This window comes from Cohnella nanjingensis, from assembly GCF_014212125.1.
GTDB lineage: Bacteria > Bacillota > Bacilli > Paenibacillales > Paenibacillaceae > Cohnella > Cohnella nanjingensis.
On record NZ_JACJVP010000056.1, the window covers coordinates 1 to 40,659 of the forward strand.

Below are 40,659 nucleotides of genomic sequence, written 5' to 3' on the forward strand. Positions count from 1 at the left end.
CCGCGGCGTTAACCCGTTTCGGCGGTTATCTCGCGTCCTCCGAGACCCCGCCAATCGAACCCGTTCTCCCTTTTCTTTCTTCTACTTCACGATTACGGCTTGGAAGCGGCTTGGATCGCTCCGAACGCCCAATGCGTCTTGGGAACGTCAGCGAAGCGCGGCTCCCCGTCCTCCTCGGGCTTCCTCCCCAACAGCTTGTTCACGATCGCGACCGCTTCGGCGCGGCTGAGCGCCTGCTTCGGAAGGAAGCGGCCGTCCGGGTAGCCGTTCAACAAGCCGGCGGCGTGCGCTTGACGGATGGCGGCCTGCGCCCAGTGACCAACCGTATCGGTAAATTCCGCCACGGATGCGGCCTCCCCTTCCCGTTGAGGCAGCCCGGCCAAGAGCGCGGCCATCTCCGCGCGCGTGATCGATTGTTCCGGGCGGAAGGTGCCGTCCGGGTAGCCCTTCATCCATCCGCGAGACACGGCATTTCCGATCGCTTGGCTGGCCCAGTGGGACACCGGCACGTCGGAGAAACTGCCGGTACCGTTCTTCGTATCCGCCGGAAGGACGCGCATCAGCATGGCGGCCATCTCGGCACGCGTGACGCCGGCATTCGGCTTGAACAAGCCTCCGGCATACCCGGTAATGTAAGCGCCGGTTAAGACGTTCGCCTCCCGCCCATCCCAACCTTCTACGCGTACGACGGCGAAAAGGCCGGATGCCTTCGCGTCGATTGCAATGCCTGCTTGGCCGTTGGGTCCTTGCGCTGTGGGACGGCCTCGGTCCAAGCTGCCTTCAGCGCCGCTTCCTTCGCTATAGACGCCCGTGTCCGACGCGCCCCCGGCTGGCAGCGTGAGCGTCACGGCTCCCAAGTTCGTCTCCAACTTGACCGGATCGCCGAGCAGCGTTACCGCGCCATTGCCTGCGACCGTCTTCACGGCCGCTGCCTTCTCTGCACGCTTCGCGACAGCCGTCTTCGCCGCAACATCGCGCGTCGGAGATACGACGAGCCTGACGGGACCGGAAACGCTCTGCAACGAAGCCGCGGGGACGACGATTACGGTTGACGGCAGCTTGAGTCCGAGAGCGATGCTCTCCTTCGCCAGGAGCTGCGCCGCGTCCGCCGACAAGGCAAGGACGAACTCCGCTGCTTGATCGCTGAGCGGGGGCAGCGAAATATCCAGTTGAGATTGCGCCTTCGTCTTCAGCTTCGCTGCCGCATCGGAGACTTTTCCGGAGGAGAGGTCAAGCGCGTCCCGAATCCGTCCGTCCGCTGTACGCTCGCGGCTGACGCTCGTTTGGTCTCCGGAACTGAGGTCTGCCGTATAGGTTTCGGCCGTCCCGCCGCCGTTTCCGCCCCCGCCTGTTCCACCGCCGCCGCCACCGCCGCCTTCGGACGGCGCGACCGGCTTCACCGGCGTCGACGCGGCCGAAGCCGGGGATTCTCCGTTCTCGTTGACGGCCGCGACCGTGAACGTATACTCGGTGCCGTTGGTCAGACCGCCGACCTCCAGCGGACTGGAAGTGCCGCTCGCCGTCAGGACGGCTTGGCCGCCGGCCCATGCGGTCGCTTTGTATCCCGTGATCGGGCTGCCTCCGTCATCCGCGGGAGGCAGGAAGCGGACGGTCGCGCTCCGGTCGCCCGGGTCCGCCGTGACGGCGGTCGGCGCGCCCGGCTCTCCCGGCAGCCCGACTTCGGCCGAGCGATCGGATGGTTCCGAGTTTCCCTGAGCGGTCACCGCCGTCACCGTGAACGTATAAGTCTTCTTGCTCGGCAGCCCCGTCACCCGGATCGGGCCGGCCTCGCCCGCCCCGGATCCCGCCTGCGCGCCGCTTTCCCAAGCCGTGGCTACGTACCCGGTCACCGGGATGCCGTAGACGGCGGAAGGCGCGAAGCTTACGCGAATCTCGCCGCCATCCCTCACAGCGGTCACGCCCGAAGGCGCGTCGGGCAGACCGTCAGGCACGACTGCAGCCGAAGGCGCCGACGGCGCGGAATCCCCTTCAGCGTTGACTGCGGTCACCGTGAACGTATAGGCTTTTCCTTTCGTGAGGCCCGTGACCTCAATCGGACTGCCGAGCCCCTCAACCGTACGTTCCGCCGTGCCGTTCGCCCAGGCTGCCACCGTATACTTCCGGATCGGACTCCCCCCGTTCGACGGAACGTCGAAGCTCACCGTCGCCATCTCGAAGCCGGATTCCGCCTCAATGCCTGTCGGGGCGTCCGGTACCGATATCGCCGTCGTGAAGGTCCAAGGACTCGCGTCGGACATGCCGCTGTACAAGTTGCCGGAGGCATCCCGGAACGCGCCGCGCGGCACGTAAACCTGATAGGTCGTCCCTCCGGACATGACGTGTGACGGTCGGATCTCTACCGTCGCGCCGTTCACCAACACTTTAGCGCTGCCCGCATCGATCTCCTCGATCCGTTCAATCGGCGGGAAGTCGCTGTTTATCCGAAACAATTGAATGATCCGGCCTGCCACCGGCTCTACCGGCTCATCGAACGTGAGCGTCAGCTTCCCGTCCCGGCCGGCATCTTCCTCTCCGTCTTCCGGCAGCAATTGAATCACGGCTGGCGGCGTCGTATCCGCGGCCAGCGCTCTTGGCGCGTGATCGCCGTCAAGATTGGCCGCGTAAGTTGTTCTATTCGTGCCCGCCGCCTCGACTTCGCTCCCCAACAGCTGCCAGGAACGGTCGCTCCCCGCCGCCTCCGCTCTGCCGCTTCCGCCGATCGCCCACAACGTTTGCAAAGCGACCAGAATCGCAAGCGCCGTCATGCCGGCGCGCCTCCAGCTTGTCCAAATCATGCTATGCATCTCTCCTTCGACAATGAGGGACAATATCTCCCCGGTTCTGTCGAAGAATAGCAGGCCGCGCTCCCAAATTACTCTCAAGCTTCTCCCAACAAAAAAAGAGGCCAACCAGAAATCTCTGGCTGACCCCATCATACGGAAGCCCCGCGAAGGAGTCTCTCCTGCGCCGCTCCGGCGCGTGGGCGCTCAAGGCACTTACCGCGAATCCTCATACAGGACGTTGATGACGATCGCGAAGCGGGCGCGCTGCAGGTATTCCGGCGAAAAGTCGACCGTGCTCATGGCATTGTTGTCCGAAGCTTGGAAACCCCAAAGCGGCTGCCGGTCGCCAAGAACGTGCTGGCGATCAGGATCGCCAAAGCCCGTCGAATGCGAACAGCCATGCGCCCCCTCCTTCCACCCCCTCGCAGGAGGACACTTGGAACTGCTTCTTGCCCCAGGCGCGCGCGATCTCGGCGTTCTTGCAGGTAAACGTCGTCTGATTCCTGTCGCTATAGATATCCCGGGAATCGTCGATTCGCACTTCGATCGTCTTGCCGTCCGACCAGAGGTCGTATATGACGGGACCGCTGTCTAACCCTTGCTGTACGGCCATCATCCGGTCGCCGCGATGCTGCTTGAAGTGGCGCACGAACGCCGTCGCCGTAGCGAGATCTTGCCGATCGAACCGAGTCAGAATATGCCCGCCTTGCCGGTCCTGTGCGCGGGTGGCGCAGCCGGTCAGAAGCAGCAGCACCACGACCGACGCGGACAGCCATTTCAACAAAACCGCGAGCCACGAATGGTAGACCGTATCCGTCACCAACTTCCATCTTTATTCCGGTGCCGTTGGCCGCGACGATGCTTGTACGGCCTCGGCCTGCGGATCGGCCTCATAACGCCCGTCGCATCGGACAAGCCATAGACGCGCTTAGCGATCTTCCGCCGCGGCCGAGCCTTCCGCGCCCGCGGCGCGCAGCAGCTGCAGCTCCCGATCCGGCGCAAGTCCGGCGCGGCGCGTCTCCTCCGCGCTTCGGGATGCGTCCCATGCCGCTGTATCGCGGATCGTATCCGCGAGCGGGCGGAACGCGAGCCCCTCGGCCAGCGCGCGGTCGATATTCACGGCCAGCATGTGAGCGACGTCCGACGTCTCTCCCTCGCCGGGAATCCAGAGCGGGATCTCGATCCATGGCCCCGCCTCCTGCGCCAGCAGCGCGTCGTCGCTCATCCAGACGAGGCGCGCATCGCCGTTCAACGTCTCGTTGCACGCCTCCAGGAAGCTTCCCATGGAGAGCCGCCGTTCAGGCCCCGTCGCATTGAACGTGCCGGTCCGCTGCCGCTCGGCCATCCGAACGATCCATTCCGCCAGGTCGCGGACGTCGATGAACTGGACGCCGGCGTCCGGGTGCCCCGGCGCGAGCACCTCCCCGCTCTTGCGGATACGGGTAGGCCAGTAGGTGAATCTGTCAGTCGGGTCCTGCGGCCCGACGATCAACCCGGGCCTCACGACGAGCGTCCGCCCGGGCAGCAGCTCCTCGATCGTCTCTTCGCATGCGGCTTTCAACGCGCCATAGTGCAGGCTTACTTCCTCGGTCTCTGGATCGGCCAGCCGGGCGACGGGCCAATCTTCGCTTCCCCCAGGACGGCTCAGATCGGCGTAGACCGAGATGCTGGAGACGAAGATATAGCGGTCTACGGCGTCCCTCAGCAGGTCCGCCGATTGCCGGACGATCCGCGGCACGTAGCCGGAGCAATCGACGACGGCGTCCCACCGCCGGCCCTCGAGCGCGGTCAGACGGCCGTCCCGATCGCCTTGAAGCCGTTCTACGCCTGCGGGGAGCTGCCCCGATTCGGTCTGCCCGCGATGAAAGATCGTCACTTCGTGTCCGGACCGAACGGCCGCATGGACGAGATGATAACCCAGAAATCGGGTGCCTCCGAGAATTAACAGCTTCATAAGTCGCCCTCTCCTTCTTCGATTCGCGTAGAATGGCGTTCGGCTCGGCAAGCGATCTTGCGCATCAATCCGGTCTGGCTGGAGCGCTTCCTGCCGCGCAGGCTTGGCAGACGCACGCCTTGCCCCTCCGCTCCGCCGGGATCGCGGAGAGCACTTCCTTGGGGATCCGCGTGCGCATGCACCAGCACTGCTCGATAGGTTGGCCTGCCAGCAAGGCGCAGCCGTTGTCACCGCCGCAGACGGGACAGATCGCGGGATCGATGTTCTCGTGCAATGCATATCCTCCTTCCGGACGCTGCCCGCCTATCTATCTTCGGTTAGACGCAAAATCAGGGAATAAGTTCCAAACCAGGACCGCAGCGCCGCGAGCCCGAACATAGGGTAAACGAACGAAGCTTCCCTAATGTTACGTTCGGCGAAGGCGAAGCGCTGCGCCCCGGCCGCCTTCAGTACGTCTATCCACCAGGGCTCCTGCAGATTCGCCAGCTAAGCCATGAAATTCAAGCCATAGTCCTGGTTAAAGCATACTTGCCACGGTACGCGATCCTGCTCGTTCATTTTCGGCCTCCCGGCTCTTCATTGTGCGGTCTCCGCCCCATCGACTAGAATGAGAGTGAACCCAGATGCCTATCAAACCGCCCTGCGGAGGAGGTCTCATCCAAATGAATATCGTCGTATTAGACGGACATACGCTGAATCCCGGCGATCTGAGCTGGGAGCGTCTCGAGGCGCTTGGCCCGCTTACGGTCTACGACCGGACGCCGGCTGAGCGGATCGTCGAGCGCGCGGAGGGCGCCGAGATCGTGCTCACGAACAAGACGCCGCTGCGGGCCGACGTGTTGGACCGGCTGCCCAAGCTGCGCTATATCGGCGTGTTGGCGACCGGATACGATATCGTCGACGTCCAAGCGGCAGCCGACCGGGATATCGTCGTCGCGAATGTACCTACATATGGGACGGACTCCGTGGCGCAGTTCGTCTTCGCGCTGCTGCTGGAGCTCTGCCACCGGGCCGGCCTGCACAGCGATTCGGCGCATCGCGGCGACTGGGCGGACAGTCCGGACTTCAGCTATTGGCATACGCCGCAGACCGAGCTCGCCGGCAAGACGCTCGGCATCGTCGGCATGGGCCGCATCGGCGCCCGCACCGCGGAGCTGGCCGCAGCATTCGGCATGCGCGTCCTCGCGGCGGGTCGGAGCGTCGAGCCGCAGCCGGGAGACCCGGCGAACGTGCGCCGCGCGGACCTCGCGACCGTGCTGAAGACGGCGGACGTCGTGAGCCTCCACTGCCCGCTCACTCCGCAGACGGAGCGGATGATCAACCGGGATACGCTGGCTCTCATGAAGCCGAGCGCCTACTTGATCAACACCGCCCGAGGCAAGCTCGTCGCGGAAGACGATCTCGCGGGGGCGCTCCGTTCGGGCGCGATCGCGGGTGCGGCGCTGGACGTGCTGTCCCAGGAGCCGCCGCCCCCCGATCATCCGCTCGTCGGCGCGCCGAACTGCATTCTGACGCCCCATATCGCTTGGGCGTCGTTCGAAGCGCGAGAGCGGCTGCTCCGCGCCGCTGTGGACAACGTCGCGCGCTTCCTCGCGGGCGATCCGGCGAATCTCGTCAGCCGGTGAACTGGCTGTCCGAAGCTCGCCGTCGCCGCGCTCAGGCACCGAAGTACCAGGACGAGAACCACTTGAGCGCGTGCGCGACATACGACTGCTTCACCGTCATGCCGGACAAGACCGGATAGAAGAGGATGAAGAGCCCGAGGACGACGCCCATGTAGGCATAGACGGCGCCGCGCGATAGCAGGCGGCTCTCCCGTCCCAGCATGATCAGGTAGACGGCGAGCAGGATGAGGAACGGAATGCTCGCGAAGAAATGGTAGATGAACGTCAGCCGCTGCACGCCGACCCACGGCAAATATTCCGCCGCCAGACCGACGAGCAGGAACGTGAGCCGCGGGTCCGGCTTGCGGAGGCGGACCCCGATCGCCGCGAAGACCGCCGCCGTGCCGACCCACCACACCGCCGGGTTGCCCAGCGCCGCGATGCTCGATACGTAGCCGGGCGCAACCGATCCGGCGTAATACCAGATGGGCTTCACGATCAGCGGCCACTCCCACCAACTCGAGGCGAACGGATGCGTCGCGACGAGATGGCTGTGGTAGTTGAACATGAACTTCTGGTAATTCAGCATGCCCTGGAAGTCGTGGCCCGGACCCGGTACCAGGAAGAACGGAATGTAGCTGAGCGTATAGATGACTGCAGGCACGAGCAGGAACGCGAGGCAGCACCAGCCTACGACCTGCCAGAGAAATCTCCTCTCTCTGTACCGGCGATAGAGCGCGATGGCCAGAATCACGGCCAGGCCCGCCCCCGCGTAGATGTCGATCCACTTGGAAGCCGCCCCGATGCCGAAGAACAGCCCCGCCAGCCCGAGCGGCGCCGCGCAGGCGCGGAACGATGCGCCGCCGAGACTCCGTATATAGAATTTGTACATGTAGTAGTACATCATCAGGATGAAGAATACGCCATACACGTCGATCGTGGCGATGCGCGTCTGCGTGAAGTGCATGAAGTCGAACGCGAGCAGGAAGGCCGCCAGGAAGGCGTATTCGGTCTTGCCGAACAGCCGCTTGGCGAACAGGTACAGCATCGGGATCATGGCGATCCCGAACAGCGTGCCGACGACGCGCCAGCCGAACGGATTCATGCCGAAGATCGCGACCCCGAGGGAGATGAGCGCCTTGCCGAGCGGCGGATGCGTCGTCTCGTACGGCTCGATATGATGCAGGAATTCGTAGGCGGTCCGCGCGTGATAGATCTCGTCGAAATACATGCTGTTCAAATAGGACGGCTTGTCCGGCACGGAACCGGGCTCGTCGATGAGGCGCGCCCCTTCCTCCGGGTTCGCCGACGTCGGCGCGATGGGGCGCTGCATGTCGTCCCGGAACGCGAGCTCGTAGAGCGTCCCGCCGGGCTTGGTCGCCGTGAGCCGCGCATAGCGCGCCGTGAACGAGACCGGCTGCTGCTTCCACTGGAAGACGGTGCCGCCGTTCAGCTCCAGCTGCAGCGCCGGCGTCCAGTTCTGTCCGTCCGACGATTGGGACAACTCGAACGCGCCGTCGCCGATGCCGCCGTACCAGAGGACGCTCGCGACCGTCGCCGGCTGGCCGAAGTCGTAGACGACGGCGCTGTCGGCGGCGCCGGGCTTCCAAGCGGTATCCGGGTTGCGCATCGTGCCCAGATTCACGAAGGCCAGGATTGCATAGACCGCCGTGAGGCCGGTAACGAGGAGGCGGTCGATCCGTTTCATGCGCCGCTCCGCGTTCGCCGACAGCTCCTCCCGGATGCCGCCGTCCGATGCGGCGGGACGTGCGGCCCCCCGCGGCTTGGCCTTGCCCGTCTGCGCCTTGGCAGGCGACTTCCCGACAGCCTTGTCCGGCGTCCAGCCGACATAGGCGGCGTATCCCGCGATGACGATGTTGCAGAGCGAGAGGAAGCGGAACCAGCCGTCGCCCGCAGCAAGGTAATATTGCTTGTCCAAGCTGAACTTGAAGACGTAAGCGACGTCCGCGAAATGGGTGAAGGTGAGCGCGAGGAACATCCAGAGCATCCTCCGGTCCTTCAGGAGCGCATAGGCCAGCAGCGCGAGGACGACGGCCGGGTAGCCGTAGCGCTCATGCATGTTGGTCTTCAGGGCGAACACGAGCGCGTGCGTTAGAAAGGCGAGGTAGGCGTAATGGGCGACCGGCCGCTGCCGGTAACGATAAGCGAGTACCGCGATGAAGACCACGATGAGCACGACGAACAGGTTGCTCGAGACCGTCATGCCGCTCGTCAGCTTGGCGGCGTTCAGCCCGAGCAGGCCGTACAGGTTCGCCGCGTTCAACGTGGCGTACGGATAGCTCTCGAACATGGCCCGATACCGTTCGACGATCCACCATGGCTTCTGGCCGATGGAGAACGGGAGAACCAGCAGGACGAACGCGGCGGCGCCGTATAGGATAGCGCGCGCCCAGGCTTTTCCGTCCTTTCTCCGCCAGAGGGCAATGAGGAGGACGGGGATCAGGACGACGGCCTGCGGCTTGATCAGGATCGCGACGACGAGGCAGGCGGACGCGCGCGCCAGCTTGTTCTCCGCGATGAGCCAGACGGACAGCAGGACAAACAGCGTGAAGACGGAGTCGATCTGCCCCCAGACGACCGAATTGTGGAACACCATCGGATTGAGCAGATAGAGCGGCGCCAGGACCGCCGCGACCCGCGCGCCCGCGTACTTCCGCGCCAGCCTGAATACGACCCAGGCGGCCAGCAGGTCGGCGACGATCGACGGCAGCTTCAAGAAGATCAGGGAAGCGCTCGTCTGATATTCCAGCGCGAAGACATGTTGGAACAGGCCGATTACGTAGAGCACGTAGATATAGCCCGGCGGGTAGTCGACGAACATGTCGGCGGTATAGAAGCCGGGCAAGCCCGCTTCATAAGCGTGATTCGCCCAGGCGTAGAAATCGAGAATGTCGATCGGATGGCCGGCGACGATCGGGGCGCAGACGACGCGCAGCGCCAAAGCGCCGGCGAAGAGCAGTACCGCGTAGCGCGCCCCGCGACGGGTGTCCGGGTCCGGCAGACCGCCTTCGCCCTTACGGAGAGCGAGGACGGCCCAGTAGCCGAGCAGCGCGTACGCCGCGGCGAACAGGAACATCGCTGTGACGTACGGCGCGTGCGAGGAGGTTCCGCTCGTCGCGCCGGCCGGAGGCAGCTCGTCCGGCGTCAGCGACAGGACGGTCGCGCCCGCGGGCGCCGCCTCCACCGCTTCGAGCGCGATGTCGTCGAAGTCCGCGGTCCCCGCGTTCAGATTGCCGTAGCCGCCCAGCCGAACCGCGACGCCGATCTCCCGCTGGTCCGGCCCGGTGCGTCCGTACATCTCGAGCGGGACCCACTGTCCTTGGGTATCCTTCACGTCCGCCGAAGTGCTCCCGATGCCGAGGACGGAGACGTTCGCGCCCGTCCGGGCCGGATCGATGCCCGAGGCGCGTACCCAGGCGGACAGCCTGTAGACGGTGTCGGGCTCGACCGCCACCGTCTGCACCCAGCGCGCGTCGTTGGACTCGGCGCTCTGGATGCGCAGATAGCGGCTGCCGGTATGCCCACCGTCAGCGCCTAGCGTCAGCGCGCTGATCTCTTCGCCGCTTGCGCCCTGCGCATAGACCTCCCTCGACCAGGAAGCGGGGTCGCTCCCGTTCGCCTCTTCGGCGCCGCCGTTGCGGATGAGCGTGCTTGCCGTCTGCCCGTTGGCCGCCGACGCGAACAAGAAGAATAGGAGCAAGGTCCAGACGAACGCGAAGCCTCTCTTCATAATGCCACCTTCCGATAACCGACACCGCGCAGGAATGCCCCCGAACGATAGGCTCATTAAGGGGCATTCCGGCTGGCATCTATGAATGTTTTGAGATTCATTCTTTTTCGACGCCCGCAGCGGATTTTCCTCTTTTGGGCGGACGGAGGCAGCGGATCGAGGTTTCGCACCCCTCTATCCTCTTCAACCTTACAAATGCCGCGCGATGATGCGGACCAATTGTGCGGGGAACGCGTTCAGGTTGGATATATCCAGAAATCTTTCCTTCCCATAGATTTGTTGAATCACCTCTTTGTCTTGGCCGATGGCGGCTGCCAGAAAGGCAATTCCTTTCCGCTCGTATTCGGATACGGTCTGCTGCACGTCTTGCGCCGCATAACTTCCGGTATAGTCGTCCATCGCCTTGGGTTGCCCGTCGCTGATGCTGATCAACAGTTTGGTTTGTTGCGGCGAACTTGCCAGCCGTTCCGCCATCATTCGAAGCGCCAATCCATCCCGATTATTGCTTCGGGCGCGAATCCCCATCAGTTTGAATCGATCATGGGGATCCGGTTGATCGAAGTCGGTATAGGCAAAGATCGACATCTGCTCCATTCTGGAGACATCCGCAGTATCGCCGTAGATCAAGATGGGAATATGGCAAATTTGACAAAATTCATAGACTGCGAGAACGGCGCGCTTTGCCGCTTCTAATCTTCCGAAAGCAGCCATCGATGCCGATTCGTCAACCCTCAGACCCACCGCGAGGGAAGGGGATTCCGTTGGCGGCCGTTTCTTGGCAAAAGATCTGAAGTCCCGATATGCGACGCTTTCCGCTTGAAATTTGGTGCCGTAATAATGATTTCTCGCAAAATCGGCGGAGATCTCATGCTCCAAAAGCGGAAGCGTTTTTCTGGCGATTTCCCATATGACAGGCATAAGCTCCTTGCTGAGGCTGACATATTCCTGTTTATTTTCCAAAACGTACGTCGGACGGTGAACAATGAGCTTTACGCCCTTATGAATCGATTCGGACACGGTCTCCCGCGCTTCCCGATTCAGCTTTTTACGAAAATCTCGTTCTTTTCGTTGCGCGTCCTCCGGCATGGGATCCGGATTGGCTTGGTGATATTGGGGAGAGCCATTCTCCCCCAAATCCGAACTTTCCATCCCATCGGAGTCATCGGAAGCGCGATCGGACGATGGGCTTTCGTCGCTGTCGGCGGACTTGCTAAATGCGATACCGGTCTCCTCGGCGTTGTCGTCATCGTCAAAATCGGCATCTTCTATCGTTCCCCATGTCCGGATCTCCGCGGTGTCTAAAATTCGTTTTTTTTTACTTCCGTTTCAACCGCGTTCAAGTCTTCCAACAAATGATGGCTTCTTAGCGCATCTTCCAATATTTTAATTTCCTCGGAATCGGTTGTGATCTTATAGATGACTTTATGATAGAGGGATTCCGCCGGGGAGGCGCCTCCGGCTACCGCGTCTACCCAGTAGAAATAGGAACGCATGCCGGCCACGCCTTTTATGGCATTGGCCCGGGCTGTTTTGTCCAGCATCACAATGGTATCTGCAAATACGTCCAAAACCTGTTGATTCCTATACCCGGTTTTAGCCATTGCGCGTTCCATCATGACCGCTTTGGTCGGCAGGTCCATCTTTTCCGTATGCTGAACCCTGTCGCGCAGGGCTTCGTTTAGCGGCCTGGCCCCTGCATAACTTCGGTTTGCCGTAATGACCGCTATAAAGTCCGGATGTCTGCGTATCATTTCGGTGGGCAGGTTGATGCTGCCGTCCAGCTCCAATGCCGAATTCAGCGCCATTAACACCGCGGCATCGCGAATAACGTTCGGTTCCTGAATTTCCAGAAGGTATCCGTTTTGATAGGCTCTGACGATTTCGGAGGGGTAGAACCGATATTCCACCGCATCGCCCTCGGCGTTGTCCGCGGCCAGCTTCAGCAATTGTTTCATCTTTGACGCGGCTGCCTCCCGATTCACTCCCAGCACGTCCATCAATACTTCGGTCGCGCTTCGAAAACCGTCGTTCTCGTACAAGGCTTGCAAAGCGCTTTGGTCCGCAAGCTCCAACTTCTCTAAGCGTTCGGAGGCAATCACCGGCAATATCGCGCCAATGATATCCGACTTATCCATATCGGCAAAACAGGTTACCTTCGTGTACGGCAGCCCGAAATTCGCCGACAATGCTTTGGCAAGTTGGGTCTTACCCGTGCCGGCGTCGCCCTCCAGCAATAGATTGGCGATTCTCATTTCCCCGCGATGCCAGTTCCGCTTGATTTCATTGCAAATACGGCGTTCTTCGTCGCTGATTTGATGAGAGGACGGCTTTTTCCAAACGAGCGCTTCTTCCGCATCCGTCAATTGTCTTGCAGGCGACAAAATAAAGTCACGGTCATTCATCTTCCTTGCTCCCTTCCTAACCGCAAACCGGGGAGATCGCTCCGGCGGCGAGGCCCTCTCAACATGCTTGCAGTTCGATTTACTAAATTACTTATTTACTAATTTAGTACTTATAATACCCTGCTTGTTTTCGTTCGTCAATCCGCAAACGCAAGGCGCAGCGGGTTGACGACTCCAAAGAGGCGAGGCCAATCCGCTCCTACTGGATCCGTACAACAGGCGTAAACGAATCTTGAAGGTGCCGCGAAAAGGTGAGAACCGTGTCGCCGCCTTCCCGTTCGAGCCGAACCGGACTGCCATCGGCGAGCAAAGTCGCTTCGCCATCAAGGGATACATTTTTCACGCTTATTTGGGGGCTGCGGGGCTCGCCTAGAATCATCAAATAGAGCTTATCGTCCTTCTTCGTAAACCGGATCGATTCCCCTGACGCCGCGACCGCTTCCGCCCGCGCCCAAGGCCGCGTACCATAAATCGCTTCCCCGTTCCGCTTCAGCCATTCGCCAAATGGGGTCAATCGGCTTCGTTGTTCCTCGGGGATCCGGGCATCTTCTCCTCGCGGACCCACATTCAGCAGCAGATTGCCATTCTTGGACACGGCATCGATAAAATCCAACAATAAGGTCTCAAAGGCGGCGTAGTGTTCCTCCCGTTCATTGCGGTTATAGCCGAACGAGTTTCCGATTCCGCGCGTCATCTCCCATTTTTTCGTTTGGATATCCGAAAATTTCGTATATTCCGGCGTGGCGAAATCGCTGTGGGGAATGGCGGGCTGTACAAGGGCGGAGTGGATATCGGGGTTTTTCTTGATCATTTGCTTGACCATGACGTCCATCATGGCGCGCATCGGCTTCAGTCCCATGATTTTGTTGAACGGGCTTGCATGCTTCCACCGGTCATTGATCACGCCGTCGGGAACGACTTCGTAATAGTAGGCAAACAAACGAAACAGTCGGTCTTGGCCGGCCGGCCAACAGATATCGTTCCATAAAACGTCCGGACGGTACCGCTTGATCAGCTCGCGGACTTGGGCATCGGCATAGGCCGGATAATCGCCGCCCGGGGTGGAATAGGAATAATCCATAAACGTCTTGGAGATCCTTCGCCGGAACGTCCAATCGATGCCGCCCGAATAGTAAACGCCAAACCGCATGCCTTCCCGTCGAACCGCCGCGGCGAATTCGCCTATTAGATCGCGATCGCTAAACCAGTTCCGTTCGTGCGAATTGACGACTTCGGTCGGCCAAAGGCAAAAACCGTCATGATGTTTGGTGACGATCACGACGTATTTTGCGCCGGCGTCGCGAAAGGTTTTGGCCCAGGCAGCGGGATCCCATTTTTCCAGACCCTCCATAAACAATGGTTTGAATCCCTGATAAGGCATGTTGCCGTAATGAGCCTTATGGTACTGGGCGGATGGCGAACGAGAGTCCTTGATCGCGTTCCAGTAGCCTTCCGCATAGGGGTAGTTTAACATCGCCCGATCATAATCGTTCTTCAGCGTCTCCGCTAGACTGCCTAAGGGTGCAAATCCGGGAACGGAAAACAACCCCCAGTGAATAAACACCCCGAATTTGGCATCTTCAAACCATGCCGGAACCGGATGTGCCTGAAGAGACTCTTTGGTGGGATAATAGATGGGATGATTCAATATACTCGTACCTCCTCTGACTCGTTATTTTTGTTTTTGAGACCGGTGCTCTAAATAGCGTTTCACCGCCAGATCGATAAACGGTTGGGATGCCTCCATCAGATCGCGGTCTCCTTCCGGCCAAGCGGATCGATCCGCTTGTACCTGAGCAAAAGCATGAATGCGGTCGGGATCTCCTTGGGTTACATCCGCCGTCATTTTCCGCCAGTCTTCGGCCATGGCTTGCGCGGCCGGATCATCCGGCGACACCCCGGACTTGGCCAGCGTCGCGGCTTTTAAGGCCAACACTCGCCAGGTGTGATACAAATCGAAAGCGTCTTGTTCGTTTTCAAATCTCTTGCTGAATACGCTCATCTGTGCGTCTTTAAACGCGTATTGCCTCCAATCCATCAGGTTGCTGTTCTTCAGCGTCTCTATAAAACCGGTTAAAAGCTGCCAGGACGGGTAATTTCCCGAAGCTATGGCTGTCCGGCACGCTTCGATCGCAGCAATGCCGGCATGCGCATCTTCTATTTTCTTGTAGAGTGCGACCTCTTGCGCATGCAAGATTTGCTCGATTTGCGACAACGAGGGGCGGTTAACCACTTTGTCGCGTATTTCTTGCAAGGAAAGCCCCAAGGATTTGTAAAAAATAATCTGCTCCAACGAGAGCATGTCCTCTTCGGTATAATAACGTCTCCCGCCTTCGGTCCGGCCGGATGTCGGCAAAAGACCGATCTTGTCATAGTGCTGGAGCGTTCGTACCGTTACGCCGGTGGCCGCGGCCAGTTCGCCGATCAAAAACGTTTTGTCTTTGTCGCTCATGCAGATCGCCTCCCTTCTTATTACATCACATGACGTTACGTAACGAGCAAGTGATCTTTCCCTTTTTTTGTCGCTTCGGCGCGGCAACGGCAATCCCGCGAATAGGAAGAGGACTCCGTCGTTGGAGTCCTCGGGGTCACGATATGACATGCTTTGGCATTCGGCGGCGAATAAGGGCTGCTCCCCGGCGGTCTTGACGACCGCGATGGCGAACAGCCCTCTTCTATCGTTCTATCGATTCTCCTCGATTAACGCCTCCGCCTCGCGGATCAGCCGATCCAACGCCTCGACCGTATCCGCCAGTCTCTCCGCGTCGGGAGAGAGGCTGGCGAAGATGCCGTTGACCGAAGCCCGGTAACGCGGAAGCGCGAGCGGGAACGACTGGGCTTCGTCGACGGCGCCCTTCTCGTTCATCAAGTACCTGCCGTTCAGGGCGAACAGCGTCTGGTTGAGACAGGCGACGGCGCGGAAGCAGCAGCCCGCGACGTAGTTCGCGTCCAGCTTGCCGACGGCCTTGCGCGCGTTGGCGGCCGTGAAGCCCGCCTCCCATCCGAACTTCCGCATGATCCCTGCTCTAAGCGCCTGAGGATAAGGATCGGTCATCGCCCGAAGCCGGGCGACGCTCCCGTCGGGATCCCACAGCGGGAGACAGGAGGCGATCTCCGCCATATAGATCGCATTCACGAATCCGTGCGGATGACCCGGCTGATAATCGATCGTGACTTCGCCGCGCGCGCAGTCCCCGATGACGCGTTCCACCCGGGAGAGGTCCCGGTAGAGGAAGTCGACCGGGAGGCCGCCCACCTGCAGCCACCCGCCGCCGTTAATCCACGGTCCCCATCCGCCGACGGGGGTAATCAGGCCGTCTTTTCCCTCGTCGTCCAGCTCGGAAGCCAACCGGCCCAGCGCTTCCAGATCCAGTTCTTCGTCCGGGCCGTAGAAAATACCGATATCGAGATCCGATTCGGGCCGATGCGTCCCTTTGGCTCTAGAGCCGCCGAGCACGATCGCGCGCACGCCCCGTACCGCCGTCAGCCCCTGCACGACGCGCGCCATGATCGCCTCGGCATCCCGATGGTCCGCCATCTTCGTCCACCCCGCATTCCTTTTTTTTGCCCAACTTGCAGCGACGAACGAGCGGACCGGGCGCCAACGCCGTGGCCGTCAACGCCGCGACGTCTCGATCTCCGCGCTTACCGCGCCTCGACCGTCAACGTATCGCCTGCGGCGAGACGCACCCGCTCCGCGAAGACGAGATCGTTGCCCTCCCGCTCGCAGACGACGGGGCGTCCGTTCACGACGACCGCCGCGGCCGTCTGGCCCGCGAGCAGATCGGAGCGGAAGCGCCCGACCGTAAGCTCGCCGTATGCGACCGAGAGGCGCAGCTGACCGTTCGCATGCGCGAACTCGCCCCAGCCCCGGCCCAGCGACCAGAACGTCTTGAACGCTTCGCGGTTCACGACCGGACTGAACCCGATGAGACCTTCCTGCGCCTGGTCATACTCGAATCCGCTCAGCGCGGTTAACAAAGAGTAAGACGCCATGGACCGCACATAGTTGCTGCCGCACTCGAATTCGTTCCACGGATTGCGGCGCTCCCCGTCGTAGCGGTGCCGGATCGCCCGAACGACCGCAAGCCCTTCCTCCACGAGACCTTCGTAGATCATATGGCTCGCCGCCTGATACTCGAATCCGTTCATGCACTCGTCCGCATACGGCACCGGCACCTTCGGCGCGCCTCCCTTGGGGTACGTGGCGATCAGGAGCCCGCGCTCGTCGTTCAGCCCGTAGATTCGGCAGGCGTTGGTATAGTCTCGCAGCACCGGAATGAAGTTGTATTTGTAGATCGCGCTTACCGCCGCGCGCGTCTGGTCGCGGTCGAACACGTAGCCGAGCCCGACGACGTGCGCGTGCCATTGGCCCAGCACCTGGTCGATGTGGCAGGCTTCGCCGAACTGGTACTTGATCTCGCCGAGCTCGGGATCGACGTCGAACCGCTCATCCTTCAGGTCGACCTGCTGCGTGAAGTATTCGCCGTTGAACAGATGATCGCGTACCCAACGGCGCCCCCGCTCGTACAGCTCCCGGTATTCGCCGGCCGCCCCGTCGCCGAGCGCCTCGGCCATGACAGACGCCGCCAGGAGCGCGCTGTGGTACATGCCCGAGAGAAAGGCGTTCGGCCCGTACGCTTCCTCGTCCAGCGTATGATGCTGCACGCCTTCCATGACGCCGTCGCGGTCGCGGTCCCACCAATCGTCGTTCGTTGGGTCCCAGGCGTATTCGAGCGACTTCTTCACCTGCGGCCAGATACCACGCAGCCAGTCGGTATCGCCGGAGATGCGCCATTCCCGGTACGTCTTCACGATGTCGGCCATCTGGCCGTCAGCGGCAGCGTGGAACTTGTTCTCCTCGCGCGTCCGCTCTGGCGGCAGCATGAGGCGGAACGCGACCTTGCCGTTGTCGAACTGCGCGTGCCGATAGTGGTTATCGCGCATCGACCGGGCCAGCTCGGGGAACAGGAACGGCGTGACCTGCTCATAGCCCCACACGTGGGTGCAAGAGCCTTCGCAGGAGCCCTCGTTCGTATGAACGCCCTCGAAGCCGTAGAGGGAGCCGTCGGGCAGGCGGAGCACCGTCGGCGACTTGAGGATGGAGATGTTGGCCGAGACGGCGTCCACCACTTCGTGTGGCAGCGTCGAGCCGAACAGCAAGTCCTTGAACGCGCGCGTCTCGCGTTCGAGGCGCGGCAGCTCCGCGAACAGGTACCCGGCCGTCTCCTTGGAATCCCCGAATTGCGTCGCGTAATAGTTTTTCCACGACGGATACGGTCCGTTCTCCTTGCCCTTGCCCGGATTCCAGTCGTTCACGTAGTTCGGGTAGCTCCAGGAGAGGATGAACGTGAACTTGCCGGTCTCTCCAGGCGCCAGCGTCCGGTGCCCGCTGAGCAGGCAGACGTCCCGCCACTGGCGGGCATCCTCTCCTAACTCGCTGACGTCGTCATAGTGCCGCTCCTTGAACCGGCCCGGCGCGGTGAACGCCTGCCAGAACACGACGGCGTTGTCGAACCAGCCCCCGCGGTACCAGTAGCTCTGGTAGCTGACGTCCTCGCAGTCCGTCGCGAGCGTCAGATCTCCGTATGCAGCCTCCTCCTCGGCGTAGGCGTTCGAGCGGAGCTTGAAGCCCCGGTACCCCGCCTCGTCGAAGTAGCTGTTAATGGCGCCCCGTTTGGCGGGGTTGGTCAGGTTGCCGACGACGCTCACGTCGAGCGGCTCCGCCGACCGGTTCGTCACGGCATAGGTCAGCACGGCGGCCGGCAGCGAGGAGTCCTTCGCATTCAGCGGGATGAGCGGATTGAACGCGGTCAGCTTGACCGAGATCGGATCCCCCGCGTCGTCGAACGCGATCTCCGCGAACGGGTACTCTCCCTTGAACGACGTGTTCGCGAAATGCGGGAAGCCCGTCATGTTCTCGCGCTTCGGCCCGTAGCCGTAGCCTTCGAACTTGCCCTTGCCCTCGCCCGTATAGGGGGTCTGCAGGTCGCCGTGCAGCACCTTGGTCAGCTTCACGACGCCTTGCGCCTCCGCCTTGACGGCGAAGAAGGAGAAGCCGTTGTGGCTCAGCTTGTTCGGCTTGTTGAAGATCTCCCAGTCGATGAGCCTGCCGTTCCCGGCGAGACCGACGCAGCCGCTGCCGATACCGCCGAGCGGGAACGAGATTTCCTTCGATTTGTAGCCTTCGTACACGAACCTTCGGGATGTCGTCATGGTTGTTCTCCTTTTTGCCGCTATCGGCTGTGATTTAGACCTTCAGTCCGCCGCCCGCGATGCCTTCGATCAGATACTTCTGCCCGAAGATATAGAAGAGCATCGGCACGATCAGCGTGATCGTCACCCCCGCGAGGATCGCGGACAGATTGCCCGCCCCGAACTGGCCGTTCAGTACGGTCATGCCGATCGGGAGCGTCATCTTCTCCGCCGTGTTCAGGAAGATGAGCGGCCGGAAAAAGTCGTTCCAATGCGCGATGAACGTCATCACGCTCGTCATGGCGATGACCGGCACGGACATGGGCAGGATGACGTTGAGATACCCGCGGACGCGGCCGGCGCCGTCGATGAACGCCGCTTCCTCGTAGCTCGGGGAGATCGTCATCATCATCTGCCGGATGAGGAAGATGCCGAACGGATTGATCAGCGCCGGCAGGATGAGCGCCGCGTGCGTATCGACCAGATCGAGCTTCGACAGCAGGATGAACTGCGGGATGATCGTCACCTGGCCCGGGATCATGAGTCCGGACAGGAAGATGAGGAAGATGGCGTTTTTGCCGGGAAACGAGAGACGGGCGAACGCGTAAGCCGCCATGCTGGAGATGAACACATGCCCGATCACGATCAGTCCCGCGACCTTGAGGCTGTTCAGCATGAACGCGAGCAGCGGCACTCGCTTGAACACTTCGCCGTAGTTGTCGAAGTTGAACGTCGTCGGGAGGATCGCCGGGGGCAAGTCGAAGGAGTTCTGCGGCAGCCGGAGCGACGTCGAGATGATCCACAGGAAGGGCGCGAACATGAACGCCGCGACGACCAGCAGCGCGCCGTCCGTCAGCAGTCTGGCGCCGTATCGCTTCATCGGCCTTCCTCCTCTCTATTCTTGGTTATAGGACACCCACTGCCGGCTGAACCGGAACTGGAGCGCGGTCACGAGCAGGATGATGAGGAACAAGCTGATCGAGACGAGGGAAGCGTAGCCCATCTCGTGGTGCTGGAACGCCACCTCGTAGATGTACATGTTCACCGACCGCGAGGCGTCGCCCGGTCCCCCGCCGGTGATCAGGTAGGGCTCGTCGAAGATCTGCGTTGCGCCGATCAGCGTCGTGACGAGCACGAAGAAGATCGTCGGCGACAGCATCGGCAGCGTGAGCCGGAAGAAGGACTGCGCGGCGCTCGCCCCGTCGATCTCCGCCGCCTCGTACAGCGTCCTCGGAATGTTCTGCAGCCCGATCACGTAATAGAGGAAGGCGTTGCCGATGAACTTCCAAAAGCTGTAGATCGCGACGGCCAGGTAGACCCACTTCGGCGATTGCAGCCAAGGAATCCGCTCGATGCCGAGCAGGCCCAGCAGGTAGTTGAGGACGCCGAAGTCGTTGTCGTAGATGAAGCTCCAGGCCACGGCGACGGCGGCCGAGGTGACCAGCACGGGAAAGTAGTAGGCCGTGCGGTAGAAGTACTTCCACCGGCTCGAGATGCCGCGCGTCGCCCCGAGCGCCAGGAGCAGCCCCAGAATCATGTGCATGGGGACGAGGATCAGGACGTACTTCAGCGTATTGCCGTACATGAGGCCGAGGCGCTGGTCGTGCCAGAACTGGCGCAGATTGTCGATTCCCGTCCACCGGTGCGGGGTGATGACGTTGTATTGGGTGAAGCTCAGGTAGACGGAGACGACGAGCGGCTCGGCGACGAACACGATGAACAGGAGCAGCGCGGGAAACAGGAACAGATAGCCCGCGAAGCCGTCCTTGACGGACCGACGCATTCTCATGAATACCTCCTCGGAAGCCGCCGGGAGCTGCGGCCCTGGACCACAGCGCCCCCTTCGGCTTCCGCTGGATTATTTTTTGGCCAGGGCGGCGTCGATCTCCGTCTTCGCCTTCTTCATGGCCGTCGCGGCGTCCATTTGATTGGAGAGGATCGACGACATGTAGCGGTTGAAGATGCCTTCGATCTCGCCGTACTGCATCGGCGCTTCGACCGGCTGGGCGATATCGGCGCTGTCCGCGTACACTTGCCAATGCTCGGCCGGCGTCTTCGGCAGCACTTCCTTCATGACCGAGATGCGGGTCGGGATCGAGAAGTTCGACAGCGTCGTCTTCTGCGAGAAGGACGAGGACAGGAACGCCGACAGCTTAAAGGCCGCCTCCGGCTGCTTCGTCGACTTCAGAACCGGGAACGCGCCGGAGCCGAAGATGACCTTCTGCGTCTTGAACTTCGGCAGGAGCTGAATGTCGATCGCCTTGAACTTCGTCTTATCGTAGGTGCCGAACGGCCACTTGCCGGCGGAGATCATCGCGACGCGGCCGGAGATCAGGTCGTTGATCATGTCGGACTTCGGATTTGGCACGGGCGAGACTTTGTATTTGTAGATCAAGTCCTGGAAGAACTGCATCATCTCGATGGCGTTCGGGTCGTCCAGCTTGCTCGACGTCATGCTCTCGTCCAGGACGCTCGCTTCGTTGTTGAACAGCCACGCCGATGCCCCGAAGTAGTAGTTCGGGATGGCGAAGCCGAACGTCTTCTTCCCGTCTTTGTCTGTCGTGAGGGCTTGGGCGTAGCGGAGAAAGTCGTCGCGGGTCCAGTCGGACGGAGGGACGGACAGCCCCGCCTCCTTCAGCAGATCGGTGTTGAAGTGCATGACCACGTTGTTCCAGTCCCAGACGAAGCCGTACGTCTTGCCGTCGACGACGAACGGGGATTGCAGCTTCGGATGCAGGTCCTCGTAATTCTCCAACGCGTCGGGGAACTTCTCCATGTAGTCGTCGAGCGGCAGCAGCAGATCCTGCTTCGCGAACATCTGGATGCCTTCGATAGCGACCCGGATGACGTCCGGGGCTTTGCCGCCCGCGATCATCGTCTGGATCTTGTTGAAGTAGTCGGCCCAGCCGTTGCTCGTCACCGAGATCCGGTTGACCTTGATATCGGGGTTCTTCTTGTTGAACTCTTCCAGCAGCACCTTCAGCTGCTCGTTGCTGACGTCTCCTTCGTTCCAGACGATCGTGACCTCTTGTTTGCCCTTGGCCGCGCCCGTATCGGACGACGCGGACGCCTCCCCGTTTTTCGTACCGCCCGCGCATGCCGCCATGAGCGAGGCGAACAGGGCCAGGATCAGCGTCAGGACGGCGACGCTTTTCGTTCTTCTCATCATGGGTCGCTCCTTCTCGGAAGGTTGACTTCTTAAGCGCTTACAATTCGGCCTTTAGAAAAAATCCCTTGCCAAAGTCTGCTGCGATTACACCCTCGAATTCTCTTCCTTGCGTTGAATAGATATCCCCCGCCGCTAGCGAAAATTGGTCACCGTGCACGTGAACGGCTTAAATATAGCACAGGGCAAAATGACTGTAAACAGAAAATCGTGCACGTGAACGCATTTATTTTTTCGCTATTTTTGCATATAATCGAGATAGAAGACATATCCCGTCCTAGGCCCGTCGGCTTGGGGCTTACTCTACGGCTTCGCTTAGGAGAACCAGACCATGAGCAAAACGAGCCAGCAAATCGCCGAAATCTGCGGCGTATCGCGCGGCACCGTCGACCGGGCGCTCAACAACCGTCCCGGCATCAATCCGGAGACCAAGGAGAAGATCCTTCAGGTGGCGGAGCAGCTCGGCTACCGGCCGCACTTTCTCGCGCAGAGCCTGGTGAAGGGCAGCACGCGGTCGATCGGCGCCGTCCTGTTCGACATCAACAACCGCCTCTTTCCCCAGCTCGTCAACGCGATCGAGACGAGAGCCAGCGAACTGGGCTACTTCCTGTACTTGACGCTGACGAACAAGGACCCCGAGAAGGAGAAGGACTGCCTGCAGCATCTCGTCGACCGCAAGGTAGACGGAATCCTCCTCCTCTCCGTCAACAAGGGCGAGGCCTTCGAGCAATTCCTCGGCAAGCTGAACGTGCCCGTCGTGACCTTCGGCAATCTGGTCTCCGACGGCATCCCCTTCGTATGGGTGGACGACCGCGCGGCGATCCGGGACGCCGTACGGCATCTGGCCGCCCAGGGCTACGAGGAGATCATCTATCTCAGTCCCCCGATGGCGCTGGCCGGCAAGACCAACCTGTACGCCGTCGAGCAGCGCTACCTCGGCTTCGAGGAGGCGATCGCGGAGACGCCCGGCCTGCTGACCGATATCGTGCTGCACAAGGGCTATCTGGAGGAGATCGACGCGCTCCTGCGGCGGGGGGACAAGAAGAAAGTCATCCTCTGCACGAGCGACAAGTATGCGCTGAAGGTGCTGCTGCATCTGAAGCAGAAGGAAATTCGCATTCCGCAGGACGTCGGTCTGATGGGCTTCGACAACATCGACACGCTGGCCTATATCTCGCCGGCCTTGTCGACGATCGCGTATTCGTCGGATGATGTCGGCACGCAGGCGGTCGACCTGCTCGTCGATCGGATCGCGGGACGGGACGTGCCGATGCGGACGACGATTCCCCATCGCATCGTCCAGGGCGAATCGATCTGACGCTCGGTCTCGAAGGCGGCTCCACGAACAAAATCGCGACTGCCGGCACCGTCCGGCAAGTCGCGATTTGTCGTTATTTTCCAGCTAGGCGTCTCTCTCAAAACTTTTTCCGCCGTCTTTGCGTCTAATAGACTAGTTGCAATCATCGAAAGACGCTGCCGCTCGCGGGAGCGGAAGGAGATCGGCTATGTTCAAACAAGCGCTCGCGCTTACCCTCTCGGCCGCGCTCGCGTTGTCCTCGGCGGCTTGGATGGAGCATGCGAAGGCGGAAGCGGGACCCCAGGTGGAACGAGTCAAGCCTGGCATGCTCTACAAGAAAGACGGCACGGCGTGGCAATTCGGCGACGGCACGACGCTGCCGACCCGGGTCCTCGCGCTCTCGAACATCCGGGAGGCGTTCGGCTGGCGGAGCGACGCCTTCTACGCCTGGCGATTGAACGGGACCGTCTGGCGGTATCCGACCGGCGCGGAAGAGGAACCGGAGCAAGTCGCCAACCTGACGCACGTCGTCGACGTGTCCGATGCGGACGGCTACGCGCTTGCCGTCCGGAAGGACGGTACCGTGTGGGCGTGGGGGAGCAACCGCTTCGGTCAGCTCGCGAACGGCAAGCTGGGGAACCAGGACGTCGTCAAGCCGCAGCGAATCGCAAGCTTGTCCAATATCATCGCCGTCTCCGCCCAGCGCGGCAACAATATCGCCTTGGCCAGGGACGGAACGGTCTATACGTGGGGGCAGCTCATCGCGCCGCACAAGGAATGGTACGACCCGCTCTCCGCGAAGGACATGCAGACGCGTCCCAAGCGTATTCCCGAGCTGCGCCATATCATCAAGATCGACGGGACCTTCGCTCTTCGCGAGGACGGCACGGTCTTCGCGTGGGGCAACAACTATTACGGACAGCTCGGCATAGGGGCGCCCAAGCGGACCTACATCGCGACGCCGCGGCCCGTCACCCTGCTGGCGGGCCAGGTTCGCTCCCTGTCCGTCTCGAGCAACTTTGCCTTGTTCATGACGAAGAAGGGCGAAGTGTGGGGGTCCGGCCTCGATCTCTCCGGCCAATTGATGGGGCAGACCTCGCACGGCTCGTCGAACTTGCCGCTAAAGCTTCCCGGCCTCCGCGGCGTGAAGCAGGTCGCGGCCGGAGCCGGTTACGGTCTGGCATTGAACGAGAATGGCAGCGTCTACGCGTGGGGGCTGAACCGCCGCGGGGAGCTCGGGATCGGGTCGGCGGGCTACCCGGTGCGCGAAGCCGCCAGCTATGCCAGTGCCCAACGCGTCGCGCATACGGTAGCGATCCGCATCGACGGGCGGGAGCAGGCCGAGCCGGCCTTGATCCGCGACGACACGGCGTACGTGCCCGTCAAGACCGTCGCGGATGCCGCCGGCGCGGTTATCGCGTGGACGGAATATTCCCGCAAACAGAAGGTGATGGTCGTCCAATACGGCGGCCGTCTCCTGCAAGGGCGGATCGGCTCGACGCAGCTGGTGATGGATGGGCAGCCGGTGATGCTCAAGACGCCCCTCTCCGTCGTGAACAACCGCGTCGTCCTCCCTGCGCGGCTGCTTGCCGAATGGTTCGGGACCCGTATCGATTGGGACGAGAAGACCGGCGAGGTCCGCTTCGACGCCGTTCAGTCGAAGTGAGCGCTGCGAAGCCAAGGAATCCTTCATTCGTCGATCGTTCGGTTTACGTTTCCTGATCCTTTTGATTGGCTTCGCTCCGATCGTATCCGACAGCGCGGATTCGTCCAACTGGCAGACCCAAACGAACAAGCCTCAGGTTCCGGACAACATCCGGCGACTGAGGCTTGTTGCGATTAGAGGATCAGCTCATTTACGTGTGAATTGTTGCAACTGTACCGCTTTTTTCGCCGTTAACGTCATCCAAACCCTAGTAAGTTGCAAAAGTACAACTTATTTCGCCGCTAACATCGTCCAAGCCAGAATAAGTTGCAAAAGTACAACTTATTCGGCCCTTTTTAGCTCATTCGGCGAATTTCGCCCAAATAAGTTGTACAATTACAAGTTTTTTCCTTACTAACGCCAAAATGGGCAAAATAAGTTGCACTTTTGCAAGTTATTGCTTTCTCGACTAGCTGTACGGCCGATGTGAAGCCGCTCCAGAACAAACTTGTCCCCATGACCTGTTTACCAAAGAAGATGCGTTTAAGGATGCTCGGTCCCATACGTTTAAAAGTTGTTCGGCCCCCCAGTCGAACTAGGGGTTTTCATACCCAACAAACGAAGACCCGCGGCCCCTCATACAGGTGCCGCGGGTCAATGTTCGCCTGCCTTTACTTGCCATACACCTCGAACTCCGAAATCTGCGCGGCCGCCCACGCCGTGTTGCCGGAGACGGTCAACCGCACGTAGCGAACTTTCGCCGGAGCGTCCAGCTGGATCTCCGCCTGGTTGCCCGCCTTCGGGTCGAAGGTGCGCGGGGCCGACGGCGACAGCGTCGCGAACGTCTGGCCGTCCTCGCTGCCGAGCACTTCGATCTGCTGATCCCGCTTCTCCCACGCATCCTGCGGCGGGAGCGAGAGGACGATGCGCTGTACCTCGTGCGTCTCGCCCAGATCGACCGTGATCGACTGCGGGAACTTCTTGGCTACGCTCTCCCAGTACGTATACGGGTCGCCGTCGTTCGCGAGCTTCGCCGGGAACTCCTTGGCCGTATCGGTCGTGGACAGGATGTCCTTGCCCGCGGCCAGGTTCGTCTGCAGCTTCACCTTCGCAAAGGTTTCCTTCGCCTCGCTCGGCTTGTCGGACTTCGTCAGCGCCACGTAGCCGACCTTCTGCGTCTTGATCAGCGCGACATAGTCGAACTGCAAAGCTTCTCCGTCTTCGACGACGGGCAGATCGGCGATCTTGGCGCCGCCGGCCGTATAGGCCGCCGCCTTCGCGTGAGACCACTTGGCCCCCTTCTTGATGCGCAGCGTCGTATCCGTGCCGTAGGGCTGATAGACGCGAATCTCGCCGTCGGCGCGCACCTCCACGAGATCGTGCTCGCCGGGATCGAGATCGGCGCCGTTGTACCGCACGTAGTTGCCTGCGCGCACCTTGCCGTCCTTCGATACGATATCGAAGCCGCCCGGCGACAACGCCGTCGCCGCATCCAGCGCGTACGGCTGCTTCTTGTCCCAGTTCGCCGTCACCTGGCGGCTGCCGAAGTCCGTCCGGGTCACCGCGTCCGTCACTTGCGCATAAGCGAGCACCGGCTTGTCGACATAGTCCGCCAGGACGTACCGCTGGAACACGCCCGCGAGCTCGACCCACGGGTTGTTCACGCCGTTGAACAGATCCGCGCTCAGGTTGTAGCCCATCGCCGCATTCCAGCGCAGCATGTCTTGACTGTCCGTCATCGTCTCTGCGGCCAGATCGTGCTGGTAGAGCATGACTTTGTCGCGCACCAGCATGCCGATCATCGGGTAATAGTCGGTGTACGCCGCCGTCTTCGCCCGGTAGCCGAGCAGGTCCCAGAGGTAGTTCGAGCCCATGAAGCCCGTCGCGTCGTCGGCCAAGACGTCGAAGCCGTCCTCCGTATACATCGGGTTCTTCACCGAAGCGAAGTAGTCTCGCACGCCCGCCAGATAGGCCGACGAAGGATCGGTGCCGGCCGGATTGCCCGCGTTGTAGACGAACGGGGCGTTGCGGATGCCCCATTGATCCTCGAAGATGCCGTCGAAGCCGGCGTCCATGAGTTTCCCGTGCTCCTTCGCGATCCGTTCAAGGGCATAGGGGTGGTTGATGTTGACGACATAGCCGCTATGCTCGCCGTAGTCTTCCTTCACGATCGTCCCCGTACGGTCCTGAACGATGAGGTCCTCCGGCTTGATGCCCGAAGGCAGCGAAGCGAGCGTCGGCGAGTGCACGCCCCACCACGAGAAGTTCGTATAAGGCACGAGCTTGTGCCCCTTCGCCTTCGCTTCCTTCACGAACGTCTGGAACGCGTTGTCTCCGCCCCATTTCGGATCGGGCGGCATAAAGTCCGGGTAGTTCTCGTCGTGTCCGCCCGTCTGGAAGCCGACGAGGTGGAGCACCCCCGGATAGGCGAGCTGATCGGCATACTTCGTCTTCAGCGCGTCCCAGCTGGCGTCCTTCAGCGCCGAGACGTCCATCTTGTAGAATGGAAGCCGCGCGTAGTCGGACAGAGACTTGCCCAGCTTCTTCTCCAACGTTTTGTAGTCGGCCATCCCGTTGCGGTCGCCGTACGAAGCGATCGAATCCGGGTAGTCGCCGCCGATCTCGAGCACGATCTCCGGCGTCCGCCACTTCGCGTCCTTCGGTACCGCCGTCGCGTAATCGTGGACGATGGCGGTCATCCCCGGCTCTTTGACCTGGGCCTTAAACCCGAGGTTCGTCGTCGCGACCGTCTTGCCATGGACGTCATAGACCGCCAGGCTGCCGTTCGTCGTCCGCAGCGCCGTATAGGAGGCGAACATCACCCCCGGGTATTGGTCTTCGAAGGAGGCGTTGTTTTTAAAAAACGCGTCCTTCAACCGCGCGCCCGGCAGCATCGGCAGCAAGCCGTCCTTCACCTGGTCGGCGGGAACCTTCAGCTCGTACGGAAAGCGGAACGACTTGAGCGTCTTGCCCGTCCCGTTCGCCACCTCGGCGCGCAGGGAGATCCGGCCCGCGTCCTCGAAGCGGACGGTCGCGTCCACCTTCAACGGGCCGCCGTAATGCAGGCTCAGCTCGCCCTTGCGCTTGTTCCATTCGTAGGCGAACGCGTCCGCCTTCGCGCCGTTCATCGCGCTGTCGTCGTCCAGGAACGCCCACCACAACGCGCCGTCGCGGTTGCCCGCGGACAGCTCGGCCTTCGCCTGCTTGTCGCGCAAATAGGCGATCCCGCCATTATCGGCGCGGAACGCCGCCTCGTAGCGGCCGTTCGAGACGACGAGCAGTTCGCCCTTCTTTTTGAGACCCGCTTGGTTCCCCGATACGACGGAAGGATACGCGATCGCGGCCGCGCCGACGATCACGACGACCGCGGCGAGGCCGATCCACAGCCATTTGTTGTTGCGAAGCTTGACGTTTGCCATCCGTACACCCCTCTTCTCTATTGGGAGCTTGCCGGGCCGCGTGCTAGCGAATCGCGATCGACCAATCGCCCTCGGCGGTCAGCGCCGCGGAGAGGGTCTGTCTGGTCTCGTCATAGGACCAGCTCAGGTCGGTAGCCCCGCCGGACGCCGTCACATCCGCGGGCTTGGCCGGCAGATGCCGGACCTCGACCCGCAGGCGCTCCGCTCCCGCGCCTTGCCCGAGTCCTTCGTGCTCGCCCGCGCTGCGTAGCGTCCGCGCGCCTTGTTCCCAAGCGAACGCCCGCAGCCGGTAGGCGCCCTGCTCGTACGCATAGGTCTTGCCGTCATCCTCGTACAGCCGCAGGCTGCCGTCGTCTCCGGCATAGACGCGCAGCGTCAGCTGCGCTTCGCCGCCTTCGCCCCCTTCGCCCCCGGCCTCTCCCGCATCGTCCGCATGCTGCCGAAGCGGCTGCTCCGGCACGATCGCGCCGGCGCGCACATAGATCGGCATCGTCTCGAGCGGCGCCTCCGCCAGCACCTGCCGGCCGCCCTCGTGGCGCTCGCCCGTCCAATAGTCGTACCAAATCCCCGCCGGCAAGTAGACGGCTCTGGCTTTCGTACCCGGCCGCAGGATCGGCGCGACGAGCAGATCCCGCCCGAACAGGAACTGATCGCACAGGTTGTAGACCTCCGGGTCCTCCGGATACTCGAGCAGCAGCGGCCGAACGATCGGCAGCCCGGAGACGGACGCTTCGCGGAACAGCGAATACAGCAGCGGCATCAGGCGGTAGCGCAGGCCGATATACGTCCGGCAGACGTCCTCCACCCGCTCCCCGAACAGCCAGGGCTCCTGGCGGATCGTATCGATGGCGCTGTGATTCCGGCAGAACGGGATGAACGCGCCCATCTGCGTCCACCGCGCGAGCAGCTCGCCCGACGTATGGTGCGAGAAGCCGCCGATATCGGGACCCGCGAACGCGATGCCAGACAGGCCGAGGTTCAGCACCATCGGGATGCTCATCGCCATGTGCTCCCAGTAGCTGCGGTTGTCGCCGGTCCAGACCGTCGCGTACCGCTGGATGCCCGTGTAGCCAGCACGGGTCAGCACGAACGGCCGCTCCCCGCCGAGTCCCCGCTTCAAGCCTTCCTGCGTCGCCTTCGACATCAGCAAGCCGTACAAGTTGTGCCACGCCTCGTGCGTCTTCGGATCGCCGTTATTGCCGTGGACGACGTCCGGATCCATCGTCTTCGAATCGTTGAAGACGGACGGCTCGTTCATGTCGTTCCAGATGCCCTTGATACCGTGGTCGATATAGTGACCGTGCTTGTCGCCCCACCACCGCGCCGCGCGGTCGTCCGTAAAGTCCGGGAACGCGCTCGGCCCCGGCCATACCGGACCGATGAAGATCTCGCCCTCCAGCTTGCGGCAGAAGTAGCCGTTCGCCACGCCTTCTTGGTAGATCGGATAGGTCGGATCCCGCTTCACGCCCGGATCGACGATCGGCACGAGATGGAAGCCGAGCTCCGTCAGCTCCGCCATCATCTCCTTCGGCCGCGGGAACCGGTTCGGATCCCAAGTGAACACCCGATATTCGTCCATGTAGTGGATATCGAGGTACAGGACGTCGCAGGGGATCCCCTTGCGCCGGAACGTGCGGGCGACTTCCAGCACCTCGTCCTGGTTCATGTAGCTGTAGCGCGATTGCTGGTAGCCGATCGACCACTTCGGCGGCAGCGGCGTCTTCCCCGTCAGATCCGTCAGGCGGGAGACGACGTCCTTCAGCGACGGACCGCCCAACATGTAGAGATCCAGTTCGCCCTTCTCCGCCGTGATCAGGTAGCGGTCGGCATGGGTGCGCATGTCGAACGCGGTCCGCCCGGGATTATCCAGCAAGACGCCGTACGCCGGACGGCCGTACCGGAAGTGGATGGACCAGGGAATCGATTGGTAGAGCGCATCGATATCCGGCACGTGCGGCGCGTAGACGTCGCTGTTCCACATCTCGTAACGCTCGCCTTTCTTGTCGAGGAAGCCGGTCTTCTCGCCCAAGCCATAGAAATGGGACTCGTCCGTCATCGCCAGCGCGAACGACGCGGCTCGCTTCTCGTTCCACGAGATTCCCTTTTCCTCCAAGACGAGCGCGCCATCGGCATCGTACACCTTCAGGGAGAAAGCGCCCTTCGCGACGACCGCGCGCAGCGCGTCGGTCCGCAGCTCGTACGCCTCTTCGTCCTCGCGCAGAACCGCGCTCGCGTCCGTGAACGACTCCCGCAGAATCGCGGGCGTCGCGGCAAGGTTCGGCTCGCCGTCGCCGATCTTCAGCTTCAGCCGGAGCGTCCGAGGGCCGACGAAGGCGAGCAGCACGCTCGCGTACTCTCCCCGGAAGACGACGGCGCCGCCCTCCCGGCGTTCCGCGCGAAGGACGCGGCCGACCCGGTAGATGGAGGAGGAAGCGGAATTCGACCCTTGCTGGTCGGGATGGATTGCTTCGCTTGTCAACATGATGAATAAGCCACCTCTGCATTCGATGATGACCTAATCATACAAAGCCCTTCGCGCGATAACGATTCGCAGCCCTACGCATCGTATGTGCAGATTTACGGAGATTGCGGCTTCCCGGGTTAAGGCCGGGGCTAGTCGATCTGTCAACGCCATGAAGACCGCCCGATGCGGAGGCGCATTAGGCCGCCCGAAGCGAAAAACCGGCCTCGAAACGGCGGTTGCCGCTTCGAGGCCGGTCTTGGTCAACCTATCGATTATTGCACTTTGATCGCGTCGTAGAACTTCGTTTGCACCGTCTTCGCGGCGTTGTCGAGCTGCGCCTTGATGTCCGTGCCTTTCTTGGAGAACACTTCTTGCACGACGTTCGTCATCGTAGCGTAGTAGTCTTGCGTGTTGTATTGCGCTTCCGGCTTGCCGTCCAGCAGAGCTACGGCGTCGGCGTTGTATTGGTAGACGTTGTCGTACTTCGCGAATACCGCTTTGGCCTTTTGGCCGTACTCGGAATCGTCTTTGTAGTAGTTCAGCATTTGCGGAACGTAGAACTTGCCGTCCTTCTTGCGCGCTTGGATGTTCGCTTCGAGGGAAGCGAGACCCTTGTCGGAGAAGTAGTCGAAGGTCGCGTAGTAGAACGCGATCGCTTGCTCGTCTTTGGAAGCGTTCGGGTTGACGACGAGGAAGTCGCCGCCCAGGATGCCCGCGTGCTTGCCGCCCTTCTCGGCTGCCGGCATCGGATAGATTAGGACGTCTTCCGGCTTCATGCCGCCTTGGTTGATCGCTTGGTCCGCCAGATCGCTAGGTCCGGCGATTGCCATGCCCGTGCGGCCTTGCGCGAAGGCGCCGACCGCGTCGCCCCAGCCGAGCGCCCAGTCTTGCGGAATGGCGTTCGCTTCCCACTTCAGCTTCTGGTAGAACTGCATCGCCTTGACGCCCGCGTCGGAGTTGAACGCCGCCGTGACTTTGCCGTCCGCGACGGTCTGAATGTCGCCGCCCGCTTCAAACAGGAAGTTGGTCCAGTTCCAGCCGGCTTCGTTGCCCTTGCCCATCGGCGCGATGCCCGAGATGCCCTTGCCGGGATCGGCGATGCCCTTGGCCGTGTTCAGCATGTCGTCCCAAGTCCAGTCGTACGCCGGCGGGGTGATGCCCTTGGCTTCGAGCATCTTCTTGTTCACGCCGGTCGCGGTGATGTAGCCTTGTTGCGCAATGCCGTATACCTTGCCGTCGATCATGAATTGATCCTGCAGCAGCGGGTTCATCTGATCCTTGAACTCGTAGTTGTTGAACAGCTCCGTGATATCGGCCGCCCAGCCCTTCTCCGCCAGGAACTTGCCTTCCGTGGCATAGGTGTTGAAGAGCGTCGGCGCTTCGTTCGCGCCCATCTTCATGCCGATCTCGTTCGGGTTGTATTGCCAGTCGCTCTTGACGATCGTCACGTTCGGGAACTTCTCGTTGAAGCGTTTGATCTTGTCGTCTTCCAGCGCGCGCAGCTCCGGCTTGTCAGGCGTTGGATAGTAGATGCTGATCGTGACTTTCTTGGAGGTCAGGTCGTCCGCCGGAGGCGCCGACGCGCTGGCTTCGGGAGAGGAAGCCGATGCCGACGGGGATGCGGAGGAATCGCTCGGAGAAGCGTTGCTGCCCCCGTTGCTCTTGCTGCCGCATGCCGTGAGAACCAAGCTCAGTGCGATGATACCGGATGCTACAGTCGTAATCTTACGCATGGATTTTCCCCTTCTCGCTTCATGTTTTTGGTTACAGGACCATCATAATGGAGCCGTTTACATCGGACGATGTGTATTCCTATTCCGATCGTGTGCAACTTTACGATGTCGATTTTTACGATGCGGGCGGATCGAAACGCTGGATCAGCCCTTTACGCTGCCCACGTTCAAGCCGCGCACGATGAACCGCTGGAAGATCAGGAATACGGCGATCGGCGGCAGCATGACCATCGTCAGGATGGCGAAGCGGATGTTCGTATCGAGTCGTCTGGCGTCGATCACGAGCCGCTTGATGGCGGTCGCGAGCGGATAGTGGTCGCCGCTCATGACCAGCGACGGCCAGAACCATTCGTTCCACGCCGTGGAGAAAACGAAGATCCCGAGCGTCGCGAAGATCGGCATCGACAGCGGGAACGCCAGCTGGAAGAAGCAGCGCAGCTCCGAAGCGCCGTCGACCCGGAACGACTCGAACAGCTCTTGATTGATGCCGTCAAAGAAGCTCTTCAACAGCAGCAGATAGAAAGCGTTGGCGCCCGCGGGCAGCCAGAATGCCCAGTACGAGTTGATCAAGCCGATATCCTTCAGGTTGATGAAGTTCGGAATGATGTACGTCGTCGGCGGGATGAACAGCGTCGACAGGAAGAAGTAGTAGACGCCCTTCCGGAAAGGCCAGTCCAGCCGGGACAGACTGAACGAAGCAAGTCCCGACAAGATCACCGTGACGACCATGCTCCCCGCGAAGATGAACAGCGTATTTTTCAAATACTTGGTCAGGTCGATGTAGTCCCAGCCCTTCTTGTAGTTGTCGAAGTGCCATTCCTGCGGCAAGAAATGCGGCGGGAACGTATTGACTTCGACGTTGGCCTTCAAGCCGTTGAACAAGGCGACGGCGATCGGATAGAGCATCGAGACGGCCATGACCGCTACCATCAGGACCATCAGATAGTAGACGATCTTGTTGGCGGGCTTCTTCAGATCGTAGGCGGAGATAATGCCGCGTTCCCCGTTCCTCATGCCGCGTTCCCTCCCCGGTTCGAGATGCGATGTTGAATCAGGGCGAGAATGCCTAGCACGAGGAACATTAGCACGCCTAGGGCCGAAGCGACGCCGTAGTTGAAGTTGTTGAAGGCGTTGCGCACGATGTACAGCGCATACGTCAGCGTCGTATTGTTCGGTCCGCCGTCCAGCATGGCGAACTGGGATTGGAAGCCTTGGGAAGTCCCGATCAGCTGCAGCATGAACAGCAGCGCGATCTGATTGCGGATCGAAGGCAGCGCGATATGCCAGATGCGGCTCCACACGCCGGCGCCGTCGATCTCGGCGGCCTCGTACCAATCCCGCGGAATGCTCATGATGGCGGCGAGATAGATGAGCAGCGCCGATCCGAATTGCTGCCAGGTCTCCATGATGACGATCGAGATCATCGACCAGCGCGTGTCCGTCATGAAGTTGATCGGCGTAATGCCGAGCCAGCTCAGCGTCGCGTTGAACGGGCCGACCGGATCGTAGAGCCATCTCCACAAGCCGTAGAGCACGACGACCGGCACGACATATGGCAGGTAGGCCGCCACGCGCGCGAAGCCCTGGAACCGCTTGAGCTCCGAGATGGCGATGGCGAAGACGATCGGAACCCAGAACCCGATCACGATACACAAGCCCACGTAATATAAAGTGTTCTTGATGGCGGTCCAGACGTCGGGATCCTTGAATACGTACTTGTAGTTGTCCAATCCGACGTAGCTGTTGCCCTTGACGAAGTCAACATGGTAGAAGCTGTAGACGATCCCCTTGACGATCGGCATCCAGAGGAAGAGGAGAAAGATCGCGACGGAAGGAAGCACGAATGCGTAGCCCCAGAAGTATCTTCTCCATTTCCCCCTCGCCCGCGACGGCCCCGCTGCAAGCGGAGGAGCGGACACGGTCGTTTGATTCATACGGTCTCCCTCATTCCTTTTCTATCGGTCCATCTTCATTTTAGGAAAAGGCGGAAGACGTGAACATGTGCGTATCTATGCTGATCGTGAGCGATATTACTTCTTCAGCTCGCTCGGGCTCACGCCATAGTATTTTTTAAAAATTTTGCTAAAATGTTCCGGCGATTCGTACCCGACGCGCTCCGCGATCTCATACCGGCGGAGATCGGTCTGCAGCAGGAGCCGCTTGCTCTCCTCCATGCGCAGCTTGATGACGTACTCCCATAGATTGAAGCCCGTGTTCTTCTTGAACAGATAGCTCAAATAATTGGGGCTGACGTGGTTGCGCTGGGCGACCTCGTGCAGGGTCAGCCCCTTCTGCGCGTAGTTCTCCTGAATATACGCCATCGCCTTGTCGACGATCTGATTGTTCCGCTCCGTCCATTCCTCCTCCGTCGGCTCCTCGCCGAACAGGTTCCACTTGAAGTCGCCGTAGTAGAAGACGAAGTGGTCCTTGTGCTCCCGGTTCCAGAGGATCGCCTTGCGGGCCTGCTCGTTCAGGACGTGCAGGAATTCGCCGCCCTTCAAGATCTGGCTGATGCCGACCACGCAGGGAAGCTCCAGGTACTTGGCGATATTGTGGTGGAGGCTCCGGCCGATCATCTCGAGCTGATTGATCTTGTCGACGCTGGAGTCTCCGTACGCCGCCTCGTCCCACTGAATGAGGATGCTGATCTCCGACAGCGGCGAGTAGAACGCCGCATGGCTCCACTCCTTGCCCAGCAGCTCGCTGACGATGTTGAACGCCGCGTACCGGAGCAGCTCTTCGTCGCCGGATTGGAGACGCCGGTTGGCCGCGGCGGCTTCGAGATCGAGCTTCACCTTGATCAGCGCGAAATAAGGCCCTCTCAGTCCAAGCTCGGCCAGCTCCGCCGCCTCCGGGCGATCGCCGTCGCCCGAGAGCATCCGGTTCAGCCGTTCCATCCGCTGGGGCTGGGGCACCTCCATTTGGAAATGCTCCCGGAGCTGGGACATATATTCGTCTTCCGCCGGAATCGGCTTATCCATGTGCAGCAGCACGTTCCGTACGGAATCGAGGAACTGCTCGCTCTTGAGCGGCTTGATCAGGTAATCCTTGGCGCCCAGCCGGATGGCGAGCTGCGCATATTGGAACGTCTCGTGCGCGGAGATGATGATGGCTTGAACCCAAGGCTTGATGATCTTGGCCTGGTGCATCAGCTCGATGCCGTTCATCGCGCCCATCTGAATGTCGGTCACGAGCAGGTCGATGTCCTCGATGCGGAGGTAATCCAGCGCTTCATGGCCGCTGTGCGCCGTGAATATCTGGCGGATGTTCAATCCCGACGTCTGTAGTAGATTGCTGAGGCCTTTGCAGATGAGCGGTTCGTCGTCGACGATCAGAATGTTGTACATCTCCGTTAATCCCCCTCTTGTTCCTTATATTCGCGAATCGGGAGCGTGATCGTCACGACCGTGCCGCCGCCCTCCCGCGCCGCGTAATGAAGGCCGTAGTCCGGGCCGAAGTGCAGCCCGATGCGCTGATGGACGTTGCGGATGCCGTAGCCGGTAGAAGGCTGTTCCTGATCGGCCGCGAGAATCCGCGCGATCGCCTCGTAATCCGCCGCTTTGTAGCCGTTGTCCGCGATCCGGATGACGATGCGGTCCTCTTCGCGGCAGGAGCTGATCGCGATCTCCCCGTCCTCGCCCATGTTCCGCACGCCGTGGATGATCGCGTTCTCGATCAGCGGCTGCAGCGTGATCTTGGGGATCAGATTCCGGAGCGTGTCTTCCGCCATCGTCCAGGTGACCTTGAACTCGTACTCGTAACGCTTCTGCTGAAGATTCATGTAGGCGACCGCATGCTCCAGCTCCTCGTCCAGCGGGATCAGCTCCCGGCCTCGGCTGAGCGCGATGCGCATGAGTTTGGCCAATTCCTTGATCATCTCGGCGGATTGCGAATTGCCCTCGAGCGCGCTTTTCCAATAGATGCTCTCGAGCGTATTGTACAGCAGATGGGGATTGATCTGCTGGTAGAGCACCTGAAGCTCGATCTCCTTCTGCTTGATCTCCATCATGTAGCGGTCTTCGATTAGCGTGTTCATGCGCCGGGCCATCCCGTGCACCGAGTGGATGAGCACGCCGACTTCGTCGTTGCGCTCGTTCTCGATCCGGTCGGGCACTTTCTTCCCGGGCACGTACGATCGGGTAAAGACGGCCAGCCGCTGCATCGGCGTGAGGAGCGACCGCCAGAAATACGCCATAACGACGATGCCGAACAGGAGATAGACGATCGTGATCAGCTGGATGACCTGCTTGAGCTCGCTCGACTGCTGGAGCATCGACCGCGTCGGGATCCGGTAGATGAGCTTCTGCTGCGAGGCGTAATGATAGTGCTCGACGTAGATATAGTTCGAATCGATGACGTCTACGGTCCCCTCGGGGTCGTCGCCGGTCACCAGATTGGCGGGCAGATCGAGCGTGCTGCCGATCTTCCCGTTCGATGCGGCCTGGATGCGATTGCCGTAATCCGTCAAGTAGATCTCCCCATCGTCGGGGAGAGAGACCGGCTGGAGCGACTGCTCGATCTTCTTGTTCATATTCGTCGCGACCAGTACGCCGATGGCCACGTTGCCCTGCATCGTGCTGTTGACCGCCCGGAAGTAGCCCAGCGTATTCTGGCTTGAAGCGGAGCTGAGTTCTTTGACCAGCTTCAGGTACCCTTTGCCCTTCAGCTCCAGCGCTTCGTCGATCCAATCGGGCTTGTTGTCGTCCGAGTAGAAGAATACGCCGCCGTTCTTGTATTTGGACTGCGGGATCGGAGCGAACGGATATTGGCCTTCCGGATCGTAGACGTACAGGTAATAATAGACCGCTTCGCCCCCGGTCATCCCGAGCGAGTAGTTGTTCAGCAGCCGGTCGGCCGCCTGATACTGCTTCACCCGGTCGAACGTCTCGTCCGGATCGGTCGGATCGTCCATCGGCTCGTCGAGGTGCTGCAGGCTTTGCGTCACCGGATTCTGAATGATGGTCGTCATGATCCGGCTGATCGTATCGATATCGCGGCCGATGAGCGAGAAATTCTGCTTGTTCAGCTCGGCATAGGCGTTGGTCACGTTACGCTTGAGGATGTCCTCGGCCTTGGTATTGGCGTACCAGTTCAGCAGGAACACCGGGCTGACCAGCACGAAAAACAGCAGAATAAGCTGCTGCTTCACGCGCATGCGGGTCAGCGGATTGGTCATTTTGATCTTCAAGGCGGGCCCCCCGTTAAGTTGACGATAAAGATGAGGTAAGCGCTTGCGGCGATGATCCGAGCTGCCCGCCATCCGGAGGAGAGGCAGTGCCATTAGTATTAGGGAAGCGTGCCGACCTTGCCAGCGCCGAACGGCAACTCCGTAGCTTTGCGCCTGATTTGCGTGGAACCGCACATCCAAGTAAAAACGGCTTTGCCGTCTTCCTAGACGGCGACACGTTTTTATCGTCGGTCATACAGATAGGAATAGGCGCGAGACTTATACATTCTGCAGGACCAAGTAAAAACGGCTTCGCCGTCTTCCTAGACGGTGACACGTTTTTATCGTCGGTCATACAGATAGGAATAGGCGCGAGACTTATCATTCTGCAGGACCAAGTAAAAACGGCTTTGCCGTCTTCCTAGACGGTGACACGTTTTTATCGTCGGTCACACAGAAAGGAATAGGCGCGAGACTTATACATTCTGCAGGACCAAGTAAAAACGGCTTTGCCGTCTTCCTAGACGGCGACACGTTTTTATCGTCGGTCACACAGAAAGGAATAGGCGCGAGACTTATACATTCTGTATGACCTAGGAAGTTTGTCGCACCCCTATTCTACCAGAGGATCCGCCGATGCGGTTAGATAAACGGTGCGAAATCAAATCCTCGTTGAACCGGCAGGCGTTGCTCCATCGTCAGCTACAAGCAGCATGCTTCCGTATGGCCTAAAGCTTGGCTGCCCCTCGACTTGCTGCAGGAACTGCCGACCGGACGCCAAAAGGGGCTGTCCCAAAGCGATCGCCTGGAAGGGAACCCGACCGATTATGAATGAAAGGACCCCAAGTTCCACCGCAATGTGGAGGATGAGGTCCTTTTTAGATGAGAAATTCAACGCTAAGCGGGGCTTAAATAAATCGCAAATTGACTTACGGGACAGTGCCGCGTGCGATTCGCGACAGTAGGACAAACAATTGCAAACGTACAACTTATTCGGCTTTCATTCGAGACAATAGGGCAAATACCTGCAAACGTACAACTTATTTTGATAAAAACAGGAAATTCGTCCATTCCAGGCCTATTTAGTTGTACATTCGCAACTCTTTATTCGTTTGGAGGACGATTCCGTGAAAAAACTTGTACGATTACAACTCCTGAGCGCGTTTTAGAGGATATCCAAGTCGGTCGGCATGCGGCAGGTCGCCCCCCTCCGCTGGGCAGTCCGGCGGCTAATTCGTCTCGTCGCCGTCGAAAATTTGCCGCAGATGGTGGTTCAGATGATCGAGGTAGTCCGTGACGAGCCATTCCAGCGTGACGACCGTCCCGTTCGCAAGCCGGCAGCGATGCGCGAGACGATCGGCCGGCAAGCCCTTCGCGACGCGGACGACCGACCGGTTCAGCGCGAGCCACAAGGCGAGCACTTCGTCGACCGGGGCGTCGTCATAGCGCTGTGCGGCCACCCAGGCGTTCTGATCGTAAGGCCGGATGGCGAGCGGTTCCTGGGAAGGAGCGGCGCCGTGCACGAAGCGGGTCAGATTGTTGACAGCCGAATCGCATAAGTGTCCGAGAATCTGCAGTCGGGACCACTTCCCCGGCGCGCGCGGACGCGCGGCGGCCTCCGGCGTGAGGCGGCTGAACCGCTCGGGCACGGTTTGCAGCAAAGTCTCCAATTCGGAGAGGGTGTCGGCGATCATGGGGCGTCCTCCTTTTAATTCTCATTACTTCCTCAAGGGGTCTATGCTTCGGCGCGCAGGACATGCGCCTCGAACCAATCCCAGTCCGCCCCCACGTGCTCGGGACGATGCGTATCGGAGCCGTAGACGAGCGGGACGCCCGCTTCGCGGCAGGCGCGGATCAGCGCGTCCGGCGCGTAACACTCGCCGCAGGTCGCCACGCGGAAGCCGGCCACGTTGACGTCCACGCCGACGCCGGCCTCGGCCAGCTTCGGTACGAGCGCGAGCAGACGCGCTTCGACCTGCGCGTCGTCGATGGGCGGGAGCGCCTGCTGGAACTTGCGGATCAGGTTCGGATGCCCGATCCGCTTGCGCATCGGTAGCTTGGACGCCCAGGCGATCGCCATCTCTACATGGTCGAAGTAGGTGTCGACGATGTTCGCCATCGAACCATACGTCTCCAGAAAAGCATCCTTGAAGTCGTCCGGCGTAAAGTCGATGCAGCGCATGCCGCCGCGGCCGGGCAAGTAGTGCACCGAGACGACGACATCCTCCAGCTTGTCCAGCCAAGGCGCGAGGATCCGGTCGGAGTAGGCCTCGTTCTCGTACAGGTAATCCATCTCCAGGCCGAGCGCCACCTCGATCCGGCCCGTATAGCGCGCCTTCATCTCCTCGATGTAGGCGAAGTAGTCCGGCAGCTCGGATTCGGGCATCGCGAGCTCCGCCATGAGGGCCGGATTGTCGATCCAACCTTCCGGCAGCGGCGGGTGCTCGCTGATTGTATAGCGCTCGAAGCCGAGCGCGATGGCACGCTCCAGGTATTCCGGCGTCTCCGCCTTGTTGCCGTGGTAGCAGAATTTGGTGTGCGTATGTCCGTCCCATTTCAACGTCATCGGTCGTGTCCTCCGCCTTGCGAATGTGGTTGTAGTTGTTTCTTTGACCACATTGTATCACCTCCGCCGTTCGGAGGCGACCGTTCAGCCTTCAGGTTGCGGATACCGGCGGACGGGCGGAGTTGTGCACATGTGGGTAGACGTCTAACGGTGGATGAACGTCACGCAAAGGCGGGGCGAACCGCCGCATCCCCGGTTGTGCCCGGGGATATGTGGATGCCGCTGTGGAAAGCGTGGGCAACCGGGCGGGTTCGCCGTCGCTAAGAGGAGAAGCTGTGGATGGCGAATGTGCGTATGTAGATTACCTACTTTGGCGGGCGGTACGCCGAAACGGCGAATGTGCGTATGTAGATTACCTACATTAGCGGGCGGTACGCGGAAACGGCGAATGTGCGTATGTAGACTACCTACTTTGGCGGGCGGTACGCCGAAACGGCGAATGTGCGTATGTAGATTACCTACTTTGGCGGGCGGCACGCGAAAATGGCGAATGTGCGTATGTAGACTCAATGG

Annotated in this window: 26 protein-coding genes; 3 read left to right on the top strand and 23 right to left on the bottom strand. The window is 60.8% G+C overall.

Annotation, left to right across the window (positions count from 1 at the left end; translation table 11 throughout):
• Positions 1-92 precede the first annotated feature (92 nt).
• From H7C19_RS29650 to H7C19_RS29665, 4 genes are all read right to left on the bottom strand, one after another.
• Positions 93-2,795 (bottom strand): S-layer homology domain-containing protein, encoded by a 2,703-nt coding sequence (locus H7C19_RS29650; protein ID WP_185672715.1) that lies wholly within the window; start codon positions 2,793-2,795, stop codon positions 93-95.
• 352 nt (positions 2,796-3,147) lie between these two features.
• Positions 3,148-3,606, bottom strand: coding sequence for a DUF4362 domain-containing protein (locus H7C19_RS29655; protein ID WP_221469553.1), 459 nt, complete (start codon positions 3,604-3,606; stop codon positions 3,148-3,150).
• Between the two features lie 105 nt (positions 3,607-3,711).
• Positions 3,712-4,737 carry an NAD-dependent epimerase/dehydratase family protein gene (locus H7C19_RS29660; RefSeq protein ID WP_185672717.1) on the bottom strand — a complete coding sequence of 342 codons (1,026 nt, stop codon included), beginning with the start codon at positions 4,735-4,737 and terminating at the stop codon, positions 3,712-3,714.
• A 64-nt stretch (positions 4,738-4,801) separates the two neighbouring features.
• The gene (locus H7C19_RS29665) at positions 4,802-5,011 is read right to left on the bottom strand and encodes a cysteine-rich CWC family protein (RefSeq protein ID WP_185672718.1); all 210 of its coding nucleotides are present in this window, start codon (positions 5,009-5,011) and stop codon (positions 4,802-4,804) included.
• A gap of 388 nt (positions 5,012-5,399) precedes the next feature.
• On the opposite strand from H7C19_RS29665, the gene H7C19_RS29670 reads away from it, so the two are divergent.
• Positions 5,400-6,362, top strand: a complete 963-nt coding sequence (locus H7C19_RS29670) for a D-2-hydroxyacid dehydrogenase (RefSeq protein ID WP_185672719.1) — start codon at positions 5,400-5,402, stop codon at positions 6,360-6,362.
• Between the two features lie 31 nt (positions 6,363-6,393).
• Here H7C19_RS29670 and H7C19_RS29675 read toward each other — a convergent pair whose 3' ends face one another.
• From H7C19_RS29675 to H7C19_RS29720, 10 genes are all read right to left on the bottom strand, one after another.
• Positions 6,394-10,092, bottom strand: a complete 3,699-nt coding sequence (locus tag H7C19_RS29675) for a glycosyltransferase family 39 protein (RefSeq protein ID WP_185672720.1) — start codon at positions 10,090-10,092, stop codon at positions 6,394-6,396.
• A gap of 189 nt (positions 10,093-10,281) precedes the next feature.
• Positions 10,282-11,241 carry a vWA domain-containing protein gene (locus H7C19_RS29680; RefSeq protein WP_185672721.1) on the bottom strand — a complete coding sequence of 320 codons (960 nt, stop codon included), beginning with the start codon at positions 11,239-11,241 and terminating at the stop codon, positions 10,282-10,284.
• A gap of 149 nt (positions 11,242-11,390) precedes the next feature.
• Positions 11,391-12,494 (bottom strand): AAA family ATPase, encoded by a 1,104-nt coding sequence (locus tag H7C19_RS29685; protein WP_185672722.1) that lies wholly within the window; start codon positions 12,492-12,494, stop codon positions 11,391-11,393.
• A gap of 199 nt (positions 12,495-12,693) precedes the next feature.
• Positions 12,694-14,142, bottom strand: a complete 1,449-nt coding sequence (locus H7C19_RS29690) for an alpha-L-fucosidase (RefSeq protein ID WP_185672723.1) — start codon at positions 14,140-14,142, stop codon at positions 12,694-12,696.
• A gap of 24 nt (positions 14,143-14,166) precedes the next feature.
• Positions 14,167-14,946, bottom strand: a complete 780-nt coding sequence (locus H7C19_RS29695) for a MerR family transcriptional regulator (protein ID WP_185672724.1) — start codon at positions 14,944-14,946, stop codon at positions 14,167-14,169.
• 231 nt (positions 14,947-15,177) lie between these two features.
• Positions 15,178-16,032, bottom strand: a complete 855-nt coding sequence (locus H7C19_RS29700) for a nucleotidyltransferase domain-containing protein (protein WP_185672725.1) — start codon at positions 16,030-16,032, stop codon at positions 15,178-15,180.
• Between the two features lie 107 nt (positions 16,033-16,139).
• Positions 16,140-18,710 (bottom strand): GH116 family glycosyl-hydrolase, encoded by a 2,571-nt coding sequence (locus H7C19_RS29705; protein WP_185672726.1) that lies wholly within the window; start codon positions 18,708-18,710, stop codon positions 16,140-16,142.
• 34 nt (positions 18,711-18,744) lie between these two features.
• Positions 18,745-19,569, bottom strand: a complete 825-nt coding sequence (locus H7C19_RS29710; protein ID WP_185672727.1) for a carbohydrate ABC transporter permease — start codon at positions 19,567-19,569, stop codon at positions 18,745-18,747.
• 15 nt (positions 19,570-19,584) lie between these two features.
• Complete coding sequence (locus H7C19_RS29715; RefSeq protein ID WP_185672728.1) at positions 19,585-20,478, bottom strand: carbohydrate ABC transporter permease; 894 nt, start codon at positions 20,476-20,478, stop codon at positions 19,585-19,587.
• A 69-nt stretch (positions 20,479-20,547) separates the two neighbouring features.
• Positions 20,548-21,855, bottom strand: a complete 1,308-nt coding sequence (locus H7C19_RS29720) for an ABC transporter substrate-binding protein (RefSeq protein WP_185672729.1) — start codon at positions 21,853-21,855, stop codon at positions 20,548-20,550.
• 331 nt (positions 21,856-22,186) lie between these two features.
• On the opposite strand from H7C19_RS29720, the gene H7C19_RS29725 reads away from it, so the two are divergent.
• Entirely contained in the window at positions 22,187-23,173 is a 987-nt protein-coding gene (locus H7C19_RS29725; RefSeq protein ID WP_185672730.1) for a LacI family DNA-binding transcriptional regulator, read from the top strand.
• A gap of 187 nt (positions 23,174-23,360) precedes the next feature.
• Positions 23,361-24,818 (top strand): RCC1 domain-containing protein, encoded by a 1,458-nt coding sequence (locus tag H7C19_RS29730; protein ID WP_185672731.1) that lies wholly within the window; start codon positions 23,361-23,363, stop codon positions 24,816-24,818.
• 650 nt (positions 24,819-25,468) lie between these two features.
• Here H7C19_RS29730 and H7C19_RS29735 read toward each other — a convergent pair.
• The 9 genes from H7C19_RS29735 to hisJ all read right to left on the bottom strand — a co-directional run bounded on the left by H7C19_RS29735 (position 25,469) and on the right by hisJ (position 40,146).
• The gene (locus H7C19_RS29735) at positions 25,469-28,216 is read right to left on the bottom strand and encodes a discoidin domain-containing protein (RefSeq protein WP_185672732.1); all 2,748 of its coding nucleotides are present in this window, start codon (positions 28,214-28,216) and stop codon (positions 25,469-25,471) included.
• Between the two features lie 43 nt (positions 28,217-28,259).
• Positions 28,260-30,698: a glycoside hydrolase family 31 protein gene (locus H7C19_RS29740; RefSeq protein ID WP_185672733.1), complete on the bottom strand. Its 2,439-nt coding sequence runs from the start codon at positions 30,696-30,698 to the stop codon at positions 28,260-28,262.
• Positions 30,699-30,952: 254 nt separating this feature from the next.
• The gene (locus H7C19_RS29745) at positions 30,953-32,413 is read right to left on the bottom strand and encodes an ABC transporter substrate-binding protein (RefSeq protein WP_185672734.1); all 1,461 of its coding nucleotides are present in this window, start codon (positions 32,411-32,413) and stop codon (positions 30,953-30,955) included.
• A 144-nt stretch (positions 32,414-32,557) separates the two neighbouring features.
• Positions 32,558-33,427 (bottom strand): carbohydrate ABC transporter permease, encoded by an 870-nt coding sequence (locus H7C19_RS29750; RefSeq protein ID WP_185672735.1) that lies wholly within the window; start codon positions 33,425-33,427, stop codon positions 32,558-32,560.
• The gene (locus H7C19_RS29755) at positions 33,424-34,347 is read right to left on the bottom strand and encodes a carbohydrate ABC transporter permease (protein WP_185672736.1); all 924 of its coding nucleotides are present in this window, start codon (positions 34,345-34,347) and stop codon (positions 33,424-33,426) included. The genes H7C19_RS29750 and H7C19_RS29755 overlap by 4 nt, the downstream gene beginning before the upstream one ends.
• Before the next feature lie 96 nt (positions 34,348-34,443).
• Positions 34,444-35,760 (bottom strand): response regulator, encoded by a 1,317-nt coding sequence (locus H7C19_RS29760; RefSeq protein ID WP_185672737.1) that lies wholly within the window; start codon positions 35,758-35,760, stop codon positions 34,444-34,446.
• 5 nt (positions 35,761-35,765) lie between these two features.
• The gene (locus H7C19_RS29765) at positions 35,766-37,601 is read right to left on the bottom strand and encodes a sensor histidine kinase (RefSeq protein ID WP_185672738.1); all 1,836 of its coding nucleotides are present in this window, start codon (positions 37,599-37,601) and stop codon (positions 35,766-35,768) included.
• 1,208 nt (positions 37,602-38,809) lie between these two features.
• The gene (locus H7C19_RS29770) at positions 38,810-39,274 is read right to left on the bottom strand and encodes a DinB family protein (RefSeq protein ID WP_185672739.1); all 465 of its coding nucleotides are present in this window, start codon (positions 39,272-39,274) and stop codon (positions 38,810-38,812) included.
• 41 nt (positions 39,275-39,315) lie between these two features.
• The gene (hisJ, locus tag H7C19_RS29775) at positions 39,316-40,146 is read right to left on the bottom strand and encodes a histidinol-phosphatase HisJ (protein WP_185672740.1); all 831 of its coding nucleotides are present in this window, start codon (positions 40,144-40,146) and stop codon (positions 39,316-39,318) included.
• Positions 40,147-40,659 lie beyond the last annotated feature (513 nt).

Coding starts and splice junctions, on each gene's coding strand:
- H7C19_RS29650 (WP_185672715.1), bottom strand. CDS start 2,795: ATGATTTGGACAAGCTGGAGGCGCGCCGGCATGACGGCGCTTGCGATT.
- H7C19_RS29660 (WP_185672717.1), bottom strand. CDS start 4,737: ATGAAGCTGTTAATTCTCGGAGGCACCCGATTTCTGGGTTATCATCTC.
- H7C19_RS29670 (WP_185672719.1), top strand. CDS start 5,400: ATGAATATCGTCGTATTAGACGGACATACGCTGAATCCCGGCGATCTG.
- H7C19_RS29675 (WP_185672720.1), bottom strand. CDS start 10,092: ATGAAGAGAGGCTTCGCGTTCGTCTGGACCTTGCTCCTATTCTTCTTG.
- H7C19_RS29680 (WP_185672721.1), bottom strand. CDS start 11,241: ATGGAAAGTTCGGATTTGGGGGAGAATGGCTCTCCCCAATATCACCAA.
- H7C19_RS29685 (WP_185672722.1), bottom strand. CDS start 12,494: ATGAATGACCGTGACTTTATTTTGTCGCCTGCAAGACAATTGACGGAT.
- H7C19_RS29695 (WP_185672724.1), bottom strand. CDS start 14,946: ATGAGCGACAAAGACAAAACGTTTTTGATCGGCGAACTGGCCGCGGCC.
- H7C19_RS29700 (WP_185672725.1), bottom strand. CDS start 16,032: ATGGCGGACCATCGGGATGCCGAGGCGATCATGGCGCGCGTCGTGCAG.
- H7C19_RS29705 (WP_185672726.1), bottom strand. CDS start 18,710: ATGACGACATCCCGAAGGTTCGTGTACGAAGGCTACAAATCGAAGGAA.
- H7C19_RS29710 (WP_185672727.1), bottom strand. CDS start 19,569: ATGAAGCGATACGGCGCCAGACTGCTGACGGACGGCGCGCTGCTGGTC.
- H7C19_RS29715 (WP_185672728.1), bottom strand. CDS start 20,478: ATGAGAATGCGTCGGTCCGTCAAGGACGGCTTCGCGGGCTATCTGTTC.
- H7C19_RS29720 (WP_185672729.1), bottom strand. CDS start 21,855: ATGAGAAGAACGAAAAGCGTCGCCGTCCTGACGCTGATCCTGGCCCTG.
- H7C19_RS29725 (WP_185672730.1), top strand. CDS start 22,187: ATGAGCAAAACGAGCCAGCAAATCGCCGAAATCTGCGGCGTATCGCGC.
- H7C19_RS29730 (WP_185672731.1), top strand. CDS start 23,361: ATGTTCAAACAAGCGCTCGCGCTTACCCTCTCGGCCGCGCTCGCGTTG.
- H7C19_RS29735 (WP_185672732.1), bottom strand. CDS start 28,216: ATGGCAAACGTCAAGCTTCGCAACAACAAATGGCTGTGGATCGGCCTC.
- H7C19_RS29740 (WP_185672733.1), bottom strand. CDS start 30,698: ATGTTGACAAGCGAAGCAATCCATCCCGACCAGCAAGGGTCGAATTCC.
- H7C19_RS29745 (WP_185672734.1), bottom strand. CDS start 32,413: ATGCGTAAGATTACGACTGTAGCATCCGGTATCATCGCACTGAGCTTG.
- H7C19_RS29750 (WP_185672735.1), bottom strand. CDS start 33,427: ATGAGGAACGGGGAACGCGGCATTATCTCCGCCTACGATCTGAAGAAG.
- H7C19_RS29755 (WP_185672736.1), bottom strand. CDS start 34,347: ATGAATCAAACGACCGTGTCCGCTCCTCCGCTTGCAGCGGGGCCGTCG.
- H7C19_RS29760 (WP_185672737.1), bottom strand. CDS start 35,760: ATGTACAACATTCTGATCGTCGACGACGAACCGCTCATCTGCAAAGGC.
- H7C19_RS29770 (WP_185672739.1), bottom strand. CDS start 39,274: ATGATCGCCGACACCCTCTCCGAATTGGAGACTTTGCTGCAAACCGTG.
- hisJ (WP_185672740.1), bottom strand. CDS start 40,146: ATGACGTTGAAATGGGACGGACATACGCACACCAAATTCTGCTACCAC.